Annotated in this window: 48 protein-coding genes and 1 pseudogene (1 of these 49 running past the window's edge); 22 read left to right on the top strand and 27 right to left on the bottom strand. The window is 39.6% G+C overall.

What is annotated here, in order from left to right; all coding sequences use genetic code 11:
• The 7 genes from CWC18_RS13630 to CWC18_RS13600 form a co-directional block, all read left to right on the top strand.
• Positions 1-422, top strand: partial view of a BMA_0021/BMA_0022 family TOMM bacteriocin gene (locus CWC18_RS13630; RefSeq protein WP_138675467.1) — the 3' portion only. The gene continues 682 nt to the left of window position 1, outside the view; the window shows 422 of its 1,104 coding nt (coding positions 683-1,104); the start codon falls outside the window, past its left edge; it ends in the stop codon at positions 420-422.
• A 489-nt stretch (positions 423-911) separates the two neighbouring features.
• Positions 912-1,667 carry a hypothetical protein gene (locus CWC18_RS13625; protein ID WP_138675466.1) on the top strand — a complete coding sequence of 252 codons (756 nt, stop codon included), beginning with the start codon at positions 912-914 and terminating at the stop codon, positions 1,665-1,667.
• A gap of 64 nt (positions 1,668-1,731) precedes the next feature.
• The gene (locus CWC18_RS13620) at positions 1,732-2,343 is read left to right on the top strand and encodes a hypothetical protein (protein ID WP_138675465.1); all 612 of its coding nucleotides are present in this window, start codon (positions 1,732-1,734) and stop codon (positions 2,341-2,343) included.
• The gene (locus CWC18_RS13615) at positions 2,340-4,181 is read left to right on the top strand and encodes a YcaO-like family protein (RefSeq protein WP_138675464.1); all 1,842 of its coding nucleotides are present in this window, start codon (positions 2,340-2,342) and stop codon (positions 4,179-4,181) included. The genes CWC18_RS13620 and CWC18_RS13615 overlap by 4 nt, the downstream gene beginning before the upstream one ends.
• 140 nt (positions 4,182-4,321) lie before the next feature.
• Positions 4,322-6,136, top strand: coding sequence for an asparagine synthase (glutamine-hydrolyzing) (gene asnB / locus CWC18_RS13610; protein WP_138675463.1), 1,815 nt, complete (start codon positions 4,322-4,324; stop codon positions 6,134-6,136).
• A gap of 7 nt (positions 6,137-6,143) precedes the next feature.
• Complete coding sequence (locus CWC18_RS13605) at positions 6,144-8,156, top strand: YcaO-like family protein (RefSeq protein ID WP_138675462.1); 2,013 nt, start codon at positions 6,144-6,146, stop codon at positions 8,154-8,156.
• 213 nt (positions 8,157-8,369) lie between these two features.
• On the top strand, positions 8,370-8,963 hold the full coding sequence (locus tag CWC18_RS13600) for an outer membrane beta-barrel protein (RefSeq protein ID WP_138675461.1): 594 nt from the start codon (positions 8,370-8,372) through the stop codon (positions 8,961-8,963).
• A 71-nt stretch (positions 8,964-9,034) separates the two neighbouring features.
• Here CWC18_RS13600 and CWC18_RS13595 read toward each other — a convergent pair whose 3' ends face one another.
• The 3 genes from CWC18_RS13595 to CWC18_RS13585 all read right to left on the bottom strand — a co-directional run bounded on the left by CWC18_RS13595 (position 9,035) and on the right by CWC18_RS13585 (position 9,812).
• The gene (locus CWC18_RS13595) at positions 9,035-9,241 is read right to left on the bottom strand and encodes an EF-hand domain-containing protein (RefSeq protein WP_138597768.1); all 207 of its coding nucleotides are present in this window, start codon (positions 9,239-9,241) and stop codon (positions 9,035-9,037) included.
• Positions 9,242-9,317: 76 nt separating this feature from the next.
• On the bottom strand, positions 9,318-9,539 hold the full coding sequence (locus CWC18_RS13590; protein WP_119862538.1) for an EF-hand domain-containing protein: 222 nt from the start codon (positions 9,537-9,539) through the stop codon (positions 9,318-9,320).
• A gap of 66 nt (positions 9,540-9,605) precedes the next feature.
• Positions 9,606-9,812 carry an EF-hand domain-containing protein gene (locus CWC18_RS13585; RefSeq protein ID WP_138675460.1) on the bottom strand — a complete coding sequence of 69 codons (207 nt, stop codon included), beginning with the start codon at positions 9,810-9,812 and terminating at the stop codon, positions 9,606-9,608.
• 405 nt (positions 9,813-10,217) lie between these two features.
• On the opposite strand from CWC18_RS13585, the gene CWC18_RS13580 reads away from it, so the two are divergent.
• From CWC18_RS13580 to CWC18_RS13550, 7 genes are all read left to right on the top strand, one after another.
• Positions 10,218-11,657, top strand: coding sequence for a sensor histidine kinase (locus CWC18_RS13580; protein ID WP_171041111.1), 1,440 nt, complete (start codon positions 10,218-10,220; stop codon positions 11,655-11,657).
• Entirely contained in the window at positions 11,657-12,202 is a 546-nt protein-coding gene (locus tag CWC18_RS13575; RefSeq protein WP_138591076.1) for a hypothetical protein, read from the top strand. Before CWC18_RS13580 ends, CWC18_RS13575 begins: the two co-directional genes overlap by 1 nt.
• Positions 12,199-13,512, top strand: a complete 1,314-nt coding sequence (locus CWC18_RS13570; protein ID WP_138675458.1) for a sigma-54-dependent transcriptional regulator — start codon at positions 12,199-12,201, stop codon at positions 13,510-13,512. The genes CWC18_RS13575 and CWC18_RS13570 overlap by 4 nt, the downstream gene beginning before the upstream one ends.
• A gap of 156 nt (positions 13,513-13,668) precedes the next feature.
• On the top strand, positions 13,669-15,621 hold the full coding sequence (locus CWC18_RS13565) for a methyl-accepting chemotaxis protein (protein ID WP_138591080.1): 1,953 nt from the start codon (positions 13,669-13,671) through the stop codon (positions 15,619-15,621).
• 143 nt (positions 15,622-15,764) lie between these two features.
• Complete coding sequence (locus CWC18_RS13560) at positions 15,765-16,295, top strand: transporter substrate-binding domain-containing protein (protein WP_138591082.1); 531 nt, start codon at positions 15,765-15,767, stop codon at positions 16,293-16,295.
• 387 nt (positions 16,296-16,682) lie between these two features.
• Positions 16,683-18,413, top strand: a complete 1,731-nt coding sequence (locus tag CWC18_RS13555; protein ID WP_349666245.1) for a DUF4153 domain-containing protein — start codon at positions 16,683-16,685, stop codon at positions 18,411-18,413.
• A 233-nt stretch (positions 18,414-18,646) separates the two neighbouring features.
• A complete protein-coding gene (locus tag CWC18_RS13550) occupies positions 18,647-19,123 on the top strand; it encodes a hypothetical protein (RefSeq protein WP_138591086.1) in 477 nt (158 codons plus the stop codon).
• On the opposite strand, the gene CWC18_RS13545 is transcribed toward CWC18_RS13550, so the two are convergent.
• From CWC18_RS13545 to CWC18_RS13535, 3 genes are all read right to left on the bottom strand, one after another.
• A complete protein-coding gene (locus CWC18_RS13545) occupies positions 19,120-20,334 on the bottom strand; it encodes an anhydro-N-acetylmuramic acid kinase (RefSeq protein WP_138591088.1) in 1,215 nt (404 codons plus the stop codon). The two genes, CWC18_RS13550 and CWC18_RS13545, sit on opposite strands and share 4 nt — an antisense overlap.
• Before the next feature lie 6 nt (positions 20,335-20,340).
• Entirely contained in the window at positions 20,341-20,760 is a 420-nt protein-coding gene (locus CWC18_RS13540; RefSeq protein WP_138591090.1) for a hypothetical protein, read from the bottom strand.
• Positions 20,761-20,845: 85 nt separating this feature from the next.
• The gene (locus CWC18_RS13535; RefSeq protein ID WP_138591156.1) at positions 20,846-22,792 is read right to left on the bottom strand and encodes a RecQ family ATP-dependent DNA helicase; all 1,947 of its coding nucleotides are present in this window, start codon (positions 22,790-22,792) and stop codon (positions 20,846-20,848) included.
• Positions 22,793-22,942: 150 nt separating this feature from the next.
• Between CWC18_RS13535 and CWC18_RS13530 the strand changes: the two genes are divergently transcribed.
• Positions 22,943-24,460, top strand: coding sequence for a phospholipase effector Tle1 domain-containing protein (locus CWC18_RS13530; RefSeq protein WP_138675456.1), 1,518 nt, complete (start codon positions 22,943-22,945; stop codon positions 24,458-24,460).
• Positions 24,461-24,557: 97 nt separating this feature from the next.
• Here the strand turns inward: CWC18_RS13530 and CWC18_RS13525 are convergent, their stop codons facing one another.
• From CWC18_RS13525 to CWC18_RS13495, 7 genes are all read right to left on the bottom strand, one after another.
• Complete coding sequence (locus CWC18_RS13525) at positions 24,558-25,355, bottom strand: substrate-binding periplasmic protein (protein WP_432760748.1); 798 nt, start codon at positions 25,353-25,355, stop codon at positions 24,558-24,560.
• Between the two features lie 139 nt (positions 25,356-25,494).
• On the bottom strand, positions 25,495-27,957 hold the full coding sequence (locus CWC18_RS13520) for a glycosyl hydrolase family 18 protein (protein ID WP_138591094.1): 2,463 nt from the start codon (positions 27,955-27,957) through the stop codon (positions 25,495-25,497).
• A gap of 111 nt (positions 27,958-28,068) precedes the next feature.
• On the bottom strand, positions 28,069-29,505 hold the full coding sequence (locus CWC18_RS13515) for a lytic polysaccharide monooxygenase (protein WP_138591096.1): 1,437 nt from the start codon (positions 29,503-29,505) through the stop codon (positions 28,069-28,071).
• Positions 29,506-29,554: 49 nt separating this feature from the next.
• Entirely contained in the window at positions 29,555-32,698 is a 3,144-nt protein-coding gene (locus CWC18_RS13510) for a glycosyl hydrolase family 18 protein (protein WP_138591098.1), read from the bottom strand.
• Positions 32,699-33,425: 727 nt separating this feature from the next.
• Positions 33,426-34,394, bottom strand: a complete 969-nt coding sequence (locus CWC18_RS13505; RefSeq protein ID WP_138591100.1) for a sensor histidine kinase — start codon at positions 34,392-34,394, stop codon at positions 33,426-33,428.
• A complete protein-coding gene (locus tag CWC18_RS13500) occupies positions 34,391-34,942 on the bottom strand; it encodes a heme NO-binding domain-containing protein (protein WP_138591102.1) in 552 nt (183 codons plus the stop codon). The genes CWC18_RS13505 and CWC18_RS13500 overlap by 4 nt, the downstream gene beginning before the upstream one ends.
• Positions 34,939-36,075, bottom strand: coding sequence for an HDOD domain-containing protein (locus tag CWC18_RS13495; protein ID WP_138675455.1), 1,137 nt, complete (start codon positions 36,073-36,075; stop codon positions 34,939-34,941). Before CWC18_RS13495 ends, CWC18_RS13500 begins: the two co-directional genes overlap by 4 nt.
• A gap of 92 nt (positions 36,076-36,167) precedes the next feature.
• Between CWC18_RS13495 and CWC18_RS13490 the strand changes: the two genes are divergently transcribed.
• Positions 36,168-37,490 (top strand): HD domain-containing phosphohydrolase, encoded by a 1,323-nt coding sequence (locus CWC18_RS13490; RefSeq protein WP_138675454.1) that lies wholly within the window; start codon positions 36,168-36,170, stop codon positions 37,488-37,490.
• On the opposite strand, the gene CWC18_RS13485 is transcribed toward CWC18_RS13490, so the two are convergent.
• Entirely contained in the window at positions 37,487-39,037 is a 1,551-nt protein-coding gene (locus CWC18_RS13485) for a methyl-accepting chemotaxis protein (protein WP_138675453.1), read from the bottom strand. The two genes, CWC18_RS13490 and CWC18_RS13485, sit on opposite strands and share 4 nt — an antisense overlap.
• Positions 39,038-39,374: 337 nt before the next feature.
• On the opposite strand from CWC18_RS13485, the gene hemH reads away from it, so the two are divergent.
• The 3 genes from hemH to CWC18_RS13470 all read left to right on the top strand — a co-directional run bounded on the left by hemH (position 39,375) and on the right by CWC18_RS13470 (position 42,318).
• Positions 39,375-40,394: a ferrochelatase gene (gene hemH / locus CWC18_RS13480; protein WP_138675452.1), complete on the top strand. Its 1,020-nt coding sequence runs from the start codon at positions 39,375-39,377 to the stop codon at positions 40,392-40,394.
• 195 nt (positions 40,395-40,589) lie between these two features.
• Positions 40,590-41,684, top strand: a complete 1,095-nt coding sequence (locus CWC18_RS13475) for a sensor histidine kinase (RefSeq protein WP_138675451.1) — start codon at positions 40,590-40,592, stop codon at positions 41,682-41,684.
• On the top strand, positions 41,677-42,318 hold the full coding sequence (locus CWC18_RS13470; protein ID WP_138591114.1) for a response regulator: 642 nt from the start codon (positions 41,677-41,679) through the stop codon (positions 42,316-42,318). Before CWC18_RS13475 ends, CWC18_RS13470 begins: the two co-directional genes overlap by 8 nt.
• On the opposite strand, the gene CWC18_RS13465 is transcribed toward CWC18_RS13470, so the two are convergent.
• Together CWC18_RS13465 and CWC18_RS13460 are read right to left on the bottom strand one after the other, a co-directional pair.
• Positions 42,302-42,718, bottom strand: a complete 417-nt coding sequence (locus CWC18_RS13465) for an EAL domain-containing protein (protein ID WP_283235284.1) — start codon at positions 42,716-42,718, stop codon at positions 42,302-42,304. The two genes, CWC18_RS13470 and CWC18_RS13465, sit on opposite strands and share 17 nt — an antisense overlap.
• 227 nt (positions 42,719-42,945) lie before the next feature.
• A complete protein-coding gene (locus tag CWC18_RS13460; RefSeq protein WP_138675450.1) occupies positions 42,946-44,355 on the bottom strand; it encodes a YfcC family protein in 1,410 nt (469 codons plus the stop codon).
• Between the two features lie 230 nt (positions 44,356-44,585).
• Between CWC18_RS13460 and CWC18_RS13455 the strand changes: the two genes are divergently transcribed.
• Positions 44,586-44,999, top strand: coding sequence for a hypothetical protein (locus tag CWC18_RS13455; protein ID WP_138591118.1), 414 nt, complete (start codon positions 44,586-44,588; stop codon positions 44,997-44,999).
• 76 nt (positions 45,000-45,075) lie between these two features.
• Here the strand turns inward: CWC18_RS13455 and CWC18_RS21535 are convergent.
• From CWC18_RS21535 to CWC18_RS13415, 7 genes and pseudogenes are all read right to left on the bottom strand, one after another.
• Positions 45,076-45,484 (bottom strand): annotated as a pseudogene (locus tag CWC18_RS21535) (GGDEF domain-containing protein).
• 99 nt (positions 45,485-45,583) lie between these two features.
• A complete protein-coding gene (locus CWC18_RS13440; protein WP_138675447.1) occupies positions 45,584-45,769 on the bottom strand; it encodes a hypothetical protein in 186 nt (61 codons plus the stop codon).
• 31 nt (positions 45,770-45,800) lie between these two features.
• Positions 45,801-45,959 carry a hypothetical protein gene (locus CWC18_RS21060; protein ID WP_171041110.1) on the bottom strand — a complete coding sequence of 53 codons (159 nt, stop codon included), beginning with the start codon at positions 45,957-45,959 and terminating at the stop codon, positions 45,801-45,803.
• 27 nt (positions 45,960-45,986) lie between these two features.
• Positions 45,987-46,202 (bottom strand): cache domain-containing protein, encoded by a 216-nt coding sequence (locus CWC18_RS13435; RefSeq protein ID WP_138591123.1) that lies wholly within the window; start codon positions 46,200-46,202, stop codon positions 45,987-45,989.
• An 833-nt stretch (positions 46,203-47,035) separates the two neighbouring features.
• Positions 47,036-48,226, bottom strand: a complete 1,191-nt coding sequence (locus CWC18_RS13425) for an alkaline phosphatase family protein (protein ID WP_138591127.1) — start codon at positions 48,224-48,226, stop codon at positions 47,036-47,038.
• Positions 48,227-48,352: 126 nt separating this feature from the next.
• Positions 48,353-48,868: a hypothetical protein gene (locus CWC18_RS13420; RefSeq protein WP_138675446.1), complete on the bottom strand. Its 516-nt coding sequence runs from the start codon at positions 48,866-48,868 to the stop codon at positions 48,353-48,355.
• A 352-nt stretch (positions 48,869-49,220) separates the two neighbouring features.
• The gene (locus tag CWC18_RS13415; RefSeq protein WP_138675445.1) at positions 49,221-51,392 is read right to left on the bottom strand and encodes a S9 family peptidase; all 2,172 of its coding nucleotides are present in this window, start codon (positions 51,390-51,392) and stop codon (positions 49,221-49,223) included.
• Positions 51,393-51,631: 239 nt separating this feature from the next.
• Between CWC18_RS13415 and CWC18_RS13410 the strand changes: the two genes are divergently transcribed.
• Entirely contained in the window at positions 51,632-52,105 is a 474-nt protein-coding gene (locus tag CWC18_RS13410; RefSeq protein WP_138591133.1) for a nuclear transport factor 2 family protein, read from the top strand.
• Between the two features lie 37 nt (positions 52,106-52,142).
• Here the strand turns inward: CWC18_RS13410 and CWC18_RS13405 are convergent, their stop codons facing one another.
• Complete coding sequence (locus tag CWC18_RS13405) at positions 52,143-52,721, bottom strand: MarR family transcriptional regulator (RefSeq protein ID WP_138675444.1); 579 nt, start codon at positions 52,719-52,721, stop codon at positions 52,143-52,145.
• A gap of 113 nt (positions 52,722-52,834) precedes the next feature.
• Here CWC18_RS13405 and CWC18_RS13400 point away from each other — a divergent pair, with 113 nt between their 5' ends.
• Entirely contained in the window at positions 52,835-53,425 is a 591-nt protein-coding gene (locus CWC18_RS13400) for a carboxymuconolactone decarboxylase family protein (protein ID WP_138675443.1), read from the top strand.
• A 425-nt stretch (positions 53,426-53,850) separates the two neighbouring features.
• Here CWC18_RS13400 and ltaE read toward each other — a convergent pair whose 3' ends face one another.
• The 3 genes from ltaE to CWC18_RS13385 all read right to left on the bottom strand — a co-directional run bounded on the left by ltaE (position 53,851) and on the right by CWC18_RS13385 (position 57,544).
• Entirely contained in the window at positions 53,851-54,867 is a 1,017-nt protein-coding gene (ltaE, locus tag CWC18_RS13395; protein ID WP_138675442.1) for a low-specificity L-threonine aldolase, read from the bottom strand.
• A 96-nt stretch (positions 54,868-54,963) separates the two neighbouring features.
• The gene (locus tag CWC18_RS13390) at positions 54,964-55,635 is read right to left on the bottom strand and encodes a glutathione S-transferase family protein (RefSeq protein ID WP_138675441.1); all 672 of its coding nucleotides are present in this window, start codon (positions 55,633-55,635) and stop codon (positions 54,964-54,966) included.
• Positions 55,636-56,131: 496 nt separating this feature from the next.
• Positions 56,132-57,544, bottom strand: a complete 1,413-nt coding sequence (locus CWC18_RS13385) for an alanine/glycine:cation symporter family protein (protein WP_138675478.1) — start codon at positions 57,542-57,544, stop codon at positions 56,132-56,134.
• Between the last annotated feature and the right edge of the window lie 127 nt (positions 57,545-57,671).

Below are 57,671 nucleotides of genomic sequence, written 5' to 3'. Positions count from 1 at the left end.
ATCCTTGGGATGTAGATTTAGTTGTTAAGGAAGATGATAACGCACATTATGCTAGAACTTTTTCAGCTACAGTTACCCTTAAAGGTGGAACTCAACATCACTGTAAAGTAGCTTTCAAATTAAACAATGAAAATTATAACCTTCAACTTAACGAGTTAGTTACCTCTTTTGATGACTACTTATTTTCTGAAAGTCATTCAATTTCTAAAGATGAAATAGAAAGTATCTCAATCGAAAGTAATACAATACCTTTAGATCAATGGGTATGGTGTCAAGAGATTGCTGGAAATTATAGTCAGATTCAAAAAACCTCACTTGGTATAGTTTTGTCGTTACCAGAAGCCCCTGATAGTAAAGATGCTCAACCAGTAGCATTGACTAGATATAACAATGATGGATCTGGTTTTCCATTTACCTGCTAGCGCATTCCATTTAAGTTCTGTGGGCTCAATTTAGGCCCTCAGAACTATTAATTACATAAAATTACCTTTTAGTTAAGCCCTGATCTGCTTGTAATCCAGCCACGATCAGCAACTTACTGAACAGCTTAGGTGTTATCTGTAACTTCACGAGATGTAATATATTAATTTATTAGTAAGTATCCACATAGTAACGAATGTTCGCCATTGGAGATCATTCCATTACCAAGTACGAAAAACCTTCCTTGTGATGAATTACAAATTAACCCAATAAATAACGAGGATTCAACTAAGAAGTACAGCTGTAAGATCGATTTTTATAATTAGTTTATCAAACAAACTTCTATAGCTTATCTTGACTACTGCCGTCTCAGCAGGTGTAAGCTATACAAAGCCCACTCTGTGAACTTTGTATAATTGTGACTGTTATAGGCACGGGTTGAAATATATGGTATAAAATGACGTAAACTCATAAATTAAAGGATAATAACGATGCGTAATTTAAATAATGTAAGGTTTAATAGCACCGAGTTCGGCTCGTTTTCTCATACTTTACAAGTACTATTTGACGAAGCCCTTCTCGATGGAACTGCTGCTCACGAATCATGGAGCCATGCTTGGGGAAGAGCTGTCGCTTATGCATGGGAATCTCAGGAAAACAAATCCCTATTACTAGAGAAACCACTGGACGTACTTGCTAAATTTAATTATGTTCCACCAGCAGGCGTCGATATAAGAGTTATCGATGCAAATAGAGACGATGATATTTCATTTACTATTGAAAAAACTGAGAAAAAGGTTTCTTATAGTAAAAGTAATCTTGCTTCTGGACGTTTTAAAGCATACTTAGTAGATGCTAAAACAGTTATCGCAGACACCGAGAATGATGGTTTTGTATCTTTTAGTCTGGTATCCGAGTGTAATGACTTATATAAAAATGAGACTAAAGTCTGGAATGATATTCCAGTAAATGGTTGGGTATCTGTCCCTAGTACTGGGTTAGTCGTAAAACACCCATCAGGAAATTTATGGTTTGTCACTACCGAAGAAATAGCAACACCAAAATCTATTGATGAAGCAAAGTCAATCGTTTCTCAAACAATGGATGAATATATTAGTTCTAACCCGGCTTATCTAAATTTATCTTCAACTATCATAATGAAATTACCACCAGCTCCAGAAAAAAGCTCAAATATGGCACTAATGGATTATGATGCGCTAGGAAAAATTTATCCGTTTACGACCTGAATAGGAGGGGGAGTTCTGCTCCCCAACTAAAATGAATTATACGATATGTAAAAACTTTATTAATTTGAAATTGATAGATAAAAACATTGCAGATTATTACTTAAATAAGCAATTTATGGAATATGGGACTCCATTAAGACTATGGTGGTTTGATAGTATTAAAGATAGGGTTGCAAAAGCGGATCAAATACACCATACATGCCCTATTTCTTATAAAATAATAAAAAGTATAAAAAAGCCTGATATACCAAAAATATTTCAATGCAATACACTACAAATTTGGGCTTCTTCTATAATAACTATCCCCTCTTCAAAAAAAGACATGTCTGAAATAACTTTATATAAAGATAGCGACCATGTGAAGTTTATTAATGGATCTCATTATTCCGTTTTTATTGCAATTACAGATATCATTATTAACATTAACGTCAAAAAAAAACCTCACCCAGTATTAGATGGTGAATATAATAATGAATTTTTAGAAGTATTTTTAGCAGCTGGTGACGCGGTATTCATGGACCCTGAAGTACTCAGAGGTACCAAAGAAAATAACACTGGCTCACATCAAATTCTACTAAATGTATTTATTAGAAAAGAGAATAGCAGCCTAAATAACGAGCCTGACTACGGGTTAACAAAAGAAATTTCTAACTTCCAGAAATCCCCAATCATATGAAACACTACGTTAAAAAAGATTCATTTGCATTTAAAATAAAAAACAAACTAATAATAATTAAAAAAAACAAGGAGTTTATAATCCCATTCCATGATGGGAATTTAGACATAAAAAAAGAAACCAATGAATTAACCTGTGACAACATAGAAATAACAAACCTATTAATGGAAGGTGGGGTTTTATCAAAAACCCCACCTTCCCAAAGTTCTACAATAGACATCCAAAAAGAAGTTATAATTACTAAAGACTTTTTATCTCCTGAAGTCATGAAAGAGTTAATTAAGTCACCGAATTCGATTATACTCTACCCAACTAAGTTAAACCCTCAATTTATTTATCCAACAAAGAATGAAAGCTCTTTAGATATATATAAAAGAGCTCATTTAAAGACTCTAAAAAACAACCCCATCAGAAAATACTTACACGATAAAGGAGTATTGATAAGTATTGAGAATGAAATTTGTAACTTATCTTTATCACTCCTAAAAAGAAGGGGAAATTATGGGTGGGGTTACATTAACACCCTAAAAGAAGAAAAAAATGAAGAAAAACAAATAAGAAAAACTTTACCAAGTGATAAGATAATAAACTTCAACGCCGGTTCTAGAATAAGGACTATAGATGAGACTCTAGATCAAATAAACAGCATATTAGACCCCATTTTTGGCTTCGTTAAATTCCATGATAAATATAAGAATGAGACAGGTAATAACAAAACCTACTTTACTACATTCTCAGAAAACCCTATAGAGCCATCAAGTTTTGCGTTAGAAAACTTCTATTATACTGCTATGGGAAAAGGCATTAGTGATAAACAGTCAAAGCTAAGCTCTCTATGTGAAGCTATCGAACGGTATTCATCTTTATTTGTTGAAGGAGATTTTTACACCTTTAAAAAAGGTACAGAACTAGACGGTAAAGTAATACTACCTTCTAAGTTAACTCCGTATAGTATAAAGCAGTATATAAAGTTCAAAAGCAGGATGTCTAACTACAATCAATCAATATATGAAACTTTAGAATATGATAACCAAAAGATCGCCTGGACTAAATGTAAAGATATAAATCACAATGAGTATTGGATACCTTTGGAGTTCATCTATAAAAATACACCTTTTGATTCAAAATATGTTAAATACTTTCATAATGGGGGTGCCTGTGGCAACAGTCTAGATGAAGCCCTTCTTCAAGCCTTATTAGAGTTAATTGAGAGAGATGCTGTGGCTATATGGTGGTATAATAAGTTAAATATGCCAAAATCTTCCACTTCTGATGTTTGTAAAAAACTGTTGTCTCAAGTTAACACTCAAATATCTGGGTCTTTCGACTATTGGCTCATCGATATAACAAATGATATAAATATCCCAGTTATCGCCGCCGTTGCAATGAGTAAAATAAAAAAAGAAGTAGTTCTTTCATTTGGTTGCCATTTAAATATATCAACTGCCAAGGAAAGGGCTTTAACAGAGCTAATTCAGGTAATAGAGATTAAAGACATTAATACATCACCATTCTCTTTCAGTAATATACCGATTGAAAGCTTTTTATTTGGTTCAAAACCAAGCTATAAAACAACAGAGATACATAATTACATTCATTTATCTAAAGCATTAAATATAGTACATGATAAATTAAAAATATGTGAAATAAATTTTTATTATGTTGATCAAACTAGAGAGGAGCTTCCTTTACATGCTGTCAAAGCTGTCGCACCTGGACTTTGTCATTTATTCCCATACTTTTCAGCTGAAAGGTTATATAAAGTCCCAGTAAAAATTGGATTTTTGGATAAAGAAAAAGAAGAAGATGACTTTAATAAAGTGGAACTCCTTATTTAAATTCAGCGTAAAAAGAAAAAACTACTCAGAGCGCATTAATTAAAAACATATTTAATAAATAAAATCAACACGATATTAAAGCCCTATGAACTAACTTAATATTCATATGGCTCTGAATAACAAAAGGCTAATTCATAGTTATGTGTGGAATATTAGTATCCCAGCTAAGTAAAGTTGACTCATTCGACCTTATTAATGGTTTATCTTCAATAAAACATAGAGGCCCAGATCAATCTAACACATATATTGATACTGATAGTCAAACCTATATTGGACACAATCGACTCGCTATAAATGGTGGATTAGATGCTGTTCAGCCCATGCTGTCAGAGTGTACACCATGGGTGATTGGAGTTAATGGCGAGATTTACAACGATAAAAGTGAATTGGATGTCGTAAAAACAAAATTTAGAACAAAATCGGATACTGAGTTTGCACTTCGTGGAATAGAGCAATTTGGAGTAAACTTTATATCTGAACTAGACGGCGAGTTTTCCCTTTGTCTTTATAATAGAAAAACTAAAAGCCTTTATCTTGCGAGGGATCGTAACGGTAGCAAACCACTTTACTACTACCAAAGTAATGAAAAATTCATCGCTGCATCTGAAATAAAAGCCCTTTTAGCCACAGGTGTGCCTGCTGTTTGGAACAAAAACTATTTAATGGCAAAAGAAAGATTTCTAGTTGGAGCAGAGCAAACCTTCGTCAAAAATATCTATAGTCTTCCCCCTGGGAACATATTAGAATGCAAAAATAATGAAGTTCAAATCTACTCTTATTGCAAAATCCTACCTTCTTATCCTGATACATTTGAAAAATTAGACATCGATTACGAGTCCGCGATTAACCAATTTGATACTTTACTTAAAAGAGCCGTGAGTAAAAGGCTCCCTAATGAAAACTTTGCGTGTTACTTGAGCTCTGGAGTTGACTCGTCTTATATCTGTGCAATGGCAAGTAGGCTAACTAAAAAAACATCTTCAATAAGTATTGGCTTTACAAACAGCACTTTAGATGAAAGCACAAAGGCAGAAAAGTTCGCCAAACAGTTAGGCATACAACATCATACCTTATCTTTGAGTCAATCAGATCTTATCAACGCTTTTGAAAGTGCCGTTTATCATGCTGAATCTATTGTCCCAAATATGAACGTCGCGGCAAAGTTTTTACTCAGTAAGCAGACAAAAAAGTTAGGTTTCAGAATTGCCTTAACGGGTGAAGGTGCGGATGAATCGCTATTAGGATATAATTTTTTTCAACATGATATCGCTACTCCACAGAAGTATCAGCACAATCAAGTTGAACTTTTCAAAGGGCAAGCTAGGTTAGAAAAGAGGCTTAACTTTACGCCAAGCGCAGCTTCTAGTACTTTCTCCATTTCAAGTACTCTAAACTCCCTAAGATTAGATGAATATTATTACACACACAATCAATCACACCTAATCGCACCTGATGATGAACTAATAACATCTCCTCTAGGTTACAGCCAATGGCTTCATTATAATACTGTATTTCAAGATTATAATTTGCAGGCTCTCGGGGACAAAACAGAATTAGCACATTCAATTGAAGGAAGACAACCATTCTTAGACAACAAGGTAGTTGAGTTTCTTCACTCCCTACCTACAAACTTCAAATACCACAATGGTGTTAATAAGCGGATCCTCCGAGATGTATATTCTAAAAACTTTCCTGAATTTCAGATTGAGCAACAAAAAATACCATTTCTAGCGCCACCTAATTTAGCGCAAAACGTAATGTATCAGCTACTCAATGAACTTCATGCTGTAGCCAGTAATAACGTAACGCTTGGCGTATATGATATTCATAAAGTAATTAACTACATCACATCTTTGATAAAAAACAAAACAACTCTCACCTTTTCAGAAGATATTATTGTTTGCCACATGCTAAGTATTCTATATCTTCAAAAACACTTTCATTTAAAAATATAGGTTCATTATGAAATTACAGTTTAATCCATGTTTTCAATTGTTTTCAGATAGCCAACATAATGTCTTGCTTAATAGTCAATCAAATGAAGTTGTTCTTGATGCAAAAAATTACCCTTTATTCTCATACCTCTGTGATGTCAGCGCCTTTACAGACTTAAACGATATTATTAAATGCGCATCACCTAATGAACTTGCTCTATTCTATTATCAAGTCGAAAATTTAAAAAAGTGTGAGTGGCTAAGTACAGCCGAGTCCCATGATAATGATTATCAATGTTTCGGCAACATGATCGGCTCATCCTCGTTTAACAAACACTACAGCATACCTTGGCACTCAACCATATCTAGCCTCGAAACTCCGTGTACATTAGTAGAGAGAGTAGACGCATTAAAAAATAATACCCTCACACTTCCAACCAGAGTTATAGAAATTTATAAGCAGTGCGTTTATGTATCGCCTTTGATTGCCTCCAATGAGGAATTACTTTTATATCAGAATTTACTTAACAGAAATCGTCCTGTCGATGTCTTTATGAACGACTATGGAATTGGTAAAAGTCGACTACTTACTTACCCGAGTTTGCCTTCAAAGTTAGCGAAGTCTATTAATAAACTATCAGAAGTAGAAGCTTTAGTTATTGAATTACACTCGAAGAAAAGCTCAACCTGTTCACTTTCCGCTCTACTCCTCCTCCCTGAAAAAGTAAATAATAGGCCTTCAAAAATAGCACTGAGGAACATAAAAATTACTTATAGTAAGGACGGTGGCTCAAGAACATGCCTTGCTCAGCAAACCATAAATAAGCTGAAGCCTTTTATTCACCAACAGTTTGGTTACGTGCTGCCATTAAAAGAAATATCTGATCCTTACTCTAATGTTAAAATATTCAGTTCTGGTTATTATAAATCTCCAAAAAAAGTACCAACTAAAATATCAGGGGCTGACTTCATACAAAAATCACTCGGTAAAGGTGTTACTGAAGAACAATCTAAAGCCAGTGCCCTATGTGAAGCGATTGAACGCAAAAATGCGCAGTATTGTGGCAATGAACAATACGTTACTAAACAGGCGAAAGACTTACCTTATCGATATATCAGCTTTGACGATATAAGCCCGTATAGCGACACGCAATACCAGAACTTTTCGAATGAGTCTCATAGTGACTCACGAAGAAAACAAGCGGCAGTACCATATTCCCATAATGAAAAAATTAATTGGCAACTCGTTTGGTCGTTGACATCTGATGAAGCGGTCTACGTACCTTCTGTTTTATGCTTTGCCAATACGCCTTTTCACGATGATATATACGGTAAATGGAACTCCAATGGTTGCGCCGCAGGTAACAATTTAGAAGAAGCCATTTTGCAAGCTCTATTTGAGTTAATAGAACGAGATGCCACTGCTATTTGGTGGTACAACAAATTAGAAAGACCTAGCTTTGACTTAACACGATTAGACCCTGATTATTTAAACCCATTACATCAAACCTTAAATAAAGATCATGATTACTGGGTGTTAGATTTAACGGTTGATACAGGCGTGCCGGTTATGGCTGCAATTGGCCGCCACAAACAAAATAAGGGGTTAATATTTGGATTTGGTTGCCACTTAAAACCAGAAATGGCAGCCCAGCGAGCCCTAACTGAGTTATGTCAACTTATTCCTATTCGCAACCAGAATGGCGCACCATTTGACTTTGATGCGATTGAGCTTCAAAGCTACTTATTTGCTAATGACCAAGCACCACGAGGGGTATATGCTTTGTCTGAGACTCTCGATATAAAAGATGATATTTTAGCCGTTGTTGAACAATTAAAGTGTCTAAACTTAGAGACATTAGCCCTTGATTACACTCGCCCCCCTATTCCAATACACACAGCAAAAGTTTTTGTACCTGGCCTATGCCATATCTGGCCACAACTAGGTAACGCGCGTCTTTACCAAACACCGGTTAAGTTAGGTTGGTTAGATGAGCCACTAAACGAGCAAACCATCAATCAACAAGGTTTATACATATAACCCATTTATGTGCATTATGGATAAAACCATTTCAAGTGAACCAGAGAATCACGCCGCTCCTCTGGTTTATTTTTAACGCATAGAAACCTGTGTATTGACGACATGTAGTTGATCTCAACACATTCTTACTTTTATTCAATGTCATCGGAGTGTAAATTTCGTATACTGTGCGCAAAATTATCTATTCACTCGCATCTTCAAAAAGGACACTTCATGAATAAACTTATGCTTGCCAGCATTGTTGGTCTGTTACTTACCTCTCATACAAGCCAAGCTGAGGTTGGTGTTACAGCATACGCTGGGCAAACTTACAGCCAATCAGTGACCACAACTCGACAACAAAAACACGAGTTTTCTGATGACACGCATTACGGATTTAGTGTGGACTGGCATGAGAATGAGACCAAATATGGTTTTTTCTATAGTAAGTACGAAGGTGAATTTGAGGAGAGTACGATACATAAAATAAAAACAGAATACCTCCTGTTTCAAAGTGCCGTATATCGTCCCGTTTCTGATGACCTAGATGCATATATTGGCATGCAACTGGGTGTAAATCGCCTTGATACGAACTTTGCAGAAGCCGATTCTTTCTTCGCCACAGGCTTATTTGGTGGCTTAGAGTATCAAGTAATGGATAACTTAAGTATTGGTACTGAGGCTCGCTGGTTAGCAACTCTTATAAAGAATAAGTCTAAAGTCATCTGTGATACCGATCCTAGTACACCCAATATGTGTAGTTGGCACTTTGATGGCGAGACGTTAAACCAATTTCAAGTCAGTGCAACGGTCACTTACCGATTCTAATTAAGCAGAATAAATGAAAAAAGCCTAAGTTTTCACTTAGGCTTTGCGCGTCAAGTAGTACGGGAAGCTACTTATTGATGAAACTCTTTCTCAGATAATTTTCCGTCTTTATTGCTATCAAGCAAATCAAATACCTTACTTATCGAGGCTGACTGTGCTGCTTCACTTTGGCTAACAAAACCATCTTTATCTGTATCTAACGTTGCAAAATCTGCGGCTGTTGCCGAATATGCTACAGCCAGTGTGCCTACAACCAAAAGCCTGCTTATTAATTTCATTACTTTTCCTTTTTATAAAGTCAGGGCACCTCTTTCAGTACGAATAGCGCCTCATTAATTGCCTTTGCTGTACTTCTTATAATTGAAAATTGAGAAACTCACTGCGGCTGAGTAACTTGTCTTTATCAGCGTCTAACTTGGCAAATTGCTCAGTGAGTAACGTGTTCGCCTTCGCTTCTTTAACACTTATTACACCATCATGATCAGTGTCTAAATCAGAAAAAGACAAACCCGATGCAAAACTCATTGCACTAATAAATGTTAGGCTTGTTGCCATAAATACATGGACCAATTTCATGTTGTACCCTCTTTTTTATATGAGAAATTCTTAAAAACGTAGTATTCGGCTGTAACTCCAGCCAAATTAATCAAATTCAGCGCGTGAAATAACGCCACTATTGTCGACATCTAAATCTTTAAATTGCGCCATAAGTCGCGGTAGCTGCTTGGATTCACTCCAGCTTATTACGCCATCGCTGTTCGTATCTAACTGTTGAACAGCCAGCTTTCCTGTCTGCGGTTGTGAAAATAACCCTACTGCACCACTCAGTAATATCACTGTCATGTACATTCGTAAGCTCCTGTAATATCGACCTTCTCTTAACTTATTCGCCACGCCCTATACTCAGCTACCAATTTATACAATTACCAACTTTCACTTCATTTAGTGAATGTTAAGAACATTTAGCGTAACTAACTAATTGAACGTGACTAGCCCAGCCTTTTGAAAAGCTGCAACGCCAATTCATATGATTGAGATAAGTTATCGATTGCTATTGGGATATATCAACTATGATGCCAAATATAAAATTATTATTTAAATCATAACGTTAGATTTGTTAGGGCGTATTAGTTCAGGAAGCATTAAGTCGGGCTGTTGCTAAATAGCGACATAAATAATTATAAAACATAAATTTTATTATTAAATCATGTATTTATAGATTCGCAATTTAGCAACATGCGATTAGGAAACGCAATGAACATGACAATAGAAGAGGTTAAACAGTGGTTTATTTCGTCTTTTAAACACATTAGGAGCACACCCCAGCGCTTTTTTTCACAATCTTTGGGGTTGCAAGCCAAACTCGCGCTCGCTATCGCGTTATTTCCCATTATTATATCGGCGGTTTGGTATGCGCAATACTTATCTTCAGAGCAGCAAAGGATGCACCAATCATATATTATAAATCATAACCTTATAATTGAATTTTCATCGATAAAAGAAAGTATTTCAGCGCTTGAAAAGGCGCAGCAAAATAATACATTGCTCGATAGCCCCGCGTTACAAAATAGTATTAATAAAAAATGGAAGGCCACTCGAAAACGCATTACTTTACTGAAAAATAGGTTAATGGAAAATGTACTTGTTGCACAATGGCAACAAGTACTCACCTTATTACCAACCTACGATGCACATTTAGTCAATTACTCAGCCTTGAGTCACCAACTGCAAGCAACCGAAAAACTATTTTACTATGCGTTAGCAACACGTCTCGATGATCAACGCGCGTCTTTCGCTGATAAAAATTACGGGCTGCTGGGGTTACTACTCGCACTGGTGACCTTATTCATCGTATTCAGTCTTATGCTAATTCATCGCGTAACACGACAGCTTTACACACTTGAACAAACCATTTTTCAATTAGGAAATGGTAAGCATGTGAGGCACATTGAATTGAAAGGGAGCAATGAGCTGGAAAAGCTTGGTCAAAGACTTAACTGGCTCAACGAAGCGCTGCAGAGCAGTCATGCGCAAAAGGACTCGTTTTTACGGCATGTTACACACGAACTAAAAACGCCTCTGGCTTCATTAAGCGAAGGCAACAGCCTCTTAAAAGACCCCAGCATAGGCCAATTAACAGCCCAGCAAAGCCGTATCGTCGAGATCATGTCGGGGTCAGTCCAACGCTTAGATACCTTAATTGACGACTTACTCAGTTACAGTGCGGCAAGCCACCCTCTTAATACCCAAAAGAGAAAAAGTTTAGCAGCCATAGCAACAGATCTACAAAAGCACTTTAGCGAACACACGCTCGGGATCAACAAAAAGCTTATTTGGCACATAAGTAAGAATACGGCCTACATGCCCTACCTGCCCTGTAAAATTATATTGGTTCAACTTATAAATAACGCATTACAGTATGCCGCACACCGTATTCGTATCGATATAGACAGTAATGACCATGTGGCTACCTTTGCTATTTATGATGATGGCATGGGTATTGACGCTGACGAGCTCCGTAATATAACCCAACCATTTTTTCGTGGTCAGCATAGCCATAATCATCAAGGGAGTGGACTGGGTTTATCAATTGTTGCCGAATCAGTTAAGCACTTACAGGGTACTATCGAGTTTAAACCACTGTCACCAGGTACACAGGTCTGTGTCGTAATGCCTATAAAAGGAAAACAATAATGCGTTTATTATTTTTATTACTGGCACTTTGTTTGCTTAGTGCGTGCCACTCAAGCCAAAAACTGAATACTGAGCACAATGCAAAGCCTCTACCAACACAACGCTATGCACCTGTCGCCATGCTTTTTAAAACGCACTATACAGCCTGTAACACACCCGTTTTATCAACAACAAACAAGCAAGTGAACACGCTGCCAGCACGCTATCAACAACACCAAACACTAAACCTATTTTTTACCAAATGGTGTAACAGCCCTTCAACAACTACACAATTGAGGTTGCTTAAAACATTGGTGGCACAGAAGGTATGGCCTGATGAATACGCGGTGTATTTCGACTTCATTAAACGCAGTACGCAAGACTTGCGCACTCAAAAACTTGCCAACATAACACTACGCAAAACCCTAAAAAGTAAAGAGCACCAGCTAGAAAAAGCACACAGTGCGTTTATTGAGCTAAAAAAACAATTAGCCCAAATAGAGTTACAACGACTCAACCCCCCAGCACCCACAATACCACTTCAGCAAACGCAAGAGGCACCATGATAAACAGAGCAACCATATTACTGGTCGATGATGATCACGCGTTTGTCGAACTATTGGCAATGAGGTTGGAGTCAAATAATTACCTCACACTGCGTGCTTATCGTGCCACTCAAGCATTGAAAATTCTGCAAAGTGAAGCCGTTGATTTAGTCATAACGGATTTAAAAATGGCCCATATGGATGGTTTTGAGCTATTTGAAAAGATTAAAAGTGACCACTTTGGTATGCCCGTCATCATGATGACAGCCCATGGCTCGATTCCTGATGCCGTCGACGCAATAGAACAAGGCTTTTTAGATTTTATAAACAAACCCATTAACAGCCAAACACTGCTCCATACAATAGAAAAAGCACTGTGTAATACAGTAAAAGCCTCGCTTAGTAACACAAAACATAATTACTTTGGGATCTCATTCAAAAGCTGTGCAATGCGCCAAGTTGTGCACCACATTCAAGCCTTGGCACCCAATAATGTGAATATACTCATACAGGGTGAAAGTGGCACAGGTAAAGAGGTGGCTGCAAAAGCCATTCACCAAGCCAGCGGTTATGCCTCAGGCCCCTTCATCGCTATAAATTGTGCGGCCGTCCCCTCACACTTATTGGAATCAGAGCTATTTGGTCATAAAAAAGGCGCGTTTACTGGCGCGATTAACGATAAAACAGGCCTTATTCTTAGCGCCAATAATGGCACTATTTTACTGGATGAAATTGGCGATATGCCTCTGGATTTGCAAGTAAAATTATTACGTGTGTTGCAAGAACGAACCGTTCGGCCAGTAGGATCTCATACTGAGCATAAGATCAACGTGCGCTTTTTGTCTGCCAGTCACAAAGATTTACAGCAAGCAATTGTGAATAAAGAATTTCGCGAAGATTTATACTACCGACTCAATGTTGTATCACTCACACTGCCGAGCTTACGCAATCGGGTGGAAGATATTGTCTTACTCGCAAACCAATTTGTTGATGAACTCAGTAGCCACAGTAAAACAATCAATCCACAGGCTATGACACACCTACTAAATTATGCTTGGCCCGGTAATATTCGCCAGCTCCACAATGTGATTGAACATGCATTGGTGCTAACTCCTGGTAAATTAATTACAGAAGACACCATATTAAAAGCACTACCAACACAACATAAACGGCATTTTCAAGGACTCAATGATGCAAAAAAACAGTTTGAATACGACTATCTAAAAAAAGTACTGTCGCTGTCAGAAGGTAACGTAGCAGAAGCCGCCAAGTTGGCCCAAAGAAACCGTTCAGACTTTTATAAACTGATGAAAAAACATGGAATTAGTTAAGTGTACATGCGGCTAGGCGCGAACTTAAATTTAATTATTTTATTGTGAATACTTGTATAAAATCAGATAAATTTGCGATTGTGTGTATAATTTATAAAGTTACACATAAATAAATAACAAATGTAACCAAACATCACACAGTCGCGGGAGTAGCAAATGAGAATGCGCCAGAAGCTCATTATGAGTTTTTTATTAACAGTGATAGTGCCCATTTTAGCTATTTCATTGGTGAGCATTTCACAAACGAAGCAAGAATCTTTAGAACGATTTTTAGACTCGTCTAGTAACGAAATACGCCAAGTTGAAAATACATTTGTCCTGTTTTTTGACCAAATGAAGAATAACGCCCGCTTTCTGGCACAAAGTAAATTGGTGAGTAATTTACCAAACAATGTAAGCAATTATATGGGCCCTGAGCGAATGATGTCTCCTTTAGAAAATGGCTCACAAGAAGGCGAGATATTTGAGTTATTTACCGCATTTGGCATCACCCACGAAGAACTGCTGTTCGTTTACTTAGGTTCAGAGCAAGGGGGGTTTATCCAATACCCAGCAGAACCCCTTGGCAATTATGACCCCCGACAACGCCCTTGGTACAAAAATGCCAAGAAAACACCACGTGACGTGATTGTGACTGAGCCTTACCAAGGTGTTACAGAGCAAGCTATGGTGTCAGTAGCAACGGGTATCTATAAAGATGGTACATTTGCCGGTGTACAGTCGTTAGATGTGACCTTGTCTACACTCACTGATATCGTCAGCAACATTCGTTTAGGTGAAACGGGTTATTTAATTTTAATGGATGGTAACGGGGTCATACTCGCCGACCCAAAAAACCCAGATAATAACTTCAAAAATATTAAAGAACTTAACTCGCCTTTATACCAATCGTTAAATTCTGAGGGAGTTAAGTCATTTTTAACCATTGAAACGGGTAATAAAACTGTCACAGCAAAACCTTATCAATCTGACGCATTAAATTGGCGTTTTGTGGCCATTATTGACCAAGATGAGATTTTATCTTCAGCCTATAACATGTCAGTGAGTATCAGTATAATCGCACTCATAATGTTAGTGATATTTGGTGTTATCGCCGTGGTACTTGCAAATAAAATTGTCTATCCGATTGAACGCGTCTCGGATGGGCTAAAAGATATTGCACAAGGTGAAGGCAACTTATCGAAAAGACTCCAAGTCATCGGGAACGATGAGATCAGTGAGCTTGCTACTTGGTTTAATCAGTTTCTAAATTCTATTAATGCCCTCGTGAAAGACATTCAATATAATGCACACTCATTAAACGGTGCCGCTCACCATTTTAAAACACAAATATCAGACATTAGAACGCAATGTCACAACCAATCAGACACCGCAAATCAAGCGGCACACAACACAGAATCAGTAAACAATATGGCGCATATTGTGAGTCAAAACTGCCAAGAATCGCTCAGTGAAATAGCTCAAACAGATGAGTGTACACATACAGGTAACCAACTTATCGGCAATACTGTCACGCAAGTGGCTCAACTTAATAGCTCATTAAGTGGTTCAGCCGCTGCAATGAGCCAATTAGAAAGTGAAAGTATCAACATTACCAATATTTTAAGCGTTATACGTAGTATCGCAGAACAAACCAACTTACTTGCACTCAATGCCGCCATTGAAGCCGCCCGAGCAGGTGAACAAGGCAGAGGCTTTGCCGTGGTGGCCGACGAAGTAAGAACGCTTGCCCAGCGCTCGCACGATGCAACACAAGAAATTGAGCAAGTTCTCACAAAATTAATTGATCAAACTCGCGCTGTTTCCGAAAAAATGACCCAAAGTGTGAGTGCTTCAAATGATGCGATCACTCAATCAGAGCAAGCGCACCAAGCGTTTGATGACATTGCAAACAGTGTAACTAAAGTGAAAGCATTAATAGCAACCATCGCCCAAGAGGCCGATCAGCAAGGTGTGTCAGCCAGTGAAACTCACAACCAAATTCAAGGGGTAACAGCATCTGTCGCGCAGGTGAGCCAGTCAACAGATAGCCTGTCAGAAGGCGCAACTCAACTTGTTGATTTAGCCGATGGGTTAGACAACCTAGTGGGTCGATTCCGCATTGACTAAATAGGCCCAAGAACTGTGCTTTTATGAGCGTGAGTGGGTTTAATAAATATGGCATGTGTTTTAAACCCACTCACGTACAGCCCCAAAAATAATGGTGAAATTTCTGCGGACAAGTAACAGAATTAACCGTACGAAGGCCAACAATGCGTACATCAAAACTGAATGTAAGCCACATAAAGCGTATATTCATATGTCTGTTTATATTAGGGTGTGCGCCGTTAACGCAAGCCCAAGACATGTCTGCAAAAAAAACCATAACCATCAGTGTAGCTAATGATTGCCCGCCTTACTCTTGCAAAGAAAGTAGCGTATCTAGAGGGCTTGATATAGATATCATTGAGCTGCTGTTAAAAGATATCAACATTTGCTGGAACTATGTGACTTTACCCTCGTCGAGTCGAGCATTTAGCGAGTTTAAAAAAGACCATGTCGACCTCATTTGTGCTGCAAGCTACGCTTTTAATCGCCGAGGGTTTGCTGAATTTAGTCATGCCTATCGGACTGAAATTATGCAGGTGTTTAGTCATATATCACAACAATCTCTTCAAAAAGCCCAAAGGGCAGGTTACCACTTGGCCTTAATAACGCGATTGTGGCCATTAACAGAGGCAGCGTATACGGACCTGCATTCAGTCACCTTCAAGCCCAATGTACCGATTGTGTTATCGAATTAAGTGGATCAATCGACCGTTTTGAGTTGATAAAACATAAACGTGTTAGTTTTGCCGTAGAAGATTTACTCAGCGGGCTTACTTGATAAAAAATAACACGCGCTTAATCATAACGTACGCACCACACAAATCACGGTTCACAACAACCCAGTGCACTAAATGCTACGCCCAAGAATGCTCAACGAGAAAAAGTTACGTGAATTTAACTTAGCAATCGCTAAAAATAAAGACCTTATCGAAACACTCACCAGCCAGAACATAGCGCCACTAAATCCGGCCCCCCCAACACCTAATTAGATGAGAACCACTTCATATCATGTTAATCTAACAACAGTTAATATTTAGCGTAAATTAATACAAGGACTGTATATGCCATTAGACCATTTTTAACTGACAAAAATACAATACAAAAGCTTACTGCTCATTGCTTTACTACAGGGGCTTGCCCTGCTTCTGTTACATCAAGCTCTTAAGTTTAAATGGATCATAGCAGAATCACCGGCGGTCCTATTTGCCTGCTACTGTGTTGCCATCATTTTTCCTACCCTAAGTATTTACGGGGTAACCCAACAAACAACTCGCAAGTACTACTGGTTCATAAGCCTATTTACGTTATTTTGCGCTGCTTTAGGTGCTTACACAGGCAGTCAAATCACCAGTCTCAGCAGTGACTCTTTGGGCATATACAGCTTTACATATGGTCTTGTAATGACGGTAGTTGTTTTTAAAGTACTCCTATTCAGCCAAGCCCTCATTAACGACACTAAAAAGTACTCTATTGATTACAGACTACTTATCCAACGTGCTTGCCACTTATTTATTACTCTCCTTTTTGCCGCATTATTTACACTTGTAATGTGGTTGATTTTAGTACTTTGGGCTGAATTATTTGCAGCTATCAATATCACTGTATTCCAACACCTATTTTACGAACCGTGGTTTTTCTATCCAATGCTGACTTTAAGCCACACCCTTGGCGTACTTAAAGTCAGAGACAATGCCAGCGTGGTCAATACTGTTAATCGGTTAATTCAAGTTTTATCGTTGGCACTGTTACCGCTTCTTGTCATGTTAAGTTCTCTCTTTTTAATTGCATTACTTTTTCAAGGTCTGCAACCAATTTGGGATAATGGCGGAAGTGCACTGATATTCACCTTACTCATTGCCATTTTGCTAACCCTCAATACCGCGCTACAAAGCAGTGAAGGTCAATTACTAAAGCATCATTGGACACGAATTGCTTTAACGCTCGGCGTTATATTCCTGCCAGTATACGTTGCGATAAGTGGTTATGGGCTATACCAAAGAATTGAGCAATATGGGCTATCTGTCGATCGCTTATGGGCCATCTTTATCTGGACATTTGTGGCAGCTTATTTCATCTGTTATAGCGCCGCTATTATCAAATTTAAGGTTAAGTGGTATGCCTATTTAGGCAATATCAACACCAAATTAGGGTTGATCTTAGTCGCAGCCCTTTTAGCAACGCAATCTCCCTTATTAGATTTCAGAAAACTGTCTGTCTCTAGCCAACTAGCCCATATTGACTCAGGTCATATCGATATTAACGATGTCGATTTAGACTACCTTGCCTTTGACTTAGGTCGTCCAGGAAATGAAGCGCTCAAGCAGCTGCAACAAGAGTACGGTAACACACACCCAGCCCTCAATACGCGTATTGACGCTGTACTTAAGCGCGTAACAAACTCCTATGGCAACCCCAATATTGAACAATTAGATGTAACGACTTTGCTGCAATCCAATGCGTATTTGTCTATCGAACAGCTCCCTCTGCCACTACTCAGTCGAATTCAAAACTATGCTAAACATACCAATACACACCTTTTTAACAGTAAAAAGTTAGATATTGTCGCCGTCGATATACATGGTGACACTCAAAAAGAGTATATTTTAATTGCTCATTTTGAGTATTATTTTGAATATGTGTTGTTTTATCAGCTTGACGGAAACTGGTTGGAAAAAAGCATGGATATAACACACAGTCGAAACCCATTTATAGAAAAACACGTGATCGATGCGCTTATTGAACAACAGTACACAACCCAAGCGCCTAATTTTAAAGACATTATTGTCAATGGTGAAACGATGCAAGTTAGGTAAGTATCGTATTCACCTGTTTTACCATTAAGCCCTGACGCAGCATTCATTATGTGCCATGCAAAATGTTGATACTTGGCACATAATTTATGACTCATCTCACTTAAAAACAAGCTAGAACTTGCCAAAATAGCTGTTTACAACCATCTCGATGTATTATTGCACTTAAAGTCATAAAATTGTCATGTTGACGATCAATAATACAGCGATTAAATATTAAGAGACTTACTTACGTCATGAACCACCCGCCTCTCAGGCTTAGTTTTGCTGCGCGTTCCTTAGATGAACATACACGTATCGCAACAATGCAGTATGACACGTTAACGCTAAATTACCAAAAGTCAGAGGTTATCATTAAATGTATTCTTCCTAATGATGCAATTTGTGGTGATAGTATCTCTTTATCTGCAACTTCTGTAACAGGCCGTGATGCCAGTTTTAGTGCTGAAGTAACCTTAACTAAAAGCGCATTAGATACAGGGTATGTTGAGTTATGCTTAACGGGGTATGGTTCAAGTGGTGAGTATGTATTACAACTGAATTTATTAGGTATATATAACACAATAAAAAACACCGCAGAGTTCAATGCGAAAATATATAACCCGCTTAACATCAAAACCCATGCTCACACACCTTTTTTTGGCCGTGTATGGGCCAAAACAGCAAAGCGACATGCAGCTAGTGTACTGACCTCATTGCTTTCAGTCTTTTAATCGGGAAAGCTTATTTTGCCCATTGTAATAGGTTGGTTTTGATTGCTTTCACCTTTTACTGAAGTACTTTCACCGACCAGAGTCTCATTGGCTAAAATAGCGAACAATACCGCTTCTTTTGCATCAGGGCTTATGCCTAACGCTTGACTGCTCATCACGTTATAGTCGCTCGACAGCTTTGCTCTCACCTGCGCCATCAATAACGTATTATGATACCCCCCGCCACTGACGTACACATTCACTGATTCATTCACCTGAATTACATAAGATGAGAGTAAGGTAATGTGCTCTGCAATGACCTGTGCACTGAACATATTTAATGTTGCCATCACGTCATTATGCGACAAATGGTCAGTGTTACTGTCTGTTTGAGCTTGACTCAATAATGCTAAGTTAAATACTTCTGGCCCTGTTGTTTTTGGCATATCTCGTTTAATAAAAGTAGCCGCCATTAAGCTGTCGAGTAACGCTTGATTTACTTTCCCTGACTTAGCAATCTCACCATTTTGATCATACATTACCTGAAAATGTCGCTGCATGTAGGCATCCATGATCGTATTTCCAGCACCTATATCGGAGCATAGTACCTCTGAAAATGCACAATTCTTAGGTAACCATGTGAGGTTCGCAATTCCACCAATATTGAGTAAAAGACGGTGCTCTCTTTTACTGCTGAAGTAATAGTAATCCCCATAATGTGCAAGTGGTGCGCCTTCTCCGCCAGCGGCAATGTGCTTTTGCCTAAAATCAGATAGGGTCGTAATGCGTGTTGCAACAGCAATATGATCTGCATCAGCAATTTGTAATGTACCATTGCCAAATTCACTATATTGATGCTGATGTGCTGGGCTGTGATATATCGTCTGCCCATGACTGGCAATCACGTCAATGTCATGGTTTGCAATGCCCCAGTGTGCCAACGTATCAACAATGAGCTGGCCGTGATAGGTACCTAACCATCCATTGAGCAGTGTCAAATACTCTAAATCGACCAGCGATTGTGCAAACACTTGTCTCACTTTTTCTTTAACGTGTTCGGGGTATTCACAGGTCGTAAATTGTAATAGTTTCACTTGAGTTGCCGTGCCACAGCCCCTGATGTCACATAAAGCGATGTCTAAACCATCCAGTGACGTGCCACTCATTAACCCGATGATTAAACGACTTTCTTTTTCTGCGCTTTCAACCAATCTTTTTATATGATTATGCATAAGCGGTTATGATTCACTTTCAGATGTATATAGACTCACAATAGGATAATCAAACGCGCCAAATTCGAGTTTAATTGTTGTTTGTTCATGACCTGCTAACTTAACTCTAGCGTCGGTTAAATTGCCAAATACCCGTGTGCCATCAGCCATAATTGCCACGATATGTTTGGTATCAAAAATCCTCTGCCCTGATGCCATATTTTTGATCACCACTAAAGCTGCCCTCTCCCCAGCTTGTGTGCTCATAGGGATCGCTCTAACAATGCTAAACTCACTTGGTTTAGGGTAAATTCGGGCGTCATTTTCAAAAGCACTGGCGGGCATTAACGTTTGTATTGTATCAAAATTATATACATCATTTTCAGCAACGGCATTACCTGTAGTAAATATTAACGTCAGCCAAAAAGAAAAAGTCAAAAGTTTCATAGTGCTCCATATCATAATTAAATAGTATAACGAGGCATACTACCCAGCGTCAGCTGAATAGAGCCTGATTTCTCCCTGTTTATTATTAGTTTGCAAGCCCTAGCTGGCGAATTTTATCAGTGATCACTGAATACCTGTGCCCTTCACAACATGCAAAACCAGGCAGCTGCTTCAATTTATACTTGGTAAATAAAGGGGTAGTAACACCCGTTAAAAATCGCAGTATGGTATCGGAGCTGACCGACTGAGCGCCATTTTGCAAATGCTTTTGTAAACCAAATACAACCGTACGTATATGTTCATCCGTCGGCAAAGTGCGTTTGGTGCTTTCAACTAAGGTTGCAACCGCGCCATGACACACACTACAGTGACCACACGCCTCGGGTACATTCGTATCATCAAAATACTTGGCCAAATTTGCACTTAAACAGCGATCTAACTCAAAAAACCGGATCATCGCGCCGATACGCTTTAATTCACTTTGCTCTTTCGACTTAAAATAACCATAAAGTTGCTCAACCAGACCAGGCTGGTCAAGCAATGCTTTATTAACGTCATAAACTTGCATAACGCGTTTACTTTCTAGCTCGACTAGGCCTTGTTCATGCAAATAATCAAGTGCCGATACGACCCTTTCTCTATTAACTCCCTGTGCAACTAATACAGAAATATCAACCGTTCCCCATACTTTTTTAAATTGTATAGCCGAAAACACTTGTTGTAAAAACTGTTGCCGCTCAGGGTTAAACTTTGCGTAAATTTTCTGTTCACTTTGTAATAGCTTAATACGAAAATCTGCATAATAGGCATACTGGGCCGTAAGCACACCTTGTATTTCTAATTGTACTAATAATGTTTTTAACGCCAACACACGGATATTACTGGTCTTAGATAATGCCAGCTCTTGCATATCCCAGCGTCCGTGTTGTTGTTCAGCACTTATTGTATCAATGACCGTTTGTATGCCTGATAATTCTGGTGTATCACCGTAAACAAAATTTTCAACGGTGGCAATGCCATCAAGGTTAGCTAAAACAGTGCATCGTGAGGGTGCGCCATCTCTGCCCGCTCGCCCTATTTCTTGGCTATAATTTTCGATCGATTTTGGTAAATCAAAATGAATCACAAATCGAATATCTGACTTATCTACCCCCATACCAAAAGCAATCGTTGCTACAACAATCTGCTGTTGGTTTTGCATAAACGCTTTTTGAACATTTTGCCGAGTTTCATCACCTAACCCTGCGTGATAGGCAGCCGCTTTAATACCTGCGGCTTGCAATTGCTTAGCCACTTGTTCAGCTTGTTGCTGCAATGTGACGTATACAATTCCTGATCCAGTCAGCTCTTTAATAGAGCGCACTAAGTAAGGTATTTTTTCATCTTCGTTGTGTGCTAGCACATTAATATCTAAGTTCGAACGATAAAAGCCAGTTTGAACAATATGCTGCTGCTCAATATGGAACTTTTCTGCCATATCATTTTTTACTTTCTTCGTCGCTGTTGCCGTTAAAAGCAAAACCAGCGGAATATTTAGTGCGCGTCGATATTCTGGTAACTTTAGATAATCGGGTCGAAAGTTATGGCCCCATTCTGAAATACAATGTGCTTCGTCAACTACCATCATCGATACAGGCACTTGCTTAATAAATTCTCGGAAGCGTTCATTTTTGAACCGCTCAACCGACACCATGAGTATTTTTATCTCACCTTTTCTGATCCCCTGCATAATCGCTTGGCTTTGCGCTTTTGATTGCGTTGAATCTAAACTGGCCGCCGCAATCCCCTTGTGCTGTAAAAACTCTATTTGGTCCTGCATTAAAGCTAGTAGCGGAGACACCACTAATGTGAGGTTAGGTAAATGCAATGCGGTTAATTGGTAGCAAAGAGACTTACCTGAGCCCGTCGGAAAGATAGCCAGAGATGAGTGGTCTGCGAGCAATTGGCTAATTGTTTGTTGTTGCCCTGTTCGAAAAGTGGCAAATCCAAAATGTTGCGATAAGCTTTTAAGCAGTTGCTGCTCATGCACCATAACAGTGGTCTCAGTATCTTCAATAAAGTGACTTAAAAATATCATATTTTTGCACTTTAATGTGCACTATCTAATGGTGTTGTATAAGTTTTATTTAACGTTCAACTTTATATAGTTGACCTTCATTTGAAACCAACTCAGAGGTTCATTATGGCTAATAATACCACGCCCAAAACGTTAATTTTTAATTTTGACGGCACATCAAGTGAACCCCGGGATTCCCACCAATATAGTAGCGAGCACTTTAAAGAAGACACAGGAATTAGTAACGTACTCAAACTTCACCTTATGCTTGGAGGCAAACTTCATCGTCATGCGCCATCGGCCACTGAGCAACAACTGTGTTTTTACTATTGTGGGATTGGCGACCAAGGCAGCGAGGTTAAAAAACTACTCAATCAAATACTCGCCCCAAACGACAAAGAAGTAGCTACTATTTTAACCCAAGCAATTAATGATTTTAATCATCATTTTCACCTAGGTGATAAAGTGCTATTGATAGGGTTTAGCCGCGGTGCAGCATTAGCAAGGCGATTCGCGAAATGTTTAGAACGCTTCATATCACAGGACGTCTATTTATGTGTGTTCGACACCATAGCCTCCATTGGATTTAGTAAAATAACCAAAGCGACTTGTGGCACAGAGCATGTCATTTTTCAAGACCATACTGTCGCCAATAATGTGGTTAAAGCGTTACATTGTGTGAGCTTAGATGATAAACGCCGTGCATTTGAACCAACCTTGTTTAACCATGCACAACATATAAAAGAAGTTTGGTTTGCAGGCTGCCATTCAGATATTGGGGGAGGGTTTTACCGGAGTGGATTATCAGACATCACTTTACGCTATGCACTAGAGTGGCTCATTGATCTCAAAATAGACTTAACGGTATTAAATAAAGAACACATTAACTTTCAAGCTCTCTTGCCCTACGAAAGCACCCCGTTGATTTGTGAAGATGATATTTCACTATGCCCAGATCCACTCGCTCGCAGCTATCAACATGACTACTGTTGGCTTAATAGCAGCTTTAAAGTGGTCAATCGACAATGTGCGGTATTAGAACAAGATCAAATTAGCCAGCGCCCACCGATCATTCACCACAGTGTGGCCAAGCGAATAAATACGTTAAGTGGCTATCGCCCTGAGTCTTTAAAGTCAGTACCTCACATCATTGAAGATAATAATGCGAATCACCTCACCTGTGTTGGCTTAACCCCTCATTTAACACTCAAGAATCAGCACATCACTATTTTACAAACTGGCGAGCAAGTCACCGTCAAAGCCTTTGCTTCACAAAAATACAATGCGTCTGGAGTCATGTTAGAAAAAGGCGCTACGTATCGATTTAGCACACAAGATGACGCCATTTGGTACGACAATAGTCACCCGGTCAGTATCAAGGGGTGGAATAGAGGTCAGCAAACAATAGGTATAAAACAACAAGCAATTGAATTGTTTACCCCTTATAGACGTGCCTCAAATGCACAGTGGTTTGCGCTTATGGGGTGTATAAATCACAATGATGAAACTGCGTTTTTGATAACAAATGGCTGTGAAGTTAGAATTAGTCAATCTGGTGAATTCACCCCGTTTGCCAATGATATACACAAAGATTATCAGCAAAATAGCGGCAGTATTGACCTTACTATCATTCGACTCGGGTAAAATACCTCTCACTTCACTACGGGTTATAGTATGCGTATAACTCGTAAAACGGCTATCAAAAGTTTCTCTTTAAGTCATTAATAACGAAGCAGTGTGGCTAAGGCTTCCCTTTTATCCACTCTGTATATTTCGCTTCAATACGGCGTAGTTCTGGGTTAAGTGCTTTAATGGCATTATTGATTTTGAGAACTTTATCGTAATCAAAACTCTGCCTATTCAGCATAAAATGTATGGCGTTATCGTTTACAACATATTCATGGAGCAAAATATTTTTATAACCCAGTAAACGCTTAAAGTATAACCCACTTATCTCATCTTCAATCAAAAAGTCTACACGACCACGCTTTACTAATTCCATACGTTGCGTCACGCTCGCCACTTCAAAAAACCTTTGCTCGTACCACTTTATAGTCAATATCTGAGCAAGCTCTTCACCATAATATGCGCCAGGATTTGCTGTAAACGTGTATTCAGCAGCAAATAACTCCGTGAGATTAGTAATAGGTGCCGTCATTTGATGGGTGAATAACCGCATACGTTCTCGTCGATAGCCTTTACTAAAGTGCGCAATTTCAGCACGTTCTTTGTTATAACTGGCTGAAGGCAAAACATCGATCTCACCTTTTTGTAATTCAACGATTCCCCGTGCCGAAGAAGGTAATTTTACAAATTCAATACAAAACCCTGCATGTAAAAACACCGCTTCTGATATCTCAACATCTAAACCAGAATATGACGTATCATCGTACATGACATAGGGCGGCCAGAGTGTCCCTACCCCTACTTTATAGGTCGTTGCGCATTGCGTATTCGCCCAACCTAAACAGCTTATAAAAAGCGCACAAAAAATAAATAGTTTCAGAACTAACAACCTAAAAATAAAGTAAATATACATTTAGTATGGATTACTAACCGAATAAAAACAAAGGCGCCAAAGGCGCCTTTAATCAATTAATGTGTCATTGTGACTCTACATGCGACTTGGCCCTTCCTTAGGTCAATCAAATTGCTTGATGTCAAATCTCATATACTAATTATAGCGCTTTCCACACTTGTGCTTTACCTGGCTCTTCGCCACGTGTCCACCATTTAGCTTGGTAAGTTACGCCACCATAAACACATGTGTCGCCACCAACATAGACTTTGTCAGCTTGCCACGTGTCACCACCAGCAGCTTTATTAGTGACCGTCACATCAAATGTTTGTGATGCAGATGCTTGACCATCAGATACAGACACTGACACTTGGTACGTTGTATCAGTAGTAACTTCGCCTGCAACCAATGTTACATTTGCGCCTGTTCCCGACAATGTTAGCCCTGTAGGTACTGTCCAGTTATAGGTTAGTGCATCATTGTCTGCATCAGATGCAGAAGCCGAAACAGCCACACTTGCCAGCTCTTCAACCGTTACGTTGGCAATAGGTGATAAAACAGGTGCTGAGTTTGAACCCGCAGCTTTAGCTGTTACCACAACATTGCGTGTTGCTTGGCCTTTACCATCAGATACTGTCACTGAAAGTGCATATTGCGTATCAACTGTAACTGCTGGTACAGCCACAGAGACTGACGCTGAATTCGCATTAGTAAGTACTAAAGCCGCATCACCATTCCAGCTGAAGCTCAGTGGGTCACGATCTGCATCTGTAGCACTTGCATTAACCACTACAGAAGCACCCGCAGCAATGGTCACCTGACTATCAACTGTCACAACTGGCAAACGATTGGTGGGAACACCACCAGCTAAACCATCATGCATTGCATTAAGAATATCGCCATTATCCGCATCAATCTCCCAAGAGAACAAACCACCTAAATTGTGCGTATTAACATAGGCACCTTTAGCTTTAACTGAGCGAGGTGTGTCAAATGTCAACAACTTACCGCTGCTTTTATTCCATGCATATCCAGCCTCAGCTTGCTCATCATAGCCCACTTCATACCCATTAATACCGGTACCACTTGCACCAATTAAGTTAGCAACAACGCCTTTATAATCCATGATGCCAGCTTCCCAAACGCCTTGCGCTTTTGAACCTGTAAATTTACCGTTGCCCGGTGCTGTCATTGGGTTACCTGAAATGGTGGTATTTGCATCAAAGACTCCTTCCCAACCACGACCATACATTGCCGCGCCAACGACGATTTTCTTAGAGTTTACGCCTTGTTGTAGTAATAGCTGAACCGCACTATCCGTGGTATAAGCTGGCCCTTTACGCGGCTCGCCGTTATCATCAAGGCCTGTGCCGTTACATTCGTCAGTGCTTAAATGCGATCCGCAATACAACGCCGTTTGATGACCTGTTACATTATTCCAACCACCGTAAAAGTCATACGTCATGGCGAAGATATAATCCATGTACTGCGAAGCGGCCTGATAATCTACGTCTTCAATTTTGTCATAACCAGCACCAATTGCTGATGTTAGCTCATATTTTCGGCCTGTCTCAGCTTCTAGCCCATCCAACATCGCACGTAACTCTTGCATCAAAGCAACATAAGCAGGGCCATCTTTGATCGGATCACCGAGGTTACCATTTGGACCACCGCCACCAGGGAATTCCCAGTCAATGTCTACTCCATCATAGAACTTCCATGTTTTTAAGAATTTCTTCATCGACGCAACGAACGTGTCTCGATTAGCTTTTTCTGTGAAACCATGGAATGGGTCAGATAGCGTCCAGCCACCTACAGAGGGTAATATTTTCAAGTCTGGATAACGCTGTTTAAGGGCCATTAACTGTGAGTATGTACCACGAATTGGATCTTTTGCATCAACACCAGGCAACGCTTTTTGCACTGCAGCCCACGGGTCATGAATAACGACTTCATAATCAGCTGAGCCACCACATGCTTTTTGTAATGCACGCCAGCTATTGCCATTTTCGATTTCTTTTAAGGATTCATTCGCGCCACAGATTGGAATAAAGCCATAAAGAATATGCGATAAGTTTTGTGCTGGTACTTGGGTAACATCAAAGTTACGTCCATAAATTCCCCATTCAACAAAATAAGTACCTGTTACCATGCCTGGCTTAGTACCATAGTTTTTGTTATTAGGATCTACGTTCATAGGCAATGGTGCTAAGTGACCGCCATCAGTATCAGCAATCACTATCGGCTTACCTGCACTTCTCGCACACGTTGTACCTTCACATAATTCTAAGTAAACGTTATGACGGCCTGACTTGGTATAAGGGAAAGTTACCACTCCACTTTTAGTCCCCGCAGGAAGAGTTCCTTCGTTTACTAGCATGTCGTCAAAATAAACTTTATAGCCATCGCCGCCTGCGCCACTCCAAGCATTCCACTTGAGTTCAACAGTGACAACATCTTTTGCCGTAACAATATCCTTATAAGACCCATTACCGTCTAAGTTAACTTCAACGAATGAATACTGCTGTGGTTTCCAATCAAGACTTGGTGTAGATGGCGCTGCCATTACTGCACCTGAAGCCAACGCGAGACCAACTAGGGCCGTTAATTGCTTTAGTTTCATTACTTTTCAACCTTCTTTACATGTTGTATCCAACCAATAGGGTGGATGATTGTTGTATTACTAAATTAAATCGAATTAAGCGTTTGTTTTTCTGATCATTGTTTGCAAAAACTATTGTTTTTTCCAAACTTGTGTGGTACCGGGCTCCTCGCCTACATTCCACCACTTTGCCTGATAATTCACATTGTTATGGCTAACCTTGTCACCAGCGACATATGTCTTGTTGCTACTCCATGCTGGAAATTGTGGCGCACTAATATTTTTAACCGTAACTGGTACATCTGCTGAGGTGCTGAGCTCTCCATCAGACACACTGACTGTGATTGTATAGTTCGTATCGCTCTCAACTGCAGGGGCTACCACGTCAATCGTTGCTCCAGAGCCTGAAAACGTCAGAGGGCTGGGAACTTGCCATTGATAAGTCAAAGCTTGTTGCTCATCATCAAAAGCATGTACATGTAATTTAGCCGAGGTACTTTCATCTAATATAAAAGGGTCTGGCTTGTGAATTTTTGGTGCCGTATTGGGTGCTTGAACTTGAATCGTCAGGTTATAGGTATAATTAGCATCACTAACAAACACTTCATTTGATAACAAGTTCTGCCCGTCAAAAACAATGTCACCGCTAGCTTGACGTACACCAATTTGCACTGTGTTCGCATGATCCAAATTCAGCGAATCCGCCAATAGCTGTTGCCATGATGACTCATTTTGAGCCGTGATTTTTATGGATTTACTGACAAGTTCTTTTCCGCTGGCATCAAAAATACGCGTCCACACCGTATCGGTAACGTTCGCATTTTGACCCTGTTTAATGAAGTACCCTGCGCTTGTCCATGTGACAGGGCTTGAGTCTCGAATAATCGTTATATCACTACAGTTGTAAAACCCTTCACCGACTACATCATTTCGCTGCCAGCGTGTATATAAAATAGCATCACCAACGCGATCTTGAGGAATTGACACTTTCATTTCGTAAAAGCGTTTTCCATCAGGATCTTTTACAAAGTCAACATTACCAACCTCTGTCACTAACTCAACATCCTGCCAACCCAATGTATCAACACCAGGGTTAAACGTTGGTTTACTGATATAAAACTTCCAAAAGCTCGGATTATGAGGCGTTGTTGCTCTAAACCTTATTGCTAATTCATTTTGCGCATTTGGCGTCACGTCTGTTCTTTGCCAATGCTCAGAAGGCAAATTCATCCCGCGTTTTTCATTTGAGCCAGCCGCGCACAAGGTACCATTTGGAATATTCTTTTCTACCGCAGCTTGGTTATTAAAATCCGGTGTATTCGCAGCGAATTCATGCTCTTGAATAAACTGCACATGTCCTGACTCTAAAAATGCCGCACGACATGCTAAATTTGGAATATTTGAGCCATCATCAGGCCACCAATATCCCCCTTGCGCCTGACAAATCGCTTGCCTTGCTTTTGGAAATTCCATAAAACCATGCGCCATTACTGATTGGCTCAGCACACTTAATGCCATTACTCCTAGCCCAGCGCTTATTTGTGATATTTTTCTATCTTGCTTGTTCATAATCATTCCTTTTTATAGGGCAGCAAGGCTGCCCTATAATAATTGAAGCTTACAAATTACAGACTTTTGTATAATCACCGCTTGATTCTGGCGCTTTATTTGACCACCACTTAGCCTTATAAACCTTTGTGCCTTGGATTATCAAATCACCTGCCGCCGCGTGAGTAGAACGAGGAAATGTGGGGTATACTGAAATATCAGCAATTGGTACACCTTCACAGCTCGTTACAGGACCACCATTGTCATTACCAGGCTTTGCAGCCGGCAACTTAGGATACTCGAACTTAAACGCATAGCGCTTCCCGTCCTTTTCCGCGACAAAGTTAGCTGGGCCTGTGATTGGGTTGTAGTACATGACCTGAGCATTAACACTTTCACCCGGAGTTAACGATTTAGGCACACTTCCCCATTCATTTACTAATGTGATTGAGAAGCGGTGGAATTCATTTTCAAATCCGCCAATGTTATTACCCGCTGCGTTTGACCCATTTACATCCACTGCCATTTTCAACTTTTCTTGGGCATTCCAGTTCGATTTAAAAATAGCAGAGGTTGATACCGGCACATCGAACGAAATCTTCGCACCGCTTAAATCAATATCTGAGTTATTGGTAAATACAAATGTTGGTGCTATCGGGTAGTTATCATCGCCTGTTGGGAAGTCTTTTGCCGCAAACGTCACATCGACAGATTCAGCCGGCACCGCAAATGCCGGATCTCCGTTATGGACATCATATGCAACACCACTTTGATTAAACTTGTTATAAGCCAATGATGTCATGCTAGACCCCATGAAGTACTCACCCTTCGCAGCATCGTAATCATAATCTCCAGCAAGTTCCCAGAACATGATCCCACCTAGACCATTGTTGATGACGTAATCAACCTTAGCCCCCATAGACTCTTCATCTTCAATAGAAATGAATACATTCTTCTGCGCATTCCAAAGCCATGGTGCAACGGCAACTGAATCATAATGACGTGTATAGGTACCCGTGAGTACATCTGTTGGATCAGTATCTGGTGTTAAACCGTAAATACCTAAATAGCTTGGCGTGATCCCATTCTCTAAGTTTTTGGCATGCCATAGTGGATTTGAACCCGCAGGTACTTCATAGCCATTATCATTTTTGTCATGCCATAAATTATCAATGCCAACAGCGCCGTCGCCACACTTGTTTTTGTCACCTACGCCAGTACCTGGTGCACAGTCAGCTTGATTGGCGAGCGCGGCTTGGCCCCATAAACCATTTGTACCACCTTGTACGTTTTGGAAACCACGAGTGTAATATGGAAGCCCAATATTAATACGCCCTGCTGATATTGCGCCTCTGAAGTAACGTACAGCCCAATCAGTATTAAGGTAACCAATGCCTTCAAATTCTTTGGTGCCGTATACATTCCATTGTTTTAATTCTGAATCTAATCCAGTATCAAACAACGCGGCATTATGACCAACATGAGAGTTCCAAGCACCATGTAAGTCGTAAGACATAATATTGACGTAATCTAGGTACTTCGTTACTTGGAAAGTTTCCATACCGCGCAGTAAATAACCTGATGATGGAGATGCAATTGTTAACATGTAATGCTTACCGTCAGCCTCACCCGCTTTATCGAGTACTTCACGTAAACGCTTCATTAGTACTTGGTATGATGCGTTCAAACCAGCACGACGTGCATTTGAAATAGGGAAGTCATCAGGATGGCCTGAGTCTTTCATAGATGATGGGTATTCGTAATCGACATCAACACCATCAAATCCATATTTTTTAATAAAATCAACAGAGCTTTGTGCAAATGCTTCAATACCTGCGTGGTTCACAGAGCCATCAGCATTGGTCGTCATCGTGTAGAAACCACCACTTTTTACACGTTTACCATCACCACCAAAAAAACCACCTGTTTCAGCCCATCCACCAACTGAGATTAAGGTTTTAACATCAGGATGCTGTTTTTTGTATTTATTTAACAGGTTAAAGTGGCCTTTGTACGGTAAGCTTGGGTCCAGTTCCGCACCAGCGACACCTGGCCACTCCATATTAGTTGCAGGGTTGCCTGGCGCATTAGGATCACCAATTGATACTTTGTTTGCTGCATCAACATGCGCAAAAGCATAGTTAATGTGTGTGATTTTATCCCAAGGAATGTCATTCACTAGGTAGCTAGGCTGACCGTTAGCACCATTTCTCCAACTAGTGAAGTAACCTATCACTCTGCGTGGATGATCAGCACCCATCACCTCACGGCCGTTTTCATCATAAATTGTACAGTAAGGTGTGTTCACACCCGGCGTTTGATAAAGGCCAGCAGGTTGACAGGCATCGCGGTTGTTCACTTGACCCGCTTCAATAACGGTTAACGTTTTACTTACCTCCCCAGTAGCACCCTTATCATCAGTTACCGTTAACGTAAATGTGACAGGGCCTAATTGAGCAGCTTGCCATGTATGCGCAGTTGCAGATCCATTGCTTGATGCAACTTCAACACCATCAACGGCAAAGCTTAACGCTGTTACTTGCCCGTCACTATCACTACCAGACAAGTTAAACTCTACGCTTGAACCTACCACTAATTCAGCGGGCAGACTAGCTAACTCTAATGCTGCTACAGGTGCTTTGTTCACAGGATCAACTACCTGCTTAACAATCACTTGATTGCTCAATATCGTTGACACCGCACCTTTATCATCAGTGGCTTTCACTGAAATCACATGTGACCCCTCTTGCGCAACCCATGTTCCATCAAACATATCTGCTGATGCTTGTGTATCGGTGGCGATGAGAACGTCATCAACATAAAAATCGACTTTACTAACAGTGCCATCTGCATCTGTTGCATTAACACTAATGGCAACGCTGTCATTAGTGTTAAATTCAGTACCTGACTCGGGCGTCAACCCAGAAACAACTGGTGGCGCATTAGTGATAACGCTGTCACAAACACCCAATTTAATCCATTCTTGCCATGATTTTGAATGGGTGACAGGGTCAACTTTATTCCACCACTGGGATTCATAAGCTGCATCAGCTCTTTGTACAACCTCACCCTTAACGTAAGCCGTATTTTCCTTCCACACAGGTAAGCCTGTACAGTCATAAGGTAAATTTGACGCGTTGCTAAAGCCAGTAAATAATCCTAATGAAATGGCACTATACCTCAGTGCCGACTTGAACATTTTTTGAGTTCTCATGATTTCTCCAACCTTTACAAGTAACCTTTGCTTAACAAATTAACATTAAAAGTAACACATAGTTCCAACCCGTCAATGTACCCAAGTTCATTTTTCAACCAACAAACACACCAAAAATAATAATAATGTCGTATTTCCATTGTTATTGAATGAGTAATATTCAGTCACCGGAAGTCAATATTAATATGAATTTGACTCATCTTTATGTTTGCTAATATTTATTAATTAAATTATTAAAAACATAAACTTGGGAGTGGGTATATTGAATTCATTACTAATAGAGACACTTTCGGATTAAATTACCTAATGAATATAAAACCCCAACATAAATAACCAAAAGTAATAACATATATTTTTAAGTTATAAAAATACCTATAATATTTACTAAAATTTTGATTTTGGTATAACTTATGAAGTAATTTTACTGTGATGTTTAGAGTTATAATGTAGTGATTTTAAAATAAAATATTCTTTATACAGTATTAAAAATGAAAAATAGCGCCTCTATTTTCAGTATTATTTAGTAATGGGGAGTAACAATTTGAAACATTCTGGTAAAAAATAATAAAAATAAACGAGTTGAAAAAGCACTAAGCTTCGCCTGAGTAATTAGCTGTTAATATGTAAATTGAGATAGGCAGTTACACAAAACTAGTTACAGTCTCGAAGGGAAGGAGAATGAGCTGGCCTTCGGTTAAGCGCTCCTGTAACGGACCGCTTAGCCTTTCTAAAGGTTAGAGTCAGGCTCTGTCAAGATAGGCAGACTACAGCGGATCAGTGAGCCTTGCTGTATACTACTTTCAATATATATATCTCCTTTGTGCTCTTTTATAATGCTATAAACGATAGCCATTCCCATCCCGGTACCTTGGCCTACGGGTTTGGTGGTATAGAAAGGTTCAAAAATTCTATTCATGGTTTCATCATTCATACCACAGCCATTGTCTACTATTTCAATGTATATGTGTTCAGTATCGGCGAAGAGCTTAACAATTATATGTGGATACTGTTCTGTCGTTAAGTCACATGCATACTTTGCATTAAGCAATAGATTTACGAACAGCTGATTAATAGCAGATAAATTACAATAAGTGAGCGGCAACCCCTCTTTAATACACTCTACCTTGCTATTTTTTAATTGATTAGTGAGTAGCTTTATCGCACTATCCAGTGATTCCGTGACGTCTGACATCGCCATTAGATTGTTTTTTGGTCGTGCAAAACTCAGTAAGTTAGTCACAATCGCGCTTATTCTTTTAAGCCCTTCATGGGTATCATCTAATAACTCATCTAAATCTTCTAAAATTAACTCTAAGCTAAGCGCACTATCGAGCTTAGTGATAGCCTCTACCACCTCTTGTTCTGATATTGACTGTGATATTTGTTTTTGTGCTAACTGTAATAGAGTCACTAAAGTGGGTTTTAAGTAGCTAATACTTTCTAAGTTACTGGTCACGTAGGCAAGTGGATTATTGATCTCATGAGCCACACCTGCCGATAAAGTACCAAGCGTCGCCATTTTCTCTGTTTGCATTAATACTGCTTGCTGATTTTGTAATAGTTCAATCTTTTCCTCTAATGCTTGGTTTGCATTAAAAAGCGCCCGTGTTTTGTCTTCAAGTAAGCACTCAAGTTCATCTTTTGCCGCCTTTTCTCTTAAATAGGCTTTTTCGAAGTTGTAGCCTGCTTTACTCATACAATCACCTGTTTAAATCTCACCTCAATAGCACACTCATCAGCCCCTTTGTGCATACATTCAATATGTTTCAAAGTCACAGTCATATTATAATGAGCAGCAGCGCCATAAATAAGCCCCTCTGCGCACAAACAGAGTTTTCGGCTCGAATAATAATGCATCAAAATCAATCCATCCTCTATCACTTTACACCTTATTTTCGGTAAATTTGGCTCTTGATATAGCTTAGCAACTTCCGAGTGGATCACTGAGTCAATGCTCATAATAAGTGAAACAAATCCATCAAACTTTGCAATAATTGTTGAATGGCGCGGCAATAAGTAACCAAATAAATACTCACCGAATGCTTTTAATACCTCTGCTATAGGAAGCTGTAATGCAACAGCAACATATTGCGCCAACCCAACTAACTCATCATCAGGGTAACTCTGGACAGATATATATACTCTATCTTCAGGTGCATTTTTTTCCAGTAGCGTATCCCATACAGCCATACCGCACTTTTCAATTACTAACGACTCGAGCCCTCTAAAAATAACCCCTTTCATATACTACCCTTTTGAGATTTTTGCCATTCAAAGTACCAATCTTGCGTTACCTGTAATAAATTTAATTCATCCAGTAACTTATAATCAACGGGTTTTAAATCAAATCCACCATTGTAATATACATGTTCAACAATTTTATGAATAAGTGTCGAACTAATCTCGCTACATAATGGCAACGCCTCGACCAGTTGAGCCCTGACAACCTCTCGCTCAAACCCCCACAAAGCTAATAAATAAGCGGTTAGCGCATTTTTTGATACACGATCTTTATCTTTGCCTAATTGAACATAGCAGCTATTAGCTAACTCCCCAACACAACTCAATAAGCCAGCGGCAAAAGATACTCGCTGAGACTGGCTGTCTTTTCCTAGCCGTTTTGCTAGAGAATGGGCCATTGTAGCTCGGCCAAATGCGCCCTCAATAATTTTATCTACCTCTGCCTGTTTAGCATGATTTAATAGCTGTTGAGACAAATTACAACATACTACTATTGCTTCTAACCCCTCTAAACCAATCCGAATAACCGCTTGCTTAACATCATGAGTATGTTGCTCAAAACCCATGAATGCTGAATTTGCTACCTGCAGTATTTTACCCATCATTATAGGATCATGACTTATCTGCTCAGCTAAAACCGCCATATTTGGTTGTTCAGTGTGCAGTTCTTGTAGTAAATTTTGCGCTACGGTGCTTATATACGGGAGTTCACAAAGTTGTCCTAATATGACTCTCACTGGCTTACAAATAGGCAGTTCTTCTAGTAATAAAGCACTCTCTATCACTTCTATTAAGTGGGTTTCAGTAAACGGTTTTACTAAATGGAAATGAATCGTGTTATTCATTTGCCATTGATAGCTGTCTTTCAAATCTCCCGTTAATAGGCATCGAACAGCAGCGGGGCACACCTCTTTAGCCAGTTTCAAAATCTCTGTACCGGATACAAAAGGCATCATAGAGTCACAAAAAATGACATCAGGCATCCCATTATTATTAATGCACTTAATAAATTCTTCAGGGTCCTGCAAACAAGTAATATGAGCTTGCCTATACATTCTACTTAACGTTCTCGAAAGCGCTCTTAAAAGCAGTTCGTCATCGTCAATTAACAATATATTTAATTTTAATTTAGGCATTCATTCCATCCGCAGCCACAAAGTATTTGTTTATACCTAAAGCTTAGTCTAAATTTATCAACATACATACCCATCTAATGCGCTGTTTTTTAATGGAAGATTTTGAAGAGTTCACAAGTAAACCTATACAAATAATGTGCCTAGACGACGAACCAAGTGTATTAAGGGCTTTAGTCCGGTTACTTCGTCATCATAAACTACAAGCGATCCCTTTTACAGAAGGGGTTGATGCGCTTGATGCCCTGTCAAAACAGGAATTTGCACTCATCATTAGTGATATGCGCATGCCAAATATGAATGGCGCGGAGTTTTTAGAAAAAGCAAAAGCCTTGGCGCCTGATACACAAAGAATATTGCTTACAGGATATTCTGACATGATTTCTACCGTGAAAGCCGTAAACCAAGGTAAGATCCATGCCTATGTAGAAAAGCCTTGGCAAAACCAACGGTTAATTTATCTCATTGAGCAAGGGATCGAGAAATATAGACTTATAAAACATAATCAAGCATTGCAACAACATGTCATTGAGCAAAACAATAAACTAAAAGAGCTCAATGACTCATTGGAATTACTTGTTGACAAAAGAACCAAACAAATTCGTCAAATCCTCAAGCAGCTTGAAACATCAAATGAACATGAACGTACCGATCACAAAGCAACAGTAGAGCTGCTCTACAACTTTATTAATGCAAATCCGAATTTAGACGCGCAGCTGGCAAAAAACATCGCAACCACCTGCTTACAAATCGCAAAAGTACTGAAGCTAAGCGATAGGCTTATTGAAATGGCGAATATGGCGGGGTATTTAGCACAAGTTGGCCTGCTGGCAATGGATCCTGCACTGTATAAAGTGCCCACGGCGCAATTGAACGAGCAACAACGAAAGTTATTTTACACGCACCCAGCCACCGCACAACTCATGCTAATGCCTGCGCAACACCTTAGTGAAGTGGCTGAAGCAATATATCATCAGTTTGAAAAATATAACGGCAACGGCATTCCAAAAGGACTGAAAGGCAATGACATACCAATCTGTGCCCATATTTTATCCGTTGCACGAGACTATTGGCAAAATATAGAATCCAGCCAAAAGCCCGATGAGCAAAAGCTTGCCGACGCATTAGAGCTGATAAAGATGTACAGTGGTAACTTTTACCACCCTAAAGTGGTGATAGCACTGGAGACTACACTCAATGATAAAGCAAACGCACAATCTGATAATGTACGTTCAATGGACATACTCACTTCAAAACAACTTAAGCCTGGTATGGTTCTTGGCCTTGCAATTCATAGCCATAAAGGGATCATGCTGCTGCCAAAAGGCCATGAGTTCAACGAAAAATCCATCGCCAAGTTACAGCAACTTGAAACGCAAAAACCCACGCCTTTTAGAATAATGATAAAAGATGGTTAGCGCTTAAAGCGAACGACAAGTTCGTACATATCATTGGCAACCACAGTTAAGTTTTGACTAACAGTTTTAACGTTGTCGGCACTATCTAAACTGGTATTTGCCAATGATGCTATATTCACTACTTGTTGATTAATATCATCAGAAACAGCAGCCTGCTCTTCTACAGACGTAGCTATTTGCATCGACATATCATTAATATTTTCAATTGCCCCATTAATTTTTTCTAGCATGAATGTACTTTTTTCTAGCTGCTCAATACCAAATTGTGATTCGCTTTGCCCACGCTGAGCAATTTCAACAGAATGTTGGGTACTTTGCGTTAATTCATGAATGATGGTGTGAATTTCCTGCGTCGATTGCTGTGTTCGTTGCGCCAAGTGCCTCACCTCATCAGCAACAACCGCAAATCCTCTCCCCTGCTCTCCGGCACGAGCAGCTTCAATGGCAGCATTTAAAGCTAACAAATTCGTTTGCTCGGCAATTTGATTGATGATTTGCGCAACATCTGCGATACGAGTCGTTTGCTTAGACACCCCTAATACCGAATCTCGGATCAGGCCCACTGTATCTCCTAATTCTAAAATTGCCTGTTTTGTCACTTTACCCACTTCAGCACTTTCATTGGCTAACTGCAAAGAATTCAGCGCTTCATTCGCCGTTGACTGAACATGACTTGACACATCATTGATTGTGGTACTCATCTCATTCATTGCCGTCGCAACTTGCTCTGTTTCAAGCTGTTGCTGTTGCAGCTTTGTATAAGACTCACTTGCGCCAATGAGTGAACTATCGGCGCCTCGAGCCACTTCTTTTGCTGAATTCTCAATTCGCGTAATAACCGTATCTAAATGCGCCTTCTCACTTAATAGTCGCACTTGGATCTGCGCCATTTTCCCCCCCCAAGTGGTATAAACTTGTGTTGCAACCTCATCGCAAAAGCTATGTGATAACGAATCCTCTAAGCGAGATAACTGCTCATTATCACGCCACAAGTTATAACCACTTAACCCCAAGCAATTAATAACAAGCCAAATGAATGCGCCACCTTGTGATAAATAAAACCATAGCAGAAGGGAAGATAACACCATAAATATCGGCCAAATTGCGCGTAACTTTGGTAGTTTATAAGCTGCTTGCTGATTAGAGTGAATTGACGAGTATAATGCTTGCGCACGCTCTACCATCGCTCGTTCTGGCAAGGTACGCACGGATTCGTAGCCAATTACTCTGCCATTGTCTGTAACAGGTGTGACATAAGCATCAACCCAATAAAAATCGCCATTTTTACATCTGTTTTTCACCAACCCCATCCATGCTTTCCCTGCTTTTAACTGCTTCCACATTGTTTCAAAAACAAGCGCAGGCATATCCGGGTGCCTAACAAGGTTATGAGGTTGACCAATTAATTCTTCGCGTGTAAAACCACTGACTGACATAAATGCCTCATTACAATCAACAATATTTCCATGTAAATCAGTGACTGAGATTAGCTTAGTATGCTTATCAAAAATTTTCTCTGTATTTGTTACTGGTTGACTCAGACGCATAAATCCTCTTTAAGACTAAAAACAATAACAACGTATCTTTTAATTCATTATTGTGACGACGCAGCAGCACTAAAAATATGATTTGAAATACGAAAAAGAGTCGAGAAATTACGTGTATCATGACTGGCATGCAAGGGCGAAAAGATAAAATGTTTCGAAAATAAGACTAAAGAATGAATAATATATTGAAGTTTTCTATTATTCATTAGAATAGATCCACTTTTCAGTGACGTACGTAGTACTAATCTTGTAAAATTGGAAATAGATCAGGTGATTCACCACAATGATCTATTACACTCTCAAATCTGCATTATAAGTATGCTTTAAGGAGCTTTGCGTGTCCCGTTTCTCGGCAATAACAGATAACCCGCACGACCAACGATTCAACCAAAAAACAGGGATCTTAGTCACTAATTTAGGCAGCCCTGATGCGCCTACAGCAAAAGCACTCCGAGTCTATTTGGCTGAGTTTTTATCAGATCCACGTATTGTAGAGATCCCACGATTAATATGGTTAATGATACTCCACGGCATAATTCTTCGAGTGCGTCCAAAAAAATCAGCAAAAGCTTACGAGTCAATTTGGACAGACAATGGCTCACCGTTAGTCCACATCACAAAGCAGCAGGCTAGCAAGTTATCAAAACTAATTAAATCTGAAGGATATGAAAACACCGAAGTAGTTATGGCAATGCGATACGGAAACCCGTCAATTGAATCAGGACTAGAAGCATTACGAGATAAAGGGTTAACTCGTATCATTGTCTTGCCCCTTTACCCGCAATATTCAAGCCCAACGACAGGATCTACATTTGACGCCGTCGCCACCGTACTAAAAAAATGGCGCTGGGTACCTGAGCTGCACTTCATTAACGGCTATCATAAAACGCCAAAATATATCTCGGCACTAGCAGCCTCTATTGCTGAAGATTTAAGAGAGCATGGCACACCTGAAAAAATCGTATTTTCATATCATGGTATGCCAAAGCAATTCTTGAGCAACGGCGACCCGTATCATTGCTTATGTCACCAAACAACCAATTTGGTCGTGAAAGAACTTGGGATTGATAAAGATCTAGTCATAACCACGTTTCAGAGTCGCTTCGGTAAAGCGGAGTGGTTAAAACCTTACACAGATGCAACGTTGACGGACTTCCCTAAACAAGGTATAAAAAATATAGCAATTGTAAGCCCAGCCTTTAGTGCGGATTGCTTAGAAACCCTAGAGGAATTAGAAGAAGAAAATCGCGAGATCTTCGAGCATGCCGGCGGCGAACATTATCGTTATATTCCCGCGTTGAATGAAAGAGACGACCACATCGACGCCCTTTATGACGTGGTAAAAACATTGCTTTAAACACGAATAGCGCGTCACATGACGCGCTATGTTACTCACTTTACCAACACGCCCTCTGAAATAGTAAATTACCTTATGGTTCTTTCATTTATCTCGGCATTTTTCAGTTTAATTAATGCATAAGTGCTGCAACATATATTCACTATATTGGCTAGCCATCCTGTACCTAAGTCGTTATAATCAAACAAAAACATTATGATTAGAGTACAAAAATCATCCCTTACGACAGTGTTGCTTACTTGGCTTGCGGTGGCACTGCCTAGCACGCTTGGAATATTAGAAACTCCTCAATTGTCTATTATTGCAACGCTTCATGGCTTATTTCTCATAGCAATCGTAGCCATCATAAATGATGTTACGAATGCAAACCCACGACTAAATCACGTATTTATTGCAATCACAATTGGGTTAGTTGTGAGCTTAATGATCATCTCAAATAGTTACTTGTATCTTATTTACAGTGTCATGATGACCTCTATTTTCGCTTTTCATACGCCGGCTCTATTCTGCATTGGATACATTATTTTCATCCATAGTGCTTATTTACTAATACAGTTTTTGATATGGCAATCCGGGTGGGATATCGTCAACGCAGCTACTTTTATTGCATTTCACAGCTTTGCATTAATGCTCACCCAAAAAATGCTCAGTGAAAAAAAAGCCAAAGAAGCACTTGCCCTTAGCAACACACAACTCGAAACTGCACATATACTACTTGCCAATGCCGCAGCCCATGATGAACGGCTTAGGTTAGCTCGTGAGCTTCATGATGATGTGGGCCATAGTTTAACATCACTGATCATTAATTTAGATATTGCACGGAGAACACAAGATGAACAACAAATAAACCGCTGTTATGAACAAGCAAAAGTTGCCCTTGATACAACCCGAAATGTCGTCAGTCAAAAGCGCTCCACAGACTATTTAGATTTAGCCAGTACCTTAAGGAATTTGGCCGAAAATACCCCTCGGATCACGGTTGTCACCAAAATACCAGCGCAATTTACCTGTAAAAACTTAAATATTGCACATTGCATTTTGCGTTGTTGCCAAGAGGCGCTCACAAATACATTAAAATATGCCAAAGCCACACACTTTACCATTGAGTTAACAACACACCCAGAGCAACTCAATTTACACTTGTATGATAATGGCCAAAAGCAAATTCAATTCACGCTCGGAAATGGTCTAATTGGCATGCATGAACGTGTGGAAGCACTTGGGGGAACATGTAATATAAACAGTACGACGACAGGATTTAGTATAATAATAAGAGTACCTTATGAATAAAATCAAAGTACATTTAGTCGATGATCAATGCTTAGTTCGACAGGGGATGATGGCGCTTTTACAGCTTAATGAGTCGATTGTTGTTACAGGCGAGTCCCATAGTGGGAATGCTTTTCTTGCTACTCTTGCCAATAATGACATTGATGCTGATGTCGTGTTATTAGATATGCGTATGCCTGATGGCACGGGGCTTGATGTATTACGTACACTTCAACACAATGAGAGTGATTTAAAATGCCTCATTCTGACCACCTTTAACGAGGATGAACTCTTGATCGGCGGGATGGAAGCAGGAGCTTGTGGTTATTTACTAAAAGATGTTTCATTAGAAATGCTTGTTGATGCAATTACCAGAGTGAGTCAGGGGGAAACCGTTTTACAGAGTGCCCTCACACAACAGCTTATAAATGCAAATAGGCAACAATCCGAAGCACCACAGATACACCTAACAAACAAAGAACGTCAAGTATTAAGCTTAATCGTAGACGGACTGTCCAATAAAGAAATCTCTGCGAAAATATTCAATGCGGAAGGTACAGTCCGTAATCACGTCTCAAATATACTTGCCAAACTCGATGTGCGTGACAGAACACAAGCAACACTCAAAGCTATAAAGCTTAACTTGCTTGAGTAGCAGCACATTGTTTTATATTTTTTCCTGTGCTGCCATGCAGCATATTTAAACAGTCTTTAATTGGCTTCGCTGGGCTATAGTAATAACTTTGAATGTTGTGACCCCCATACTGTTGCAACATTTTTAACTGCACACTTTGCTCTACGTCTTCTGCAATCACTCTAATATTTAACTGAGTACTCAAAGATGAATAACCAGTACAAAAGTCATCTAAGGCAATTTTAACGCCTTTTGAGCGTAATATACTGAGCACATGCCACGTATATTTATTCGTTGCCATTGACTCTGTGACTTCAAGCGTGATCTCATTGTACGGTAAATTCGCTTTTTCCATCGCTGCACTAATAACCTCTATCTGGTTATTTGTACTTTTAGATTCATTGACTAAACGATTAATCAATAAAAATATAATATAATGACAACCCGTTAGATATCGGAGCTATTTTCCTTGTGATAACAAGCCTAATTTAAAGGGCTAGGATGTAAAATAGGGTTGGATCTGATTGTGTACAATTAACTGAACTGGAAGGAGTTAAATATGCTCATACAGATAGGTATAATGTTAAATACTTCATAAAAGCCACCAGCAGACATCTAGCTGCTAATGGCTTATATTTTTCTATGATGTTATTGCGCTATCACTGGTTGAACATCTAGTCCATAACCAAAATATACTGCCAAGATCAATACCACAGAAGCGGCAGCCATTAACTTTAATAATAAGGGCAAACAAAAACGGAACCAATGCGCATAAGGCACACCCGCCATACCTATGATCCCCATTAGTACCGCATTAGTTGGGATAATCATATTAGAAAAACCATCACCAAATTGATATGCAAGAACAGCAACTTGACGAGGTACCCCCACTAAATCACCCAGCGGTACCATTAACGGCATTGTAACGTAAGCTTGACCAGACCCTGACGGGATGAATGTATTTAGCAATGTTTGAATCACCAACATACCTACAGCTGAGATCTCGGCACTCACATAAGACAGTGGCATAGACATGCTATGCACTAAAGTATGTAAGATTTGTCCATCTTCGAGGATAAGTGCAATACCACGAGCAACACCAATAAGGATTGCCGTAGTCACTAGGTCCGATACACCCTCAATAAAACGTTCAGCAGTTTCATCGGCCGACAGTTTACCCAAAATAGCAATGACTGCACCCCAAGCAATGAACACACCGCCTAGTTCATATAAGTACCAACCTTTTGTCGCTATTCCCCATACAGCAATGGTTAATGTGATCAAAAAACTGCCTAATATCATCTGGTGTCTTGATTCTAGCTTTGGATAGCTCGGCTGCTCTTTACCATCAAGTGGGCATGATACGCCAATCATCATTGAAGAGCTCGGGTCTTGTTTTACCTTTTGCGCATATTGCCAAACATGGTGAAAACCAATTAAGACAAAAGGCACAAAAATAGCGAATCTCAACCAAATACCAGAATAAACAGGTATTTCAGCGATTTGCTGCGCAATAAGTACCGTAAATGGATTAAATGCAGACACACCATATCCAATACCGTAACCCGCGACAATCATGCCAACTGCTGTCATTGCATCTAGCCTCATAGCCTTACATAAAGCGACAAGAATAAGTACAAATGGGATATATTCACCTGCAGTACCAATACTACTCGATGCCATCGCAAAGCAGAAAACCACCATAAAAATGAGCTTTTCAGGCTTTGAACCATATTTCTCTAAAAGGCGGCCTATCAATGCGTCAACTGTGCCTGTCGCGCGGGCTATTGCGAGCACGCCACCTACAATCAACACGAAGAAGATCACATCTTGAGCCGCTGCAAATGCACGGGGGATCGCTGTCAGTAAATCCCAAGGCGTTAAAAACGTTTTCTCTTCTATAACTTGGTACGTACCAGCTACGACCATTTGTCGCCCTGAATCGGATAAGTGTGTTTCAAAAAAGCCTTGAGGTACCACCCATGTAGCAAATAAAGCAATTACCATCATACCCAATAGCAAGATCAAGGTATGAGGGACTTTTAGCGTTTGACCCATATGTACTCCTAAATTACTCACAGGGCACTGTGCGCCCCCTAAATCGCGACATGATACCGATTTTGTCAGCTACTTTCACTTCCTGTCGATAAAAGAGTGTGCCAATTCAGATAAACCTAACCAAATTGTAAGTTTACTTACATTTCATCATGCAAAATTTAACAGTTTCTTACTGGAGAAATTAAGCGTTGCGCGGAATAATTTCCCTATACATAACTGGGAGAGCAACAATGAAAAACATCTTACTCGCATTAGGCGTCATTTCGGTATTAGGCGCATGCGCGCATCACGATGATGTTCGTCCAAATTCAGACAACCAACACTATGTGATCATAAAAGCGTCTGACCGCGGGGAGGGCATAAAAGAAGCACTTAATCAAGCCACACACTTTTGTAAACAAGACAAACAATCTATGTATGTCATCAATGAGTCCGTTACCTACCAAGGTGAGCTAGATGAAAAGACTTTTCTAAATGACAAATCTACAGCCCAAATGATATCAGAAGCAGGAACATGGCTTTGGATACTTGGTGATGGTTATGTCGATGATGCAGGTGCAATAGCTTCTTTGGCTGGGGCCAGTGCCGAACACTCACTGGGTAAACCCTATCTAGTCAACGTCAGTTTTCGCTGCGACAGTTAATCACTCCAGTTTAGTGCTCAATAACTTTGAGCACTAACTCATAGGTTAAGCAGCCTCACAATCAGTTACTGCTTTTCTATATTCTCCAACCACGCTTTACATCATAATGGGCTTTATCTGCATTTTTTAGGACATGATGAAAATGACATTCAGTAAGTGAGCTATAAGTAATCCCGAGTGATATATTCACTTTGGCTACTGGTGAAAATAGATGGTTTGAGGCATCAACTCTCCACCTTTCGGCAATAGATACCGCTTGGCCAATGTCAACATTAGGCAAGCATATGGCAAACTCTTCACCCCGTTCTACAAATAACATCCTGCTCTCTCGCACTGCTTTGCATTAACTCGGCTAAAGTTCGGATCACTTGGTCACCGACATCATGGCCAAACTTATCATTGATCCGCTTCAAGTGGTCAATGTCTAACGCAATCACTGAGTCAGGCTTTTTTATACTTTGAAAGTACTTTAATTTAGCTAACATTCCTCGACGATTGAATAGCTGAGTCAATGGGTCTTTCTGGCGATCTAAATCATATGCTTGTATGGTTTTTCCTACCTATTCAATATTCGAAACAATCGCTTATTTCGAATGCTCAGCTTCAAAATACCAAGTATCAATTTTTTGAACATTCGACTGTGCATATCGATCCATTACTTTAACACCGATGTCTAACTTCCATAGCGGTTTAGCTATTTTTGAGCCAAATACTAATATCAATAATAAAGTCAGTATGGCCACAAGCAGCGAACTGTTCAGGACGCTCAAAACTGTATCATTGCGTTAAGCCAGTGTTACTTTAAGAGGCCTTTGTACTTACCACGCCCCATCTGGATATTGGCACAGATGCATACCCGCTAAGCATGTCAGTACCTTGACTATTACGAAATACACTTGCACCAGACTTACCGGAAGCGGCATCTTCAATTGCTTCATTAATTTGAATCGTTGTGCCCACACGCTCAGAATCAACATGATAAATAGGCTACTTATTTTGGTCGACAACATACAGATAAGAGCCATCACTGTTATAATGCTTGCCTGGTAAACGGTTGAGAATATTATCGCCTTGTAAATAGCTACTTGTAGCAATGAACCCTTGGTATTTACCCACATCATTAAATATTGGGTGAAATACACTAATAATGAAGTTACCGGCGGGGGAAATAAAGGGGGTAGCAATATACGGTTCTTTTCGCAATAACGGTGCCCTCACCTGAGACCCCCAATAAAACCTGTTTTTTTTCGTGAGCTTGGGACTATCACCACAGAGTTAAACTAGATGTTTGTTTTATTAAACGCTGTAGCTCGTTATTGCTTGCAACCGTTCTCTTGAAGTCTGCTCCTATATAATTGGCACTAAAACTTAGCTGAGTAACGACTGAATTCAGAAACAGCGTTGTTATTTCTACCAAATTTTGTTGCATATACTCGATTTGCCTCAAGGGTATCTTCAATTAAAAGTGCCTTTGAACCCTAAATGTAGCATGTAGTGAATTACCTAGGGTTATCACCCTACTAAAAAAGCTAATAAAAATAAGTCTTTTTAGATCAATGTGTTTGGTTTAATTAAAGCAGCCTAACATTGTCATTCCTTGTTAAAAACATATATGAGTATTACCCTTGTCGAAAATAATATCTCACTTTTTGACTCTCTCTTTATTCTGTATCAATCTGACGATAAATGTATAAATAGCCATTGATGACTCAAACCGTGACTGACTTAATAGTCTACAGTCTCTAGTCACTAAAAAGCATACTCCACACTCAATAGTCGCTTAATATACATGCACAATGTATAATCATAGATGTCAAAGTCAAACATTTAATTCAGGGTTCGGCTCTATCAATGAAAAAAACCAAGGTAAATCCCCTCGTCTCACATTTCACTATTGCATTTATTTTACTTGCTACTTTGTGGATATTTGTCAGTGAAAAAGACTTACTCGTCCTCGGTAATTCGCTTATTTTAGTCTATGTAGTGTATGCGCTGGGCTCTAGAGTGATGCCACGAAAGCCTAAAAAATAACAATATTACTTGAGCGCTTGACGCAGTATCTCTCCGTCACTATCTACCTTATTCAGTAGTTTCAAGCCTAACACGTCGCTTATCACAGGATAAATTTCTAGGTTTTTCATCTCATTAATTTTCATACCTGACTTAAATGCGGGTCCATGTGCCACAAATGTTGCGGCCATATCACCGGTATTCGGGTACCCATGAGTTCCTTGGTAGGCTACCTGGTTGCCACGACTGAACACTCGTGGCGCATAAGTCTCTAAAATGATGTCAGGGATCCTCGCTGATCCAAAGTAATTTCGCTCAACTAAAGTCTGTTCATCCATAACGACAAATCGACCTTTCGCCTGAGTATTTAGTTTTTTAATAGTGGCCATTTCATCAGCTTCATTGGCACCTTTGGTATAAATTAAAACCCGTGGGCCGGTATTTTTCACAATCCAACCTGCTGGTATTGCAAGTGCATCAATATCTATCGATTGCGTACTATCGACGGTAGACATGCCATGATCAGACACCACAATTAAGTTTACAGGGTGAGGTAGCTTAGACAGCCGCTTATGCAATTGAGTGATTAACATGTCAATCTCCTGTACCCCAGCATAAACCTCTGCACTATCAGGGCCAAAATCATGCCCTAGGGAGTCTACTAAAGAAAAATATCCTGCTACAAAATGAGGCCGCTGTGTTTCATCAAGAGAAAGCCATTGAATGATTTGATCTATTCGTGCTTGATAATCACTTTGCTGTGAATAGTGATAATAATAGTTAGGCACCATACCATTAAACCTAGCGTCAGATTCTGGCCAAAAATAAGCGGCCGATTTCAATCCTTGCATTTGTGCTAAGTTCCAAAGAGGAATGCCATTGAGCCACGTACTATCGTCTTTTCCGCTGCCCATTTTGTAACATTGATCTCGCTTTTTGTCGCAAAACTTATTATCAATAACACCATGGTTTACAGGCAGTAAGCCTGTGATAATTGAAATATGGTTGGGAAATGTTTTACTCGGATAAACAGGCCACATTTTATTTACTCGAACGCCTTGCTTTGCAATATTAGCCAGCCCTTTTGCACGATGCTTTTCAATGTAATCCCAGCGAAATCCATCGAGTGAGATAAGCACTACAGATTGTTGTTGAGCGAATGCTGTAACAGAGAAAAAAAAGCTAATGAGTACCAGATGCTTTACCACATAAGACATACCATATTCCCACATGTTGTATTATCAAAGATAAAACGACATTATTACGCTAAACCTATGTCATTAAAAAATAATTACGATGAAATAACCAGTTGGTAATTAGTTATTCCATTTCTATATCTTTAATTACAGCGCCACCGCCTGCATTGCAACAAGTGAATAGCCTGACTGTTCATTCGTTGCCTGCTCGCCACTTTGCCAAATAAGCTCAAACCGCTTTTTCTGTTTGCTTTTATTGTGGCTACACCAAACAAATTTATTTAAATTAGAGCCTTTTTCACGACATTGTTGTGGAATGACATAAAATTTCTGCCATTTCATCTGCTTCTTATCATCCATGAATAACTTACCAGCATAAGTCATGTCATCTAACGGGGCATTTAGGAGCTGCTCATCGGGTAACGACAGGGCGTGTTCATTCGTTTCTTGCTCACTTTTGCAGTGTCGATGTAGCAGCACAAAAATACGTTGTTCTTGAGAGGAAAAGTCAGCGCTATAGCTACTCTTTTGCGTAATATGGCTCATTAAAACTGCACGCTTGAACGCCAGTTTTTCACAAGTGGCCTTGCTAAATTGAGCGTTTGAGGCACAAGCATAATTCACAGTGCCAGCCCATAAAATACAAGCTAAAATCCATTTCATAATATTGAGATATCCATATCTATTTAGTAACTAAAGTTAATAATCTACTATAACAGGGCAGTTAGAATTAAATATTCGCTGTAAGATTTATCTGAATACCGAAACGTTGCTTATACTTCACTATACAACCCCTTTTCTTCAGCAAGAAAGAGTATGAAATAATTAATAAATAGACAAAAGGACTAATTTTATAAGTCGCGAGTACGGTTTCAGCGAAGAAAGAAAAAACCTCGACTATTGTGTGAGATATTTCATACAAGATTATGCGCAAAAAACGGGTCAATTCAGTGTAAACGTAGCCTAAACCAAGTGGCACTAAAAATAGAATAACTTAGTGCCACCGGAACAGTTCTTATAGTCGGCCGTTGGCTAACTCAATAAAAAAAGCATAATGTAGCGCCCTATCTTTGATACTTTTATAACGTCCTGATGCACCACCATGCCCTGCTTGCATATCAACTTTAAACAACAGCTTATTGTTATCAGTTTTCTTTTCTCTTAGCTTCGCAACCCACTTTGCTGGTTCAAAGTATTGTACCTGAGAATCATGCAACCCCGTTGTGACCAGCATATTGGGATAACTTTGATTAGATACTTGATCGTAAGGTGAATAAGAACGCATGTAATCAAAATAAGTTTTATCATTCGGGTTACCCCACTCATCATACTCATTGGTTGTCAGTGGCAGTGTTTCATCCAGCATGGTATTTATCACATCGACAAATGGGACTGCTGCATGTACTCCATGGTACAGCTCTGGTGCTTGGTTTACGACGGCGCCCATAAGTAACCCTCCTGCACTTCCCCCTTGTGCATAAACTTTATTTGCATTCGCATAACCTTGCGTAACAAGCCCGCGAGTTACATCAACAAAATCATTAAAGGTGTTCTTTTTATTTAATTTTTTACCATCCTCATACCATTGCCTGCCCAACATTTGAGAGCCACGTATATGTGCGATAGCGTAGACAAAACCACGGTCGAGTAAACTTAGCGATGCATTTGAAAAGCTCGCATCCTTTGTATGTCCATAAGATCCATAAGCGTATTGTAAAAGGGGGTTTGAGCCATCCTTTTTAAACAACGTTTTTTTATAAACCAAAGATACAGGAACTTTAACTCCGTCTCTCGCAGTGATAAAGAGGCGTTCAGAGGCATAATTATCTGAATTAAAATCGCCTAGAACTTGAGTTTCTTTTAACGTCGTTTTGCCATAGTTTTTTAAGTCTACTTCAAAGGTGGTCATCGGCGTCGTCATGCTAGAGTAACTCAACCTTACAGCAGTGTTATCCAATTCACGGTTACCCGTTAATCTAACCAAGTAAGCGGGATCGTTAAACTTTAACTGATGCTCATAGCCATCGGTTAAATCTCTAATCGTGATATAAGACTGCCCCATTTTTCGCGTCTGGTACACCAAGTGAGCATCAAAAAATACCACGCGTTCGAACTTTTCTTGAACATCATGCTCAACCACTGTTTGCCAATTTTTTTTATCTGAAAACTTCGTTTCATGAACTTTCATTAGTTTGAAGTTAACTGCATTTAGGTTAGTTGTAATATAGAACCAATCCTTTAACTTAGAGACACTGTACTCTAAGCCTTTTTCTCGCGGAATAAAACGCTCGGGTACAGACATTCGGTCATTAGCATCAATTAATGAAACTCCCTTTGACTCAGTACTAGAGTGGTGGATATAAATATATTTGCCATCTTTACTCTTACTAATATAAGTATAATAAGTGTTATCTTGCTCTTCGTAGACCAACTCATCGCTACTTTGAGGTTGACCTAAAGTATGCCTAAAAACTTGGTTACCTAGCAAAGACACGGGGTCTTTTTTCACATAATACAATGTTTTGTTATCGTTCCCCCAAACGACACCGCCTTGCGCACCTTTTAACTCTGTTTGCAAATTATTGCCAGTAGACAGATCTTTTATACGAATAGTATAAATGCGGCGGCTAAGCGTATCTTCAGAATATGCTAAAAGTCGATTATTCGGGCTTGCTGAGAAATCTGCAATATTGTAATAATCATGTTCTTTGGCATGATCATTCATATTAAATAGTAGCGTAGGGCTACTTCCCGAAACATGGGTACTTCTATACAAAGATGGGTATTCTTGCTCACCTAAAGTTTCAGTAAAATAATAAAATTGACCATCTTTAACGGGTACCGAGCGATTATCTTTAACCATTCGACCTTTGATTTCATTAAATAACGTTCTTTGTAATTGTTCTGTAGGCTTAAGTATTGAATCACTGTATATATTTTCTTGTGTTAGATGCGCGAGCACTTTCTCATCACTACGGGAATCATCACGTAACCAATGATAATCATCACGCATTTCATAACCATGAATTTTTGTTACGTGTGCTACTTTCTCTGCAACAGGGGGGGATATAGCCACTTTCTCAACAGCATCTCCAATACCAGATGCTTTCGATGACGTGTTTTCACAACCTGTTAAAATAACAGCAAGACTAGATGACACTAAGCTGGCAATAAATAATTTATTCATATTCCTTTGCTCTTTTTATTAATTAGATAGATGGGCAATATAGCTCAGACTCAGTAGGCTGTCGCTCGAAAATAACGGAAACACGATGAAATAGACGGAAACAACGGCGTATACCAGCATAAGGTGTTAAGTTAAAACCAACACGACTTCATATTTACTCTACATCGTTAAATTAATGTACGATTGAGTAGAAGAACCAATAATCACATCACCACTTACTGAGATGATCAAGGATAAAAATGTACAAAGTGTTAATAGCTTTACCTCTTACTCTTGTGTTACTTGGATGCCAAGTAAACCACCATAACACAGGCGCCATTGCAAACTGTGAGGAAACTCTTATGAAGTACCCTCAGTATCGAGATAAGGGGCCCATAAAAAGCTATCAATCTCTATTTACGCCAGATGCAATTTTTTCAGTTCCAAAATTCAATATTGCGTTAAAAGGAAGCGACGCGATTTCTGCTCGAGTAGAAACAGCGCTAATGAATAAAAAGAGTATTCATATGATCACCGGTATGAACGTATACCCAACGGGAAGTGATACCTTCACAAACAGGTCCCATTTCATTTTATATCGCCAAGATAAAAATGATGAAACTGCGCCGACCCATATTTATAATGGTCGTTATGAAGATGAGCTCATAATCAAGTCAAACCAATGTTACATAAAAACAAGGCATGTGCTCATTGATAGAGTAGACGTTCTTTAGCCCATGTATTGTAGCTCATAACTGAAGTTTACAACGATCATGAGGAGGTTCTTTTATACCAACGAATGAGCTCTTTTTGATCTCGCGTAATTGGTTCTCCTTGTGCTTCAATAACTGAAGCTGTCTCTGCTAACACTTGCTCTGCCTGCAATTCCAACTTTTCTAGTAGCGCTAACAATGTAGATTGCTCTTTAATGGTTAAGTTGGCCGTTAAACGGTCGGTACGGTGCTCAAGGTGGGTAGTTATTTTTTGATAAACAGTCAGTCCGCTCTGGGTCAATGCAACCCGCTTTACTTTCTGATTTGTTACTCGTTTAACTTCAGCTATATAATTTAGTTTCAATAAACAGTTAATGGCTCTATTCACAGAGTAAGGATCTAGCCGAGACTGATAAGCAATATCAGCAGCATTAATTGGACCATAAGAACCTACATTTAATAACACCCTAATCTCCCTTGTTTCCAGCTCTGTGAGTTGTTTAATTGCTGCATCTCTATCAATTTCCAATAAATTACTTGCAACAGCCACCCTATAGGGCAAGTGGTTATATAAATCATATGGATTTGCGATATCTTTGTTCAAAGTAAATGCTGCTTTTCGCATTTTGTTACTCATTTAAAACCCTCACACGTTTAAACCATTCACATACTTTTGCTTTACAACACCAGCAATGACACGGTAGTATTTATGTTGCATATGCAACATAAATACTACAACAGGATATTATCATGGCACTAGTTACACCTCTTTCACAAGATGAAAACCAAGAAGTTAGTGAATTGGCAACATTTTTTAATGAAACACTTGGGTTTTGCCCAAATAGCGTATTAACCATGCAAATTCGCCCAGCGATAGCAAAAGCTTTTATCACCTTAAACATGGCAGTGATGGAAAATGGCGGTCGAGTTACAGCTGAACAAAAGCGCCTTATTGGCTATATTACCAGCGCTAATACTGGCTGTAGATATTGCGAAGCGCACACTATTTTAGCTGCCAAACGCTATGGAGGGTCTGAAGAGCGCCTTCACTCGATTTGGCAATTCAGAGAAAGTACGCTTTTTACCGATGCAGAAAAAGCCGCATTTGAGTTTGCCTTGGCAGCATCAAGCGTTCCTAATGCAGTCGATAATGCCATTGAAACTGAACTCAAAAAATACTGGGATGATGGAGAGATCGTTGAAATATTGGGAGTTATTTCATTATTTGGTTATTTGAATCGTTGGAACGACACAATGGCGACGACTTTAGAAACCGGTGCCATTAACGCTGGCAGTACATTCCTTCAACATAACGACTGGCAAGTAAGTAAACATCAATAATCAATTAATACGTCATATAAACTTCTTATTTTATATGGCGTATTACGCTTTTATTTGCACGCAGTAGATGATTATTATATCACTGAAGTAGCAAAATGCTGTGATACTTGCAAAAAGGTACAATTGCTTAGATTAAGATATGTTGCTAGTGAATGGGCGATTTAGTATTGCACATACATAATATATCATTCCCTTTGGGTATCCAAAAGGCCTTTTACTAGCAGGTTATAATTCGTAGCCTTATTGTTAGTTAAGTATTTTATTGATAAAAATCGTTGATTTAATCAGGTAAAGTGAAGATAAATCAGTCGCTGAAATTAAAATTTCAAAGGTTTGGTGATCATAGCTTTACAAACGTAAATAGCCCCCACAAAGTGACTCATAGAAAGACAACTTTGAGGGGTGCAACACACTAGCTCAACTCTTTATTTACTTACAAACTGATTCAACGAATATATCAACGTATCTATACTCATTTTATTGATGTCTTTATGCGTCACTAACCTCATACCTGCGTAGCTCGAGGTGAGTAAAATGCCATTCTCTGCGAGCGTTGTGGTCAGAGCCTTCAAATCTATAGACTGCGCAACATCAACATACACAATATTGGTACTTACACGATAAGCACTGGTATTAAAGCCTTTCACTTCGTTAAGTTGCTTTGCCAAATACTTTGCATTGTCATGATCTTCCGCCAACCGCTCAACATTATGTAATAGCGCATATTGTCCTGCTGCCGCGAGAAAACCAGCTTGACGCATACCTCCGCCTAGCATTTTTCGGATCCGACGCGCTTTAGCGATAAATGCTTTGTCACCCAGTAATAATGATCCAATAGGCGCACCGAGCCCTTTAGACAAACACACGGTCATTGAGTTAAAGTACTGACTTATTTGCGTAACATCCACGCCCAATGCTACAGCCGCATTGTAAACTCTGGCACCATCTAAATGTAAAATAAGCTGGTTCTGCTGACAAAACTGCTGTGCTTGCGCCATGTATTCCAGACTGAGTACTTGACCGCCAATGGTATTCTCAAGGCTCAGCAATTTTGTACGCGCAAAATGAAAGTCATCGGCTTTAATTGCTGACTTCAATTTAGTAAAACATAGGCTACCATCAGCTTCATTCTCAATCGGTTGTGGCTGAACAGACCCTAATACTGCAGCACCACCCGCTTCATATTTATAATTATGTGCATTTTGCCCACATAAATATTCATCGCCCCGCTCACAATGCGCCATCAATGCCAGTAAATTGGCCTGCGTACCTGAGCTTGTAAAAAGTGCGCTTTCAAAACCATGCCGTTCATTGGCATATTGCTCAAGGGCATTAACCGTTGGATCGTCTCCATACACATCATCACCCAGCTCCGCCTCGAACATGGCCTTTTTCATCTGAGTGCATGGTCTTGTTACTGTGTCTGAGCGAAAATCTATCATTTTATCGTTCCTTATTTTTTATGGTCTTCGATAAAGCCATCAAGGCATATTCAGGGAGTTTCATCTACTCTACTTTCAATCATTTTACACACCTCATTAATCAACTAAAGGCGTAAAAGGTCCATTTTTATCGAGTGCTTTTTGATACGCTGGACGGCGCTTTATATCTGCAACAAAGCGGTGAATACTTGGATGTTTATTGCCCAAATTAATTCTTGCAATAGCCACCTCCATACAATACCCCATCACTATATCAGCCGCTGTAAAGGTATCTCCTGCAAACCACCGAGAGTGCTTTAACGTTTGTTCAATATGTGAGATTAATTTGTTTAAGCGAGGGTTTAAATAACTACTTTGAACCTTGTTGACCACCACCCGAATGATTGGCCGGATAAATGCCGGAGATTTACTGATCATGCGTTTAAAAATAAGCGACTCAGTGAGTAAAGGCATTAAGCTGCCTTGCGCACTATGAAACCAATATAAATAAGAGACCCTATGCTGCTCTGAACCGAGGTTTCTAAGTTCTGCATTATCATACTTATCAAGTATATACTCTAAAATGGCATTGCTTTCAGGCAAGATATACTCACCATCAGAAATACAAGGCGATGTGCCCGCAGGATGAAGCTTCTTAAAGTTATCAGGGGCTAAAGAAGTTTCTTTGTCTCTGGCATAATGCTCAATATGGTATGGCACATCAAGTTCTTCTAGTAGCCATAATACCCTAAATGATTGAGAGTTTTCTAAATGGTGCACTGTCAGCATACCGAGTCCCTATTCTGGCTATGCAAAAACTCAATGTATCTTTTCATCAATCATGATACAAGTACATAAATCGCGTAGTTTATTCATAGTCACTCACCGACTTAGTCATTACTGCGACGCAAATTTAATATCTCTGGCTAATATTTATTTAGTTTGTTCAACAATCACCACAGTGAACAACCGCTCATAGTCTAACTAACAATAAGCAAGTTTGAACCACCGACATTCACGAATAATTCAAAACGTGCGACTTCAGCTGTGTGCTTATGCTTATGTAGTCAATTGGATCTCATGCAGGCATGCATTATGATGTATATGCTTTTTGTTCTTGACCTCAAGCTAACTAAGCTTTTAAGCAGGGCCTATAAGGTCAATTTAGCTTAATAGAAATACGTGAGCTTTTGACTATTTAAAATAATAAACACCTGAAATAAGGAAACATCATGTATTTAGAGCATATTAATTTGTTACACAGTCAGTGATTAAACAAACAGCACTACTTATTTGACCAAACACCTGCTGTACATTTACCTTGAACTCGTATCACAGAGTCATCGAATGTCGGTTCTACCCCCTTTGCTCTTTGCGCGTGATAATCTTTGTTGAGGGCAATCACCGTTGGTGTGAGTTGTACAATGGCAAAAGTATTCACCAAGGTCATCAAGCCTAATGCCATATCTGCTAAGCTCCATACTTCTTTTAATGTTGCGGTTGCTCCCCATAACATCATGACTAAATACAAAGAGGTATAAAGCCCTCTCCCGACTTTATTATCAAGTTTAAATAAGTGTAAATTACTCTCAGCATAGGCAAAATTAGCAACCACCGACGTAAATGCAAATAACGTGATTGCCGCTGCCACAAAATACACTCCACCAGCTGCAAGATGTGCAGTCATAGCAGTTTGTGTCAATCGTATGCCTTCCATTTCACCCGAAATATTAATGTCAGCCAGTAAAATGATCACTGCCGTGCAACTACATAATACAATGGTATCTAAAAACACCCCAAGCATTTGAATATACCCTTGAGTAACTGGGTGGTTAGGGACGGGGCTTGCGCTTCCTGATGCATGGGGTACACTGCCCGCACCCGCTTCATTTGAATATAAACCACGCTGTATGCCGTTTTTAATTGCAGCCCCCATGGCACCCGCCCCGGCTTCTTGTAAGCCAAATGCAGACAATAAAATCTCTTTGATCATCGCTGGCACAGCGTTTAAATTCATTAACGTGATCACGACTGCCACAGACACAAATAAGATCCCCATAACTGGCACTACCTGCTCTGCAAATCGCGCTATAGACTTCAACCCTCCTAAAATGATTGAGCCTGCTAATAAAGTGATCACAATACCTGAGTAGAGTTCAGGTATATCAAAGGCAAAACGCAGTGCATCGGTTATGGTATTGGTTTGCATGGCACTGAAACTAAATCCGTATCCCAAGAATAAACAGACCGCAAACGTCACTGCCAACCAAGGTTTATTAAGGCCAAGTTGAATATAATAAGCAGGGCCACCTCTAAACTCCCCTTGGTTGTTCTTTATTTTATATACTTGCCCCAAGACACTTTCTGCAAACCCAGTGGCCATACCCAATATGGCAATCACCCACATCCAAAAAATTGCACCACTGCCACCCAACGATATAGCAACAGCTACACCTGCTAAGTTACCGGTACCAACCCGGGCAGAAAGACCAGTACACAGTGCTTGAAACGAGCTTACTTGATCTTTTTCTGCTTTGCTGCTGCTCTTTAATAAAGAAAACATATGTGAAAAGTGACGTAGTTGAATGACATTCAATTTGAATGAAAACCATATTCCGGTAAACAGTAAAATATAGATAAGTAACTGACCACGGCCCCATAACAACGCATTAATAGTCCCCACCACCTCTTCAAACATCATTCACCTCTTTAAATGCATGTATCAGCATTAAGCGTAATTTTCTGCTTTATTTACACCACCATAACAAACTTATTGGTTATATACAGTACAACATTAGGTAAGAGGTATCCGTCCGCCAATCCCA

The organism is Pseudoalteromonas aurantia, assembly GCF_005886875.1.
In the GTDB taxonomy this organism is placed as follows: domain Bacteria; phylum Pseudomonadota; class Gammaproteobacteria; order Enterobacterales; family Alteromonadaceae; genus Pseudoalteromonas; species Pseudoalteromonas aurantia_A.
This window is presented reverse-complemented; position numbering and strand designations above follow the sequence as displayed.

Excerpts from the sequence above, each read along its gene's own strand:
- CWC18_RS13625 (WP_138675466.1), top strand. The coding sequence starts at position 912 with ATGCGTAATTTAAATAATGTAAGGTTTAATAGCACCGAGTTCGGCTCG.
- CWC18_RS13615 (WP_138675464.1), top strand. The coding sequence starts at position 2,340 with ATGAAACACTACGTTAAAAAAGATTCATTTGCATTTAAAATAAAAAAC.
- asnB (WP_138675463.1), top strand. The coding sequence starts at position 4,322 with ATGTGTGGAATATTAGTATCCCAGCTAAGTAAAGTTGACTCATTCGAC.
- CWC18_RS13605 (WP_138675462.1), top strand. The coding sequence starts at position 6,144 with ATGAAATTACAGTTTAATCCATGTTTTCAATTGTTTTCAGATAGCCAA.
- CWC18_RS13600 (WP_138675461.1), top strand. The coding sequence starts at position 8,370 with ATGAATAAACTTATGCTTGCCAGCATTGTTGGTCTGTTACTTACCTCT.
- CWC18_RS13595 (WP_138597768.1), bottom strand. The coding sequence starts at position 9,241 with ATGAAATTAATAAGCAGGCTTTTGGTTGTAGGCACACTGGCTGTAGCA.
- CWC18_RS13590 (WP_119862538.1), bottom strand. The coding sequence starts at position 9,539 with ATGAAATTGGTCCATGTATTTATGGCAACAAGCCTAACATTTATTAGT.
- CWC18_RS13585 (WP_138675460.1), bottom strand. The coding sequence starts at position 9,812 with ATGTACATGACAGTGATATTACTGAGTGGTGCAGTAGGGTTATTTTCA.
- CWC18_RS13580 (WP_171041111.1), top strand. The coding sequence starts at position 10,218 with ATGAACATGACAATAGAAGAGGTTAAACAGTGGTTTATTTCGTCTTTT.
- CWC18_RS13575 (WP_138591076.1), top strand. The coding sequence starts at position 11,657 with ATGCGTTTATTATTTTTATTACTGGCACTTTGTTTGCTTAGTGCGTGC.
- CWC18_RS13570 (WP_138675458.1), top strand. The coding sequence starts at position 12,199 with ATGATAAACAGAGCAACCATATTACTGGTCGATGATGATCACGCGTTT.
- CWC18_RS13565 (WP_138591080.1), top strand. The coding sequence starts at position 13,669 with ATGAGAATGCGCCAGAAGCTCATTATGAGTTTTTTATTAACAGTGATA.
- CWC18_RS13560 (WP_138591082.1), top strand. The coding sequence starts at position 15,765 with ATGCGTACATCAAAACTGAATGTAAGCCACATAAAGCGTATATTCATA.
- CWC18_RS13550 (WP_138591086.1), top strand. The coding sequence starts at position 18,647 with ATGAACCACCCGCCTCTCAGGCTTAGTTTTGCTGCGCGTTCCTTAGAT.
- CWC18_RS13545 (WP_138591088.1), bottom strand. The coding sequence starts at position 20,334 with ATGCATAATCATATAAAAAGATTGGTTGAAAGCGCAGAAAAAGAAAGT.
- CWC18_RS13540 (WP_138591090.1), bottom strand. The coding sequence starts at position 20,760 with ATGAAACTTTTGACTTTTTCTTTTTGGCTGACGTTAATATTTACTACA.
- CWC18_RS13535 (WP_138591156.1), bottom strand. The coding sequence starts at position 22,792 with ATGGTGCATGAGCAGCAACTGCTTAAAAGCTTATCGCAACATTTTGGA.
- CWC18_RS13530 (WP_138675456.1), top strand. The coding sequence starts at position 22,943 with ATGGCTAATAATACCACGCCCAAAACGTTAATTTTTAATTTTGACGGC.
- CWC18_RS13525 (WP_432760748.1), bottom strand. The coding sequence starts at position 25,355 with ATGTATATTTACTTTATTTTTAGGTTGTTAGTTCTGAAACTATTTATT.
- CWC18_RS13520 (WP_138591094.1), bottom strand. The coding sequence starts at position 27,957 with ATGAAACTAAAGCAATTAACGGCCCTAGTTGGTCTCGCGTTGGCTTCA.
- CWC18_RS13515 (WP_138591096.1), bottom strand. The coding sequence starts at position 29,505 with ATGAACAAGCAAGATAGAAAAATATCACAAATAAGCGCTGGGCTAGGA.
- CWC18_RS13510 (WP_138591098.1), bottom strand. The coding sequence starts at position 32,698 with ATGAGAACTCAAAAAATGTTCAAGTCGGCACTGAGGTATAGTGCCATT.
- CWC18_RS13505 (WP_138591100.1), bottom strand. The coding sequence starts at position 34,394 with ATGAGTAAAGCAGGCTACAACTTCGAAAAAGCCTATTTAAGAGAAAAG.
- CWC18_RS13500 (WP_138591102.1), bottom strand. The coding sequence starts at position 34,942 with ATGAAAGGGGTTATTTTTAGAGGGCTCGAGTCGTTAGTAATTGAAAAG.
- CWC18_RS13495 (WP_138675455.1), bottom strand. The coding sequence starts at position 36,075 with ATGCCTAAATTAAAATTAAATATATTGTTAATTGACGATGACGAACTG.
- CWC18_RS13490 (WP_138675454.1), top strand. The coding sequence starts at position 36,168 with ATGGAAGATTTTGAAGAGTTCACAAGTAAACCTATACAAATAATGTGC.
- CWC18_RS13485 (WP_138675453.1), bottom strand. The coding sequence starts at position 39,037 with ATGCGTCTGAGTCAACCAGTAACAAATACAGAGAAAATTTTTGATAAG.
- CWC18_RS13475 (WP_138675451.1), top strand. The coding sequence starts at position 40,590 with ATGATTAGAGTACAAAAATCATCCCTTACGACAGTGTTGCTTACTTGG.
- CWC18_RS13470 (WP_138591114.1), top strand. The coding sequence starts at position 41,677 with ATGAATAAAATCAAAGTACATTTAGTCGATGATCAATGCTTAGTTCGA.
- CWC18_RS13460 (WP_138675450.1), bottom strand. The coding sequence starts at position 44,355 with ATGGGTCAAACGCTAAAAGTCCCTCATACCTTGATCTTGCTATTGGGT.
- CWC18_RS13455 (WP_138591118.1), top strand. The coding sequence starts at position 44,586 with ATGAAAAACATCTTACTCGCATTAGGCGTCATTTCGGTATTAGGCGCA.
- CWC18_RS13425 (WP_138591127.1), bottom strand. The coding sequence starts at position 48,226 with ATGTCTTATGTGGTAAAGCATCTGGTACTCATTAGCTTTTTTTTCTCT.
- CWC18_RS13420 (WP_138675446.1), bottom strand. The coding sequence starts at position 48,868 with ATGAAATGGATTTTAGCTTGTATTTTATGGGCTGGCACTGTGAATTAT.
- CWC18_RS13415 (WP_138675445.1), bottom strand. The coding sequence starts at position 51,392 with ATGAATAAATTATTTATTGCCAGCTTAGTGTCATCTAGTCTTGCTGTT.
- CWC18_RS13410 (WP_138591133.1), top strand. The coding sequence starts at position 51,632 with ATGTACAAAGTGTTAATAGCTTTACCTCTTACTCTTGTGTTACTTGGA.
- CWC18_RS13405 (WP_138675444.1), bottom strand. The coding sequence starts at position 52,721 with ATGAGTAACAAAATGCGAAAAGCAGCATTTACTTTGAACAAAGATATC.
- CWC18_RS13400 (WP_138675443.1), top strand. The coding sequence starts at position 52,835 with ATGGCACTAGTTACACCTCTTTCACAAGATGAAAACCAAGAAGTTAGT.
- ltaE (WP_138675442.1), bottom strand. The coding sequence starts at position 54,867 with ATGATAGATTTTCGCTCAGACACAGTAACAAGACCATGCACTCAGATG.
- CWC18_RS13390 (WP_138675441.1), bottom strand. The coding sequence starts at position 55,635 with ATGCTGACAGTGCACCATTTAGAAAACTCTCAATCATTTAGGGTATTA.
- CWC18_RS13385 (WP_138675478.1), bottom strand. The coding sequence starts at position 57,544 with ATGTTTGAAGAGGTGGTGGGGACTATTAATGCGTTGTTATGGGGCCGT.